Genomic DNA, 57671 nt, shown 5'->3' on the forward strand with positions numbered 1-57671 from the left:
TACGGGACCTTCCAGATTTCCTCGGCGTGTTTGCGATGCTCGGGGTTGGTCACCACCATGTCCGCCGGCAGGCGGTGGCTGAAGGTGCCGACCTCGCGCGCGGTGCCGCAGGCCGAGGGCTGGCCGGTCAGCGAGAACGGGCTGTTGCCCGGGGTGGCGATCTTGCCGGTCAGCAGGTGCAGGTTGTAGACCATGTTGTTGGCCCACACGCCGCGGGTGTGCTGGTTGAAGCCCATGGTCCAGAACGAGGTGACCTTGATCTTCGGATCCGCGTACAGCTCGGCCAGTTTCTCCAGCCAGCCGCGCTCCACCCCGGTCATCTCCACCGCCTTGTCCAGCGTGTACGGAGCGACGAAACGGGCGAAGGCCTCGAAATCGATGGGCTCGCCGCCGGTGGGATCCTTGGCGTTCTTCGCCTTCAGCTCCAGCGGATTGTCCGGACGCAGGCCGTAGCCGATGTCGTCGTTGCCGCGCTTGAAGGTGGTGTGCTTGTTGACGAAGTCCTGGTTGACCTTGCCGGTGCGGATGATGTGGTTGGCGATGTAGTTCAGGATGACCAGATCGGTCTGCGGCTTGAACACGATCGGGATGTCGGCCAGTTCGAAGCTGCGGTGCTCGAAGGTCGACATCACCGCCACCTTCACGTGCGGATGCGAGAGCCGTCGATCGGTCACCCGGGTCCACAGGATCGGATGCATCTCGGCCATGTTCGAGCCCCACAGCACGAACGCGTCGGCCGCCTCGATGTCGTCATAGCAGCCCATGGGCTCGTCCATGCCGAAGGTGCGCATGAAGCCCATCACCGCCGAGGCCATGCAATGGCGGGCGTTGGGATCGATGTGGTTGCTGCGGAAACCGGCCTTCATCAGCTTGTTGGCGGCGTAACCCTCGAAGATGGTCCACTGCCCGGAGCCGAACATGCCGATGGCGTCGCTGCCCTTCTCCTTCAGCACCCGCTTGAACTGCGCGGCCATCACGTCGAAGGCCTCGTCCCAACCGACCTGCTCGAACTCGCCGTCCTTGGCGTAGGCGCCGTTCTTCTTGCGCAACAGCGGCATGGCCAGGCGATCCGTGCCGTACAGGATCTTGGACAGGAAATAGCCCTTGACGCAGTTGATGCCGCGGTTGACCTCCGCGTGCACGTCGCCGTGGGTGGCGACCACCCGGCCGTTCTTGACCGCCACGTTGACCCCGCAGCCGGTGCCGCAGTAGCGGCACGGCGCCTTGTCCCACTTGAGCGTGGTCAGATCGCCCTCGGTCACCAGGTTGCTGCCGTCGCCGGCCAGCGGCAGGCCGGCCGCCGCCGCCGCGGTGGCGACGGCGCTGTTGCGGATGAATTCCCGGCGTGTGCTCATGGATGGACTCCGGCAAGGTTTGTTTCGGGACGCGCCTCCACTTCCGCCTCCAGCGCGTCGCGTGGCTCGGCATGGTGGTAGACCAGCAATACGTTGAGCACGCCGGGCACGGCGCGCAGTTGTTCGATCCGGTCCATCACCGCGTAGCGGTCGGCGGATTCGCACAGGACCACGCTGCGGGTTTCCCCGGGGATCGCCAGTTCCAGTTCGGGCGAGGCGGCGATGGCCGTGGCCAGGCCCTCCGCCGCGTCGATCCGGTGCTGTATCACGAAGCTGGCGATGTGCAGTTCGTCGTCGCCGGGCTGGCTCATGCGGCGGTCTCCACGGATGCGTGCAGGTGGATGGCGGTGGCCGGGCAGACCGACACGCAGGCGCCGCAACCGTTGCAGCCATCGCTGTCGATATGAGCGGCGCCGCGCCCGGCGGGCGGAATCCGGATGGCCGACTGCGGGCAGATCTCGCGGCAACTGGCGCAGACCACGCCGTGCGCACCCAGGCAGGCTTCGTCCACGTACGCGCGATAGCTCCAGGGCGGCTGCACGCCATCGTCGCGCAGCGCGCCCGGCGCGCAGGCATCGACGCAGGCATGGCAGAACGTGCATTCACCGCGCTCCGGTTCGAACACGGCCTTGCCCTTGCGCAGCACCAGCACCTGTTCGGGACAGGCGTCCACGCAGGCGACGCAGCCGGTGCAGGCATTCGCGAACGCGGCGCCGCGCAATGCCCAGGGAGGACGCAAGGTCTGTGCAGAAGGGGCCTGTGAGGAGCCGGCCCGTCCGGTACGCGGTGGCGACACCGGCGATTCGCCGTCGCTGCGGCCGAAAAGCAATGCGCGTCGCGAGATCGGGCGTGCCTGGCTCATCGCTCAACCCGTCGGCGGACCGGCGAACATCTGGTAGATCCAGACCAGGAAACCATAGCCGGCGACGATCAGCACCGCGCTCAAAGGAAAGACGACGACGGTCAGCAACAGGAATGCGAGGCGCTCCTGGGCCTTGCTCGCGACGTCCTGGCGGGGTGGATGCTCCATGATGCTCACCTGGCATTTGAATGGCTGGGCGAACCGCGGAGCGAGCCTAGCACAAACTTTCCAGCATGAACGTGTCGCGGGTCGGCCAGTGATGGCCCCGGTCGAAGCCAACCGCGCGGACGTGATCGCGATCTACTCGCGTTCGCGCAGCGCGGCCCATTCCTCCGGCGTGTTGCAACCAATCAGGCTTGCGTCCCACGCACCCGGCGCCAGCACCACGCCCGCGAGCGCGTGATGGATCGCGCGCAGCGAACGCTGGCTCGGCGGCAGCTCGACGATGCCGGCCAGGAGCGCGCGGGTGCGCGAATCGAGGGTGATGCTCATCGGCAATGGATGGCGCTCGAACATCGCACAGTCCGCGGATGTGGCCACCAGCGCGTGCAACGCCGGGGCTGCCAGCAGCGGCATGTCCACCGGCACCGCCAGCCAGACGCCATCGGGCAGCCGTTGCACCAGTTGCGCGAGCGCCACGGCCGGACCGCCGTCGCCGATGTCGTCTGGGATCGCATCAGGAATTGCGTCGTAACCGGGACGCGTACCGCTGATCACCACCCGCGCGGCACCGGCGTCGGACAGCAAGTCCCGCATGTGTTCCAGCAGCGGCCGGCCCCGCCATTCGAGCAGCGCCTTGTCGCGGCCCATGCGCGAGGAACGTCCGCCGGCGAGCACGATGCCCTGCCAGGCGGGAAGCATGGTGTTCATGGCCCCGCCATCACGGTGATTCCTGTTGCCACGCCAACGGTTCCAGATGGCCGGGCGGATACACATCGACGGCCTGGCCCGGTTCGATCACGGTGTCGCCATCGCCGGCTTCGGGCAGCACCAACCATGCCTGCGATGACAGGAACGGCGCGAGCCGGAAGGACTCCTGCCGGGGCAACGGATGCACCGCCAACCGGCCCTCTCCGTCGCCCTCCAGCATGGCGTGCAGGTGCGTGCGCAGGTTGGCGCGCGCATGCACCGGCATGGCCAGCGGCAGGCGCGCGGGCCGTTCGCGCGGCAACCCCAGCATCGCACGCAGCAGCGGTTCCACGAAAAAGCGCAGGCCCACCGCGCAGGAGGCCGGATTGCCGGGCAGGCCGACGTGCAGCGGCCCTTCGCGCAGGCGCGCGCACAGCAGCGGCTTGCCCGGGCGAATCGCCACGCCGTGGAAGCGCACGTCCGCGCCGCGCGCGCGCAGGCTGCCGGGTACGAAATCGAAACGCCCCCTGGACACCGCGCCGGTGCTGATTACCAGATCCGGCCGCTGGGCCAGCACGCGATCCAGCACGGCGGTGAAGCCTACGGGATCGTCGCCGACCCGTTCCCGCGCCACCACCTCGGCACCGGCCGCATGCAGGCGCAGGCGCAGGAACGGCGTGTTGCTGTCATGGATCCACGCGCCCTCGTCCGCCTCGCCGGCTTCGGCCAGTTCGCGACCGGTGGCGATCAGCGCCACCCGCGGCCGCCGTACCAGCGGCACGCGTTCGATGCCGAGCGCGGCCAGCAGCATGATCTGCGCGGGGCCCAAACGTTCGCACTTCGTCAGCACCCGCGCGCCCTCGGCGATGTCCTCGCCGCGGCGGCGCACGTTGGCACCCGTCCGCACCGGTTCGCGCAGGCGGATGCGCGTGGGTGGCGTGCCGTCCGTGCCACCGGACGCATCGACGCGCTCGACCGGTACCACCGAGTCCAGGCCATCCGGCATCACCGCGCCGGTCATGATTTCCCACGCGCCCTGCCGCGCCGGCCCCGCTGGCTGGCCCGCGGCATCGCCGGCAGCCGTCGATCCGAGCACCGGCCATTCCGTGCCGGCTTCGCCCGTCGCATCGCCCAGCGCCAGCGCGAAGCCGTCCATCGCGGCGTTGTCGAAGCGGGGCAGGAATCCGGGACTGCGGACGTCCGCCGCCAGCACCCGGCCGGCGCCATCGAAGGCCGCCACCGATTCGGTGTCCAGCGGCACGACATCGCGCAGCAGCAGGGCCAGGGCTTCCTCGTATCCGATCACGCGTACTCCTTCAAAACGTTCCCGCACGCGGCCACGCGAACCCGCACGTGTCCCGAGCGTAGCAGTCCCCGGCGACGGCCCGGAGTGGCCGGCATCCTCACATAGCTGAAGGTTTCCGGCCAACCCGCGCGGGGTTGATTCAGGTCAAGGCGCCGGGGGCCGGCATTGCCTAGCCTTTGTCCATGCCCGCCCTTTCCGCCCTCTTCGACCCCGAACTGCTCCGGCGTTACGACAAGCCGGGGCCGCGCTACACCTCCTACCCGACCGCGCCGCAGTTCTCGGCGCAGTTCCAGGAGGCGGAACTGCGCGAGGTGGCCGCGATCACCAACGGCGACCCGATCCCGCGCCCGCTGTCGCTGTACCTGCATATCCCGTTCTGCACCAGCCCCTGCTTCTATTGCGGCTGCAACCGCATCATCACCCGGGAGAAGGCCCGCGGCGACGCCTACCTGACCCGCCTGTACCGCGAGATCGCGCTGGTCTCGCCGCTGTTCGACCGCGACCGCGACGTCAACCAGGTGCACTTCGGCGGTGGCACGCCCAACTTCCTGTCGCCGGACCAGATCGCCGAGGTCGTCGACGTGCTGCGCCGGCACTTCTCGTTCGCCTCCGGTGCCGGTTTCGACTGCTCGATCGAACTGGATCCGCGCTTCATCAGCCCGGACGAAGTGGGCCAGCTGGCCCGCGCCGGCTTCAACCGCGCCAGCCTGGGCGTGCAGGACTTCGATCCCGATGTGCAGCAGGCGGTCAACCGGGTGCAGGGGGTCGACGACACCCTGGCGATCATCGATGCCTGCCGCGCCCACGGCATGCGCTCGGTGAACGTCGATCTGATCTACGGCCTGCCCCGGCAAACCCTCGCAGGCTTCTCGCGCACGCTCGACATCACCCTGAAGGCGCGCCCGGACCGGCTGGCGATCTACAGTTACGCGCACCTGCCGGCCCTGTTCCGCCCGCAGCAACGCATCCACGCCGAGGAACTGCCCTCCCCCGAACAGAAACTCGACCTGCTGCGCTGCGCCATCGACAAGCTGGGCGAAGCCGGCTACGTCTACATCGGCATGGATCACTTCGCCCTGCCCGAGGACGATCTGGCGCGGGCGCAGCAGCGCGGCGACCTGCATCGCAACTTCATGGGCTATTCCACCCACGCCGAAAGCGACCTGATCGGCCTGGGGGTCAGCGCGATCAGCCACGTCGGCGCCAGCTTCAGCCAGAACCCGCGCGACATCGGCAGTTGGGAACAGATGATCGACAGCGGCCGCCTGCCGGTGTGGCGCGGCATGCGCCTGGACGAGGACGACATGCTGCGCGCCGACGTCATCCAGCAGCTGATGTGCCACGGCCGCATCGACTTCGACGCGATAGAGCGCCGCCACGTGATCGACTTCCGCGACTACTTCGCCGACGCGCTGGCACGGCTGGAGCCGTTGCAGGCCGACGGCCTGGTCGAGGTGGGGACGCGGGAAGTGTGCGCCACCTCGCGTGGACGCCTGCTGTTGCGTATCATCGCCATGTGCTTCGACCGATATCTGCCCGCCGCCGCGGAGGCCGCGACCACGCGGTTCTCGCGAACCATCTGACCTCATCCGGGACGTCCGCATGAGCTCGCCGGTCGTTTTCCCGCGTACCGACGCCACCATTCTCTCGGACGACGGCGATTCGCTGACGTTCTGCTCGACCTGCGCGTTCTCCCAGGCCTGCCTCAGCGAGGGCATGGACAAGCGCGCGCTGATGGACCTGCACGTGCTGGTCGAACACGTCGGCCCGCTGCAACCGGGCGAGCACGTGTTCCGTGAGGGGGATTCCTTCAGCGCGATCGCCGCGGTGCGCGCCGGCACGGTCAAGACCTACCAGGTCGATCGCGACGGCCACGAGCAGGTGCTGGGCTTCCACCTGCCCGGCGAGGTGATTGGCCTCAACGCGATCCACGGCGACCGCTATCCCTGCAACGCGATCGCGCTGGATACGGTGATGCTGTGCCGGTTCTCGTTCCCCAAGATCGCCCTGCTCGCCACCCGCCTGCCAAACCTGCAGCAGCACCTGTTCCGGCTGATGAGCCACGATATCGGCGTGGCCTCGCTGTTCGCCCGCGACAACAGCGCCGACGAGCGGATGGCGGCGTTCCTGATCGGACTGTCGCGGCGGCTGGCCGCGCGCGGCTATTCCTCGCGCCGGTTCCAGCTGACCATGTCGCGCACCGACATCGCCAACTACCTGCGCCAGGCGCCGGAAACGGTGAGCCGGGTGCTGCGCCGGTTCGAACGCGATGGGCTGGTCCACATCAAGCAGCGCGACGTGGAGATCCTGGACATGGATCGCCTGCACGAACTGGCATCCACGGTGTTGCGCGACTGACGCCTGCCAGGCGTAACCCGCCTGCACGCACGTGAATGCCATCGACTTGACGTAGGTCATGGAGGGGATCCGGACGCGGGCGGAACATGCCTGCGGTTCCCACGGAGTCCCGCATCATGAATTCGACACGCAAGCTGTGGGTAGGGTTGGCCGCCCTGCTCATCGCCTCGTTCGCCGTCCTGCTCTGGGTCGGCAGCGAGGTCCACCGACAGGCGCCGCCCCTGCCCGAACAGGTGGTGGATGCCGATGGCCAGGTGCTTTACACCCGCAAGGACATCGAGACCGGCCGCCAGGTATGGCAGTCCATCGGTGGCCAGCAACTGGGCTCCATCTGGGGCCACGGCGGCTACGTCGCTCCCGACTGGGGCGCGGACTGGCTGCACCGCGAGGCCGAAGCCATCCTCGACATCTGGGCCAGGCGCGAGGCCGGCGCCGCCAGCTACAAGGATCTGGACGCCCCGACCCAGGCCGCGTACGCCAAGCGCGTGCAGGCGCTGATGCGTCCCAACAGCTACGACGCCGCCACCGGCACGGTGACCGTGGACGTCGACCGCGCCGCCGCCATCCGCACGGTCGCCGCGCACTACGAGCAGTTGTTCGGCAACGACCCGGCGATGGTGAAGCTGCGCGAAGCCTATGCGATGCGCAACGACACCGTGCCCGACGCCGAGCACCGGCGCCAGCTCACCGGCTTCTACTGGTGGGCCGCGTGGTCGTCGGTGACCCAGCGCCCGGGCGCCGAGATCAGCTACACCGCCAACTGGCCCGCCGACGAACTGGTCGGCAACACGCCGCCTCCCAGCGCGTTCCTGTGGACGGTGTTCAGCGTGCTATTCCTGATCGCCGGCATCGGCCTGCTGGGCTGGCACTACGCGGTCAACCACGGTGACGAACTGGCGCCGGTGCTGCCCAAGCGGGATCCGCTGGCCGATATCAAGGTCACCCCGTCGATGCGCGCCACCGCCAAGTATTTCTGGGTGGTGATCGCGCTGTTCCTGGTGCAGATCCTGCTCGGCGCGATCACCGCGCACTACCAGGTCGAGGGCCAGGAAGCCTACGGCTTCGCCCTGGCCGACGTGTTGCCGTACGCGCTGACCAGAACCTGGCATACACAACTGGCGGTACTGTGGATCGCCACCGCCTGGCTGGGCATGGGCCTGTACATCGGTCCGGCGATTTCCGGACACGAGCCGAAGTTCCAGCGCCTGGGCGTGAACCTGCTGTGGGTCTGCCTGCTGATCATCGTGGTCGGCGCGTTCGCCGGGCAGTGGTTCGCGGTGATGCAGAAGCTCGGCCTGAAGCACAACTTCTGGTTCGGCCACCAGGGCTGGGAATACGTCGACCTCGGCCGCTTCTGGCAGTGGTTCCTGTTCATCGGCCTGACCCTGTGGCTGGTGCTGGTCGGCCGCGCCCTGTGGCCGGCGATGCGCAACGGCGGTGACTCGCGTTCCATCGTCTCCCTGCTGTTCCTGTCCACCGTGGCCATCGGCCTGTTCTACGCGGCCGGCCTGATGTGGGGCGAGCACACGCACCTGTCGATGGTCGAGTACTGGCGCTGGTGGGTGGTGCACCTGTGGGTGGAAGGCTTCTTCGAGGTCTTCGCGGTGGCGGTCATCGCCTTCCTGTTCACCCGCCTGGGCATGCTGCAGGTCAAGTCGGCCACGGTGGCGGTGCTGTTCGCGACCATCGTGTTCATGGCCGGCGGCGTGCTGGGCACCCTGCACCACCTGTACTTCACCGGCACCCCGACCGCGGTCATCGCCATCGGCGCGAGCTTCTCGGCGCTGGAAGTGGTGCCGCTGGCCTACGTCGGCTTCGAGGCCTACCACAGCTACAAGATGGGCAAGGCGACGCCGTGGATGCAACGCTACCGCTGGCCGATCCTGTTCTTCATCGCGGTCGCGTTCTGGAACCTGGTGGGTGCCGGCCTGTTCGGCTTCCTGATCAACCCGCCGCTGCCGCTGTATTACATGCAGGGCCTGAACCTGACCCCGACCCACGGCCACACCGCGCTGTTCGGCGTGTACGGCATGCTCGGCATCGGTCTGATGCTGTTCTGCCTGCGTGGCCTCAAGCCGGACGTGCAGTGGAACGAAAGGCTGCTGAAGACCGCGTTCTGGTCGCTCAACATCGGCCTGGCCGGCATGGCCCTGTTCACCCTGCTGCCGCTGGGCATCCTCCAGCTCAACGCCGCGCTGAAGCACGGCTACTGGTACGCCCGTTCGGCCGAGTTCATGCAGCAGCCGATCGTCGACATGCTGGTGTGGATGCGGGTTCCCTCGGACACGCTGTTCAGCGTCGGCGCGTTCGCCCTGGCCTGGTTCGTGTTCCGCCTGTGGGTGGCGCCGCGCCGGGAAGCGCTGCCGGCGGTGGTGCCGGCGGAGGGCTGATACGCGACCCTTCCAATGGTCCAACCGCAACGAAAAAGAGCCGCGCGAGCGGCTCTTTTTTTACCTGTCGGTTTCGCGCGTGTTGCCGGCGCGGCGCGTTCCGGTCAGGTGGAACAGCCGCAGCCCCCGCAGCCGCAACCGCCGCCACGCTGCGGTTCCTCCGGCGCGTCCTCGACCTGCTCTCCGACGGTGGCGAGGATTTCGCGCACCCGCGCCGGCGCCAAAGTGGTCAGGATGGATAGCCGGCCATTGGCGGATTCGAACTGGACCTCCGCGTCGGGATCCCATTCGCGCAGGGCATGGGTCATGGCGCGAGTGCGTTGCTGGAGCGGTTCGTCGGTGAGTTCGGGAGCGGACATCGGGTTTCCTTGCTGAGTGTGGGCCGGGGCCATCGCCCCGGTGCCGGGCAAGGTAAGCAGCTCCGGTGGCGCCGGCATTGACCCGCATCAAGTGGTCGTCCGGATATCGCGACTGACGTCGCTCCCACAAGGGAAGAGATTCGGCGGGTCCTTGTGGGAGCGACGTCAGTCGCGACCGTATTCCCCACACGCCCGGCTCCATCCCAGGCGCCGCTAGTTTCCCCCCTCATTCCAGCGCGAGCTGGAATCCATTGGGATCCTTGGATGCCGAGGAACGCTGGCCGGAAGTCAAAACGGGTCCCCGCGTTCGCTGGGATGACGAGGTGGGGCATCGGCAGATGCGACGCGGGCGGGAATCCTCCCGGCACCGATCCGCATCCCGCCTGATCCAGGTCAAGGAAGGCGCCGGCGACGCGGCGCAGACTGCGGCCATGCGACCGATTCCCGTTTCCACCCGCCCCCCGACCCCGCGTGGCATGTCCGCGCGCCAGTTGCTGCAGGCACCGCACCGGCTGATGTTCTTCATCGGCGCCGGCAATGTGCTGCTGGCGATGCTGTGGTGGACGGCCTGGCTGGCCGCGCAGTACACCGGCGCCTGGCGCATGCCGGACATCGCGGTACCGCCCGGTTGGCTGCATGCCTTCCTGATGCAGTACCTGGTGCTGCCGAGTTTCATCTTCGGTTTCCTGCTGACGGTATTCCCGCGCTGGATGGGCTTGCCGGATCTGCCGCGCTGGCGCTACGTGCCGGTGGGCGCCGGACTGATGGGCGGACAACTGGCGATCCTGCTTTCCACGCTGGGCTGGGACGCCGGTTTCACGGTCGGCCTGTGGATGGCGCTGGCCGGCTGGCTGGCCGGCGTGGCCACGCTCGGCCGGCTGCTGCTGCGCGACACCGCGCGCACCTGGCACGCGCGTTCCTGCTTCGCCGCGCTGCTGCTCGGCTGCGCGGGACTGGCGTGCTTCCTCGTGTTCGTGCTGACCGGGGATGGGTGGTATGCCTTCGCCAGCATCAAGCTCGGCGGGGTGGCGATGCTGCTGCCGATCTACCTGACCGTCGCCCACCGCATGTTCCCGTTCTTCGCCGCCAATACGGTGCCGGGCTACAAGCCCTGGCGGCCCATGGCGTGGCTGGGCGCGATGTGGGGCTTCCTGCTGCTTCACCTGCTGCTGGAGCTGCGGCACGCCTACGCGTGGCTGTGGCTGCCGGATGCGGCGCTGCTGATCGCCAGCGGCGTGGCGCTGTGGCACTGGTGGCCACGCGGACGGATGCCGGGATTGCTGGCGGTGCTGTTCGTCGGCACCGCGTGGTTGCCGATCACCTTCGCGCTGTACACCACGCAGAGCGTCATCTACCTGCTCACGGGTGAATTCGTGCTGGGACGCGCGCCGATGCACGCGATGTTCATCGGCTTCTTCGGCAGCGTGCTGGTGGCGATGGTCACCCGGGTCACCCAGGGTCATTCCGGGCGGCCGTTGAAGATGCCGGCGCTGGCCTGGTTCGCGTTTGCCGCACTGCAAATCGTGGCGGTGATGCGGGTGGTCGCCGAAGTCGCCCCCGACGCGCTGTTCTGGCAGGTCGCCTCGGCCATCGGCTGGCTGCTCGCGCTGCTGCCGTGGGTGGTCCGCATCGGCCGCATCTACCTGAGTCCGCGCGCCGACGGGCGGCCGGGCTGACGCCATGATCACCTTCTATCCCGACATCAAGCAGGTCCATGTCGCCGCCGCGCTCACCAGCGGCACGCTGTTCGCATTGCGTGGATTGGGTCTGTCGCTGGGCATGCGCTGGCCGCGCGTGGCGCCGCTGCGCTATCTCGGCTACACGATCGACACCGTGCTGCTGACCGCGGCGATGATGCTGCTGACGATCCTGCCCGCCGGGCTGTTCGCCAACGGCTGGCTGGTCGTGAAGGTCGCTCTCATCCTTGCGTACGTGGTGCTGGGCGTTCTCGCCTTCCAGCCGGCGCGGGGAAGACTGTCCCGCACCGTGCTGTATGCGGTCGCGTTGCTGTGTTTCCTGCAGGTTTACGGCATCGCGCGCACCCACCATCCGATGGGCCTGCTGGCCCTGCTGGGGTAACGCCATGAACGAAGCGCTGCTGCCGCCGGATCCCTGCTCGCCCTGTGCCGGCTGGATACGCGAATCCTTTGATGCGGCCGGCGCGACGCTGGCCTGTCCCGAATCGGATGACGCCGCGAGGGAGGGGGAAACACCGTGTCCCTGATGCGACTGGATCTGCGCGAACTCGCGCCGCCGGAACCGATGCAGCGGATCCTCGCCAGCCTGGAAGCGTTGCCGCGCGGCGGGCGGCTGGTGGCGTTCACGCCGTTCCGGCCGCTGCCGCTGATGTCGCTGCTCGACGCCTGGGGCTACGCGTACCGCGTGCAGGATCTGCCCGCCGGTGACGCCTGCATCGCGATCTGCCATGCCGACGATCGCGCCGCGCTGGAGCCGCCGCGAATCGCATGAGCGGACTGGCGTTCGCCCAGGCACCGCCGCCCGGGCAACCGCTGCGCTTCCTGCTGTCGTCTTTGGCCTGGGGCGTCGCCGCCGGCGCATGGCTGCTGTGGAGCGGTGAATTCGCGCTGCTGACGCGCTGGGCGCCGCACACGCTGGTGCTGGTGCACCTGTTTACCCTGGGCGTGCTCGGCAACGCGATGCTCGGCAGCCTGATCCAGTTCCTGCCGGTCGCCGCCGGCAGTCCATTGCCCCGCCCCGGACTCGCGCCATGGTTGCATGCGGCATTCAATGGCGGACTGCTCCTGCTGGTGCCGGCGCTGATGTTTCCGCACCCGCTGCTCACCGGCGCGGCCTCGCTGTTGCTGGCGCCATCGCTGCTGCTGTTCGCACTCGGCGGCCTGATCGCGGTGGCGCGTGGAACCGGCGCGCGCGCGGCGCGGTTCGGCATCGGCGTCGCGCTGGCGTCGCTGCTGGTCACCGCCTCGCTCGGACTGGCGGGGCTGGCGATTCTCTCGGGCAGGATGGCGCTTCCGCTGGATCGAATCGCCAACCTGCACGCCGCGTTCGGACTCGCGGGTTGGACGCTAGCGCTGCTCGGCGCGGTCGCCAGCATCACCCTGCCGATGCTGCAGGGAACGCGGCGCATTCCCGCCGGCTGGCTGCTGATCTGGCTGGGCGTGCTGGTCGCCGGCCTCGGCGCGGCGGGTTGGCGCGCGCTGGCCGATGTGCCCATTCATCCGGCGCGCGTCCTCGCCCTGCCCGCGCTGGTGTTCTGCCTGGCGGTTCCGGTCCTGCAATGGCGTGCGCCGCATCCGCGCAATCCGGTGCTGCGCCGGTTCTGGCTGGCCGGCTGCACCGCGCTGGCGGCGGCTTGCCTCGCCACCCTGGCGCCGGAGCTGTCCCCGCGCGCCATGCTGGCGATCGGCGCGCTGGTGATCGCCGTCGGCCTGCCGCTGCTGGTGCTGGGCATGCTGCTGGAAATCGTCGGTTTCCTGGCCTGGATCGAACTGCGCCGGCGCCACCCGCGCGGCGTGCGCGTGCCGGGTGTGGACCGGCTGCTCGAAGACACCCACAAGCAGTGGCTACTGTACGCCCACCTGGCGGCGGGCGGGCTGCTGCTGGCGGCGACCGTGGATCCCGCGCTGGCGCGGCCGGCCGGCGCCGCGCTGGTGCTCGCGTGGGGCGCCAGCGGAGGGGTGATCCTGCGCTGCTGGCGCGGAGCGCTGCGCTTCCGGCCCGCTTGATCTGGGTCAATGGCAGCCCGCCCGGCGCTGCCTAGGATGTGCCCACCGTACCGGTGATCGCCATGCCGCCGTTCGAATCGCATACCGCGCCGGCCCCCTCGGGCCATCGCCCTGTTGTCGTCTCCGCGCCCGTATCCATCGTGGAGGCGGGGCCGTGCTGAGCCGCCTGGCCCTGGGCGGCACCCGCGCGGCGATCGACCGGGTCGACGACGCGATGGTGATCCTGCTGGGCGGACGCCAGCGGCTGGCCGGACTGGCCGGCCGGATCAAGCGCGACGCGGGTCTCGCGCAGACCGACGCGCGGCGCGAACACCGGGTCCGGGAACGTGCGCGCCGGCTCGCAAGCCGCGCCGGCATTTCTCCGTCCAGCGCCGAACGACTGATGCGGCTGCTGATCGCAGAAGCCCATCGCCGCCAGTCGCGGGCTTCTTCCCCCCTTTCCGAACCGACCCTTCCCATGGCCCATTCCGGTCCGTCATCGACCCGTTCCGCTTCCGCACCTTCCCCCCTGCTTCGCTGGCTGCCACCGCCGCGCCGCCTGCGGCCCTGGCTCGCGCGGATACCGGGACCGTTGCGCCAACGCGCGGCGTTGCGCCTGCTCGCGCCCGCGCTGGCGTCTCCGCAGGTACGGCGTGTCCTGGAACCGATCGCCGGCCGCCGACTCGGCATCGAAATCACCGATCTCGATCAGCGCTGGGTGTTCGAATTGCGCGCCGACGGCCTGCATCTGGCGCAGGGCGACGCGGAAGCCACGGTGAGCGGCAGCGCCACCGATCTGCTGCTGCTGGCGAGCCGGCTGGAGGACGCCGATACCCTGTTTTTCCAGCGCCGCCTGATGCTGACCGGCGACACCGAACTCGGGCTGTTCCTGCGCAACCTGCTGGATCGGTTGCCTTGGGAAGCCTTTCCGCTCGCCTCGCGCATCCTCCTGCAACGCGGCGCGCGTCTGGCGCGCGACGCGCGGCAGGCCCATCGCGCACACGCCGGGCGGGCCGCATGAACGCCACGCATGCGCCGCGCTGGACGCCGGACCTGGAAGATCGCTATGCGGATCTGACCGCGCGCGTGGGCGATACCGTGCCGTGCCTGGAGTGGCCGCTGCACCTGCCCTGGATCGATGCCATCCGCGAACTCAAGCGTGAACGCGGCGCGGTGATCATGGCGCACAGCTACCAGTCGCCGGAGATCTTCCATGGCGTGGCAGACGTCACCGGCGACTCGCTGGCGCTGGCGCAGGCGGCCGCCGACTGCGACGCGGAGATCATCGTGCTGTGCGGCGTCCATTTCATGGCCGAGACCGCGAAGATCCTGGCGCCCCGGCGCACCGTGCTGATTCCGGATCCCGAGGCGGGCTGTTCGCTGGCGGCCTCCATCACCGCCGACGACGTGCGCGCCCTGCGCGCGCGCCATCCCGGTGCGCCGGTGGTCAGCTACGTCAATACCAGTGCGGCGGTGAAGGCCGAGTCCGATGCCTGCTGCACCTCCGCCAACGCGGTGCAGGTGGTCGAGGCGATGGGCGCGGACAAGGTCATCTTCCTGCCCGACGCCTTCCTCGGCCATCACGTCGCCGCCCAGACCGGCGTTGAACTGGTGCTGTGGGACGGCCGCTGCGAAGTGCACGAACAGTTCACCGCGCAACAGGCGCGGCATACCCGCGAGATCTTCGACGCGCGCCTGGTCGCGCATCCGGAGTGCCCGCCGGAAGTGCAGCGCGAGGCCGATTTCGTCGGTTCGACCACCGCGATGGGCGCGTGGCTGGAACGCGAGCGTCCGCGCCGCGTCGCCCTGATCACCGAATGCTCGATGGCCGACAACCTGCGCCATCGCTTTCCCGATGTCGAGTTCATCAAGCCCTGCAACCTGTGCCCGCACATGAAGCGGATCACCCTGCCGAACATCCATGCCTGCCTGCGCGAGCTGCGCCACGTGGTGGAAGTGCCGGAACAGGTGGCCGCCGGCGCGCGCGCCGCGCTGGCGCGGATGCTTGCCGTGGGCCGGGGCGAACGCCCGTGAGCGGCGCGCCGCCACTGGTGGTGGTGGGTTGCGGCGTCGCCGGCCTGGCGACCGCGCTGTCGGCCGCGCCGCGCAAGGTGCTGTTGCTGGGACGCGCGCCAGCCGGCATCGACTGTTGCACCGCGCTGGCCCAGGGCGGCATCGCCGCGGCGCTGGACAGCGGCGACAGCGCCGACGCGCATGCGCACGACACCCTGGCCGCCGGCGCCGATCACAACGACTACGACGCGGTCCGCTACCTGGTCGACAACGCGGTGATGGCGGTGCGCTGGCTGCAGGCGCAGGGGGTTCCCTTCGACCTGGAAGGCACGCGCTTCCTGCTGGGTCGCGAAGGCGGGCATCGGCGCAACCGCATCGTCCATGCCGGTGGCGACGCCAGCGGCGCCTCGCTGCTGCTGGCGCTGATCCGCGCGGCGCAGAACGCGCCGCATATCGACTGGCGTCCACCGGCGATGCTGGACGCGCTGCGGATCGGCGATCATGGCGTCAGCGGACTGCGCATCGTCAGGCCGGATGAAGGCCGCAGCGAGGACATCGACTGCGCCGAGCTGGTGCTCGCCACTGGTGGCTGCGGCGCGCTGTTCGCGGCCAGTACCAATCCCTCCGGCGCCGACGGCAATGGCCTGGCGCTGGCGCTCGCCGCCGGCGCGCAGGCGCGCGACCTGGAATTCGTCCAGTTCCATCCCACCGCACTGTCGGTCCGGGTCAACGGCGCGCTGCCGCTGATCACCGAAGCGCTGCGCGGCGCCGGCGCGCGCCTGTACGACGACGACGGCGCCCCGATCATGGCCGAGCGCCATCCGCTGGGCGATCTCGCGCCCCGCGACGTGGTGGCCCGGCAAGTGTGGCAAGCGCAACAGGCCGGCCAGCGCATCTGGCTGGATGCCACCCACCTGCACGAGACCTGGCTGCTGCAGTTCCCCACCGTGTACGCGCTGTGCCGCGCGCACGGCATCGATCCGCGGGTGCAACGCATCCCGGTGACCCCCGCCGCGCACTTCCACATGGGCGGCATCGCCGCGGATCTGGACGGGCGTACCGCGGTGGAAGGCCTGTACGCGGTTGGCGAGGCCGCCTGCAACGGCGTGCATGGCGCCAACCGGCTGGCCAGCAATTCGCTGCTGGAAGGCGTGGTCTACGGCCGCCGCCTGGGCCAGTCGCTGGCCAGCATCCATCGGCATCTGCCCACCGAACACGGCCGCTGGGTGGTGCGCGGACGCTCCGCCGACACGGCGGCGCTGCTCGAACTGCGCGCACTGACCTGGCGCGCGCTGGGACCGGTGCGCGACGGAGCGGTGATGCGCGAGGCGCGTGAGGAACTGGCGCGCGATGCCGGCCTTGCCGGCAGCTGGCAGGGCGAACTGGTCACGCGGATCCTGGACGCGGCGCTGGCGCGGACGCGCAGCCTGGGCGCGCATTACCGGAGCGACGCGCCGGTCGACTGAACCGCGCCGCACCTGTCATTCGAATTCGTGGGATGCGAAAGCGGCGGAATGACTCGCGCCGCTTCGTTCGACATTCGTCTTCAGGCCGGTCCTGGCGCCGCCAGCGACGCGCGTCCGGGCTTTCCATGCCAGTAGCCGTTGCGCGCCCCCAACCGTGGCGGCGGCAGTGGCGCGCGCAGCATCCGGTGGAAATGATCCACCACCGCCGCCATGTCGTCCTGCGCGGGCGACAGCCGCAGGATGTCCACGCCGCAGGCAATCAGCTCGTCGCGCTCGGGCGCCATGTCGACGATCTCCATGCCCTGCACCTGGATGCCGTTGATCACCATGAACGCCTCGCCTTCGCGGGTACCCAGCGGCAATCCGTCGGGATGCTCGATGCAGCGGAAACCGCAGTCGTCCTTGGGCACGTCGTAGGCGCGTGCGGTGAAGCAGCGCGCCGACCAGGCCAGCGGCAGGCGCCCCCAGGCCATGATTTCCAGCTCCGGCATCGGCGTGCCCTGCTCCACCATCCCCGCGCGCAGTTCCTCCAGCAACCGGCGCCCCTGCTCCACGCCCGGCACCCAGCGCACCAGCCCGTCCTCGATCAGCAGGCCCAGGGCGACGTGGTTGTAGACATTCAGCGTGGGGCCGGCCACGAACGGCAGGCCGCGCTCGCGGCAGACCTGCACGGCGGACAGATCGTTGGCTTCCAGCAGGAACGCGCCGTTCTCCGCCAGTCGCACCACCGTCGACAGTTCGGACTCGGCCTCGATCAGGGCCAGCGACGACAGCACGATCTGCTTGCCGCTGGCGGCCAGTTCCTCCGCCAGCGCCAGCCAGTCGCGGGTGCGCAGTTCGCGGCGCTTGCTGCACACGGTCTCGCCGAGATAGAGGATGTCCAGTGGCCACCGCGCGGCCTCGCGATAGAAGGCCAGCACGCGCTCGCGCGGCCAGAAATACTGCAAGGGTCCAAGACTGAGTTTCATCGTCAATGCCAGGCGCGGTGATAGGGGCCGAGGGTGGTCTGCTGGCCCTCGGCGTGGGCGGAAAGATCGGCCTGCCAGTCCTCGCGCAGGCGCCAGTCGGCCGGCGCGCGCGCCTGCGCGTCGATGGCCTCGCGCCAGACCCGGGTCACGGTGCGCACGTACGCCGCGCCGCGCTGCCGGCCCTCGATCTTCAGCGCCGCCACGCCAGCCTCGGCCAGGCGCGGCAGCAATTCCAGGGTGTTGAGGCTGGTGGGTTCCTCCAGTGCATGGAAGATCTCGCCGCCGACGGCGTAGCGCCCCTTGCACACGGTGGGATAGCCGGCCGGCTCGGTCGCGCCGAAACGATCGATGAGCATGCCGTTCAGGCGCACGCTGCGTCCCTGGTCCGGATGTTCCTCCCAGCGCACGAAGCTGGCCGGCGAACACACGCCGTGGCGATTCGGCGACACCCCGGTGACGTAGCTGGACAGCTGGCAGCGTCCCTCCACCATGATGCACAGGCTGCCGAACGCGAACACCTCCAGCGGCACCGGCGAGGCCTGGCACAGTCGCTCGACCTGCTGCACCGACAGCACGCGCGGCAATACCGCGCGGGCGATGCCGAAGCGCTCGTGCGCATAGCGCAACGCCGCGGCGGTGGTCGCCGAACCCTGCACCGACAGATGCCTCGCCAGCCCGGGGTGTTGCCGCGACGCGTAGTGCAGCACCGCCATCTCGGCGGCGATGATGGCGTCGGCGCCGAACGCGGCCGCCTGATCCACCGCGTGCCGCCATTGCGGCAGCCGCGCGCTGTCCGGGTACGTGTTCAGCGCCAGGTACACCTGGCGTCCGCGCGCATGCGCATAGGCGATGCCTTCGCGCATCTCGGCGTCGTCGAAGTTCAGGCCGGGAAACGCGCGCGCGTTGGTCTGGTCGCGGAAGCCCGCGTAGACCGCGTCGGCGCCGGCGTCGATGGCGGCCTTCAGCGCCGGCAGGTTGCCGGCGGGACATACCAGTTGCATCAGGGGGTTCTCCAGTCGGCGGAATGCACGGGGCGCGGCGCCCAGGCGGCGACCACTTCAATGCCGGCTTCGGCCGGTTTCGCGTCGAGACCGCCGGCCTCGGCGGCGGCGGTCCGGCATACCTGCCGCCACAATGCATCCACGCGTTGCTCGACCTGCGGATCCAGGGTGATCGGGCGTCCCCATTCGCGCGCGCTCTCGCCGGCCCATTTGCGGGTCGCGTCCAGGCCGAGCTTGGAGCCCACGCCCGAAACCGGGGTGGCGAAATCCAGGTAGTCGATCGGCGTGTTCTCCACCAGCATGCTGTCGCGCGCCGGATCCACCCGGGTGGACACCGCCCAGATCACCTGCGCCCAGTCGCGCACGTCGATGTCCTCGTCGGTGACGATGACGAACTTGGTGTAGGTGAATTGGCGAAGGTAGGACCAGATGCCCATCATCACCCGCCGTGCGTGCCCGGCGTACTGCTTGCGGATGCTGACCACCGCCACCCGGTACGAGCACGCTTCCGGCGGCAGGTAGAAGTCCACGATCTCCGGGAACACCTTGCGCAGGATCGGCACGAAGATGTCGTTCAGCGCCATCGACAGCACCGAGGGTTCGTCGAACGGCGCCCGCCCCATGTAGCTGCCGTGGTAGATGGCGTCGCGACGCAGGCGCATGCGCTCGATGGTGAGCACCGGGAAGTGCGCCTGCGCGTTGTAGTAGCCGGTGTGATCGCCGAACGGGCCTTCCAGCGCGGTGTCGCCGGGATGGATGAAACCCTCCAACAGGATTTCCGCGCCCGCCGGCGCATCCAGGCCGGTCAGCGCGCTGCGCCAGACCCGCGTGCGCGCGGCCCGCAGCAGACCGGCGAATTCGTATTCCGACAGCGTGTCCGGCACCGGCGCCACCGCCGCCAGCAGCGTGGCCGGATCGGCGCCGATCGCGACCAGCACCGGAAAGGGCTTCTCCGGATGCGCGGCCTGCCAGCTGGCGTAATCGAGCGCGCCGCCGCGATGCGGTAGCCAGCGCATGATCACCCGGTTGCGGCCGATCACCTGTTGCCGGTAGATCGCCACGTTCTGCCGCTGCTGATGGATGCCGCGGGTAATCACCAGGCCGAAGGTGATCAGGCGATCGACGTCTTCCGGCCAGCAACGCTGGATCGGCAGGCGTCCCAGATCGACGTCCCCGCCTTCCAGCACCTGTTCGTTGAACGCGGCGGCGTCGACCACCCGCGGCGCGACGTAGGCCAGTTGCGCCAGCCCCGGCCAGTCGGACAGCGCGCTGCGCAGATTGCCGGGCCAACGCGGTTCCTTGATGCTGGCCAGAAGCTCGCCCAGTTCACGCAGCGAGGCCAGCGGCCGGCCGGCCAGCGCCAGCTCGATGCGGCGGCGATGGCCGAACAGATTGCCCAGCAACGCATGGTTCGAACCTGCGTTGTGCATCAGCAGCGCCGGCCCGGATTCGCGCAGGGCCCGCAGGCTCAGCGCGGTGCTTTCCAGCTCCGGGCTGACCGGCGCGTCGATGTCCAGCAACTGTCCGTGCCCGGAAAGATGTTCCAGGAATTCGCGCAGATCGTGGAAAGCCATGCCGCGTCCTGTGGCGGGAAGGAGGCGGCATTGTCCTCACGCCCCGCCACGGGACACATTGATCCACGTCAAGCCGGAACGGCTCAGTACGTGTACTGCACCTGCACCCAGAACTTGTCGGTATCCACCGTGCGGGAGGTGTCACTGCTGCGGTAGCTCGCCAGCTTGAGCAGGCCTTCCAGTCCCTTCACGCCGGGTATCGCGCGGCGCCAGGACAGATCCAGCTCGCGGCCGAAACGGTCGCCGCCGCGATCGCTGCGGAAGTCGTGGTACCAGGTTTGCCATTCGCCACCGCCCAGCGGCAGGCTGAAGCCGGTGTAGGCATCGCGCAGTCCGTCGGTCGGGGTGGTCAGGAACTGATCGGCCCAACCCTGGAACGCGTGCTTGGTCGCCAGTGGTGTCTGGAACGCGCGGTTGCCCGTGCCACCGCCGCCCGCGCCCAGCACTTCGTAGCCGGCCTTCCACTGGATGTCCTGCCAGCGGTAGCCGGCTTCGGCCAGCCAGTAGCGGCTGTCCAGCCGCCACGGGTTTCCCGCCAGCTCGCGCTGCCGGGCGTGTTCCAGCACGTAGGAGAACCCGCCGGCCTTGCCCTGCACGCGCAGGCCGCTGGTGCGGCTGGAAAGCGTGCCCAGCGGCGCACCCGCGACCACCGCGATGTTGTCCAGGCCCAGCCGGTAGTGGTAGCCGATCGCGGTCAGGTTCGGCGAGAACGCGTACTGCGCCTGCAACAGATTGCTGTGGCCCTCGATGTCGGCCGGCGCGGTGCGGCTGACCGGGCGGGTGTCGTCCGGGCCGAACACGCTGTTGATGTTGTCCAGGTACGCATAGGTCAGCTTCCAGCCGGCACCCGGCGTCAATTCGATCATCGCGCCATCGTATGTCTGCTCGTTCTGTCGCCAGCCCACGCCGCCGACGAAGCGCTGGTTGCCCAGGTTGATGCGCTGGCGGCCGACCTGCGCGTTGCCCCAGTCCGCCGCATAGCGGATCAGCGCCTGGTTGACCTCAGTGCCTTCCGGGTCGCCGACCGTGGCGTAGCCGGCGTGGCCGTTGCGGGTGTCGTTGAAGTGTTCCGCGCCCAGGTGGCGGACATCGTCGATTTCCACCAGCCCGGACAGGCCGTGCCAGCGTGGCGTGCGATAGCCGATGCGGGTGCGCAGGGTATGCGCCTTGGCGGTGTCGAGCGCATTGTCCTGATCGACCTGCTCGAAGCGGTAGCGGGCATCCAGGATCAGTTTGCCGCCGGTGTCGTCCGGCGAGGCGGCGATGGCCGGAAGCGCGAGGGCCAGGCAAGGCAGGCCCAGCAGTCCGCCGATGAGATGTTTCATGCGTGTGTTCCCCTTTTTTCTTCGTGCTTGGAAGGCGCGCGTCGATGCGCGCTCAGTAGCGGTAGTTGAGCTTCAACCAGGCGGTGCGGCCGGGTTCGTTGATGCGCACCGGATCGGCCGGATAGCCGAACGCGCTGTTGCCGCCCAGGTTGAGGTGTTCGCTGTAGGCGCGGTCGAACAGGTTGTCGATGCCGGCGGTGAGTTGCAGCCGGTCGCTGAAGCGGTAGCCACCGTTGACCGAGAACACCGCGAAGCCCGCGCTCGGGCCGAGATCGCGTCCGACCACGTTGCCCTGCCCCGTGCTCACCCGATCCTGATCGTCGACGATGCGCAGCAGCGTGCCCCACGACCAGCGCCGGTATTCGCGGCTGGCCGACAGGCGCAGTTCCAGCGGGGTCATCTGCGGCAGCGGCTTGCCGCTGGCGCGATCCTCGCCCCAGGCGTAGGCCAGCGCGCCGCCGAGTTTCCAGCCATCGGCCGGCCGCCACTCCACGCCGGCTTCGCCGCCGCGAATGTCGGCATCGATGTTGCGCGCGCGGGTGGTCGCGCCCATGCCCATCATCCCGGGCAGGTAGTCGAACAGGATGTAATCCTGCATGCGGCCGGCATAGACCGACACCCAAGCCTCGAAGCGTTCGCCACGATATTGCAGGCCCATGTCCAGCTGGGTGGTGCGCTCGGGCTGGATGCCGGCGAAGGCGTTGACCGAACCGGCCGGGCCGCGCTTGGCCGAGAACAGTTCCCAGTAGTCGGGCATGCGCTGGGTGTGGCCCAGACCCACATAGGCGCCCAGCCTTCCGGACATGTCGTATTCGTAGCGGACGAACGCGCTGGGCAGGGTTTCGTTACGCTCCTGGCCAGCGGTCGGGTTGGGCGTCGGCATCATCCCGCCGGTGCTGCGACGCAGATCCCGCACCTGCGCACGGTCCAGGCGCATACCACTCATCAGGTGGTGCTTGTCGGTGATGTGCCAGTGGGATTCGGCGAATGCGCCGAAGGTGCGGAAGCGCGCATCCACCGTCCACGGCTGCAGCCGGTAGGTGCCGCGCCCCATGCCGCTGCGCTGGCGATGGCGACTGTCGCGCAGATCCACGCCGGCGGTGATTTCCCATTCGCCCTGCTGCCAGGTCGCGGCCGCGCGCCCGCCCCAGGTGCGGTGGCCGACGTTGCTGGCCATCGGCATCGGCATGCTGCTGGACGGATCCGGCCGCCGCAGCGTGTAGTTGTCCATCACGTGATCGACGTCGTTGAGGTACAGGTTGGCCTTGAAGGCATCCAGCACGCCGCCGATGTCGCTCTTCTCGAAGCGCAGGCCGAGGCTGTCGCGACGGAAACGCGAACCGTCCATGCCGCGACCGGCATAGCGCGCCTGCGCGTCGCCGGTGCCGGCGCTCAGTTCCAGCACGGTGTTCGCGTCCGGCGTCCAGCCCAGCGCGGCATCGGCGTTCCACTTGCGCCATGCCGACGGCACCTCGTCGCCGTTGCCGTCCTGGTAGTCGTCCGCTTCCGAACGGTTGCCGCCCAGTCGCACATAACCGGTGGAGTTGCCGAGCGCGGCGTCCACCACCTGGTCGTTGCGGTTTCGGCTGCCGGCCAGCGCGCTGGCGTTGATGCGCACGCCGGGGCGGTCGAAGTACGGAATCTCGCGTTCGAAGCGCACCGTGCCCGCCGATGCGCCACCGCCCCACAGCACCGTCTGCGGTCCCTTGATGACCACCAGGCGATCGTAGGTTTCCGGCGCGATGTAGGACATCGCGTTGTCCATGCGCGAGGGACAGGCGCCGCTCAATGCACCGTCGTTGGTCATCAGGTTCAACCGCGATCCGAACATGCCGCGCAGCACCGGGTCACCGTTGGTGCCACCGCTGCGCAACAGCGCGAAGCCGGGAATCGTCTTCAGGTAATCGGCGCCGTCGCTCGCTGGCACCGGCTGGCGCGGCAGTTTGGGGTCGGTGACGAAGGTGGTCGCCATCGCCGGCGCCACGCCGACCACGACCACGCCATCGAGTTCGGTGGGCGAAGCGGGTCCCGCGTCATGCACATGCTGGCCGGCATCGTTGGGCGGCGCCTCGGCGGCGAGCACCATCGAAACCGGTGCGAGCGCGAGGTACAGGGCGACGGCAAGACAATCTCTACGCATGACACGACACTCCGTTTAGGTCGGTGCCATTGTCTGGAGTCGCTCCAACCTTGGGATGCGTCAGGTTGTCGCAGGCGCGGGCGATCTTGATCCATGTCAAGCGGGTCGCATTTGCCTGCTTTTTTCGCCGAATCGGGGTCGGCGATTGATGCAAATCAAGGCGACCACGAAGGTCGGACAACTAACGTTCCCCCATCGGCCCAAGGCCATGACAAGGAACGCGCCATGAAGCGCAAGAGCAACTCCCTGCTTTATTACGCCCTCGCCTGCGCGATGGGCGCCACGCTGGCCGGCAACGCCCTTGCCGGCGATGCCTCCGCCCCGCTGGGCGAACCGATCAAGGCGGTCCTGACCGCCCCGCCGATGGTGCCGCCGCCGATCACGCGCAGCAAGCCGGCCAAGGTCATCGTCGACCTGGAAGTGGTCGAGAAGGAGATGAAGATCTCCGACGGCGTGACCTACAACTTCTGGACCTTCGGTGGTTCGGTGCCGGGCAGTTTCATCCGCGTTCGCCAGGGCGACACGGTGGAGTTCCACCTGAAGAACCACCACAGCTCGCACATGCCGCACAACATCGACCTGCATGCCGTCACCGGCACGGGCGGCGGCGCCGAGGCGACGTTCACCCTGCCCGGCCACGAAACGCAGTTCACCTTCAAGGCGCTGAATCCCGGCCTGTACGTCTACCACTGCGCGATGCCGCCGGTCGGCATGCACATCGCCAACGGCATGTACGGCCTGATCCTGGTCGAGCCGCCGGAAGGCCTGCCGAAGGTGGACAAGGAGTTCTACGTGATGCAGGGCGACTTCTACACCGAGGGCAAGTACGGCGAACCCGGCCTGCAGCCCTTCAGCCTGGAAAAGGCCATCGACGAGCATCCGACCTACGTGGTGTTCAACGGCGCGGAAGGATCGCTGACGGGCGACAACGCGCTGCAGGCCAAGGCCGGCGAGAGCATCCGCATGTTCGTCGGCAATGGCGGCCCCAACCTGGTGTCCAGCTTCCACGTCATCGGCGAGATCTTCGACAAGGTCTACATGGAAGGCGGCAGCAAGTACCAGGAAAACGTGCAGACCACGCTGGTGCCTGCCGGTGGCGCGACCATCGTCGAGTTCAAGGCCGACGTGCCGGGCAACTTCGTGCTGGTCGACCACAGCATCTTCCGCACCTTCCACAAGGGCTCGCTGGGCATCCTGAAGGTCGACGGTGAAGCCAAGCACGACATCTACACCGGCCAGCAGTCCAGCAAGGAGTACCCGCAGGGCGAACCTGCCGGCAAGTAAGCGAAGAAACCCCGTGAGGATGCCCATGTACCGGAGACTGCCCGCCCTGTTGCTTGCAAGCCTCGTCGCGCCGGTGATGGCGAGCGGTCCCGGCTACGTGGACGTGCCGGGCGGAAGCTTCCGCTCGGCCATCCGCTACGAGGAAAGCAGCGACGCGCGTTCCGTCCCGGCCTTCGCCCTGATGGAACGCGCGGTCAGCAACGCCGACTTCGCCCGCTTCGTCGAACGGCAGCCGCAATGGCGACGGGATCGGGTGCCGGCGCTGTTCGCCGGTCCCGGTTACCTCGGGCACTGGGAGAGCGCCACCGTGCCGGGCGCGGCGGTCGACGCGGACGCGCCGGTGGTGCAGGTCAGCTGGTACGCCGCCGATGCCTACTGCCGCGCGCAGGACGCGCGCCTGCCGACCTTCCTGGAATGGGAATACGTCGCCGCCGCCGATGCCGACCGGCGCGACGCCCGCGCCGACCAGGGCTGGCAGGCCCTCCTGCTCAACGACGCCACCGCCCGCGCGATCGATGCCGGCGACGCGCCGCCCAACGCCTACGGCATCCACGGCCTGCATGGCGTGGCGTGGGAATGGGTGGACGACTTCGCCACCCTGATGGGCGACAGCGACAAGCGCGGCGCAGACGACGGCGACAAGCTCAAGTATTGCGGCGCCACCTCGCTGGCCTTCAACGACCGCCAGCACTACGGGGTGATGAAACGCTTCGCCCTGTTGTCCGCACTGCAACCGGTCAACACCCTCGGCAACCTCGGATTCCGCTGCGCAAGGAGCCAGCCATGAAGATGCCCCTTTCTTTCCTCCTGCTCGGGCTGGCGCTTCTGCAGCCCGGCCTCCCCGCCGCCGCGCAGACGCTGCCGGGCGATTCCCTCTACCAATTGGACGCGAAGGTCACCGACCAGGACGGCAACACCGGCCAATGGCGGGATCTGCGCGGCAAGCCACGCATCGTGTCGATGTTCTACACCAACTGCCACCTCATGTGCCCGCTCATCATCGAGAACGGCAAGGCGGTGCAGAAACAGCTGACGCCCGCCGAACGCGCGCGCGTGGAGCTGGTGATGATCAGCCTGGATCCCGCTCGCGACACCCCGCAGGCCTTGCGCGAGACCGCGCAACGGCACCGCGTGCCCGCGCAATGGCGGTTCCTGCAACCTGGCGCCAACGATGCCCGCGCGATCGCCAGCGTGCTCGATGTGCGCTACCGCCCGCGCGAGGACGGCAGCATCAACCACACCAGCGTGCTGGTGCTGGTGGATGCCGATGGCCGCGTCCTCGCCCGCTCCGAGGTGGTCAGCGCGATACCGGATCCGGCCTTCGTCGCCGCCGTCCGCACCGCCCTGTCCTCCTCCGCTTCCCCCGTCCATTGAATCCCCGCAACCACACCAAGGAGTTTCCGATGAAAGTCGTTTCCGCTTCCCTGCTCGCCCTGGGCCTGATGGCCGCCGCCGGCATGGCCCAGGCCGCCAACAACTGCACCGTCAGCCTGAAGGGCGACGATGCGATGAAGTTCGATCTGAAGACGGCCACCGTCTCGGCCAGTTGCCCGACGATCACCATCGAGCTGGCCCACACCGGCAAGATGCCGGCCGCCGCGATGGGCCACAACGTGGTCATCTCCGCCGCCAAGGACATGGACGGCATCGCCCGCGACGCCATCAAGGCCGGCGTGGGCAACCACTACGTGCCCAAGGGCGACGCCCGCGTGCTCGCCGCCACCACCCTGATTGGCGGCGGCCAGAAGACCAGGATCACGCTCCCCGGCAAGAAGCTGACCGCCGGCGGCGACTACAACTTCTTCTGCAGCTTCCCCGGCCACTCCACCTTGATGAAGGGCAAGTTGGTAGTGACCAAGTAGTTCGCCGGGGACAGGAGCGCCGGGGCCGGTTTGCCGGCGCTCCTGCTTTCACCGTCGCATTTCCTTTCCCACACTGACCGTCGGTACCGCCATGGAATACCACATTCCCCTCCCCGGCCCGTCCGTGGATCCAATCACCATCGAACGGGTGTTGCAGGAATTCGATCCCGCCGGCCTGGTCGACCTGGACGCCAAGGCGGGCAAGCTGCGCATCTCCACCGTGGTGATGGACATCGAACTGGTGTTCATCATGGAACAGGCCGGACATCCGGTGCGCCTGACCCAGATCGAACGCATTGCCTCGGTGTGCTGCGGAGGTTGCAGCGGCTGATCCGCGGCATGGTGCACGCGGCTTGATCGCGATCAATTTGAACCGGTTCGCGATGCGATACGGTGCCCGGGTCGAAGTTCCGGTAAGCCGCCATGCGCATCCATCCTTCCGAAGACGGCGGCCCGGGACTCGGGCTGTGCAGCGAGGCCGATGTCGTCACGCTGGTCGAGACCTTCTACCTGCGCGTGCGTCGGGATGACCTGCTGGGTCCCTTCTTCGAAGCGCGCGTGCGGGACTGGGCCGCGCATCATTCGCTGCTGGTCGCATTCTGGTCGTCGTTGCTGCGCGGCACGCGCCGCTTCCATGGCGCACCGGTGAGCTGCCATCTGGGCATGGCGGGGCTGACCGAAGCCATGTTCCTGCGCTGGCTGATACTGTTCCGCCAGACCACCGCCGACTGCGGCAACGAGGCGATGCGCCGCGAAGCCGACGCCGCCGCCCTGCGCATGGCCAACCATTTATGGCAACGCTATCAGGCCAGACAGATGCCGGCCTGTGCGCCCACGCCGCTTCCGGTGGACTGAAACGCCGGCACTTCCGGCGAAACCCAATCCCGGACGACGTGGCCGGGAAGCCGACCCATCGCGGGCCGACACGCCCCGCCGGAGTGGAGGACGGGCCTATCCTGCGCGCGCCGGTACCGGTGGCGATTCCATCTCGGTGGGCACCGCCCGCAGCAGGACACGGCTGGCCTCCTGCTGCTCGGGCAGGGACAGCAGTTCCAGGAAACGCGTCTCGCCGGCCACCAGCACCGCGACCGCCAGGCCATCGCGATAGAGCACGCGCGCGCCGGGCACGCGCGCGACCTTCTCGCCCGGCAGCAGTGTGCCCAGCAGGTTGGCCGGATCGGTGGCGGCGATCGCCAGCCACTTGCCATCGGCGGGCCGACGGCGCACTTGGCGCAGCGCGGCGACGGCTTCCGGCAAGGCGAACTGTTCGCCCGGGATGCCGGTGATGAAGCGGCCGCCGCGGATTTCACCGCGTGCTTCCAGGCGCTGGTAGATCCGTACCAGCTCGCGCCAGGGCGGCAGCCATGCGGCCTCGCGTTCGAGCAGCCGCCAGCAGACCACACCGTAGCGCCGCAGCAGCATGCGCGCGACGTGTTCGACCGCCTCGGCCCGGGCCTCGCCACTGCCCGATGGCGCACCGGCGCGGATCAGCGCCCAGCGGCCGGCGTCCTGGATGCCGAACATCGGCTTGCGGCGGCGATGGCGGGATCCGCCATCGCGCTTGGACGCGGGGACCAGCAACGCCCGCAGACCGCCGAAACTGTCGCAATGGACCCGGCCCCGCACCACCAGTTCGGCCAGCGCGTCTTCCAGTTCGGTGCGCAACAGATGCGCGCCGTCGCCGATTTCATCGAAGAACGAGGCGCCGTGCGCGCCGAGATAATCCACCACGCGGCGCGCGCGCGAACCCAAATCGTCATCGTCCACCGGCGCGGGGGCCAGGCGCGTCCACAGCGGCGCCTGGCGACGCGGCAACAGCAGGATCGGCGTGCCGCGCAACGAAATATTGCCGCGCCCACCACCCTCGCTCGCAGGCGGACGCAGCCGCGTCCACAGCGTGCGTCCCGCGGTGCACAGATCATCCAGCCAATGAATCGCGTAACCACGCACGCGCGCGGGCAGCAGGTCCGCTTCCCAACTGGCGGCGGGCGCTTCGAATCCTTCCAGTTGCCCCAGTACGCCGGCCAGCGCTTCCGGTCCACTGACCCGCTCCGCCTCGCTCAGATGCTGCCAATCGAACAGGAAGCGCTGGAAATCGCGCGGTTCGACCGGTTCGATTTCGCGCCGCAGTTGCTTGAGCGTGTAGCGATGGATGCGCGCCAGCAGGTGTCGTTCGCACCACTCCTCTTCGCGCGCGCCGGGCGTGAAATGACCCTGCATTACGTAGCCTTCGCTCTGCAGGGCCAGCAACGCCGGATCCACCTCGTTCCCCGGCAATGCCAGCGAATGCGCGAGCGCGGTGGCGGGCACCGGCCCCAGCGCGGTCAGGCGCGCGCGCAGCAGCTCGCGCAACGCGGTCTCGCGCGGCCAGTCGGCCTGTGCGTATTCGTCGGGCGCCTCGACCACCGGCTCGATCGGCGCGGCGGGAAACAAGGCGCGCAGCATCGGCAACTGCTCAGTCGCCAGCCACAGCGCCCGCGCGCCGCCGTCGCCCACCTGCATGCGGGTGGCGCGTCCGTCCGCCGCCAGTGCCCGCAGCCATTCCTGCCAGCCGGCGTTGTCCGCGGCTTCACCGGCGGTGATGGCGCCCACGCCGGTTAGTGCTTCATGCATCTCGTCGGGATTGCGCGGCTGCGGCCAGGCTTCCGCGCGCACCGCCTGGATCGCGCCGATGTCCAGTTTGCCGAGTTCGTCGGCCGATTCGGCCTCGCGATAGAGCCGGCTCTGCACCGCCTGGGTGCGGCGTTCCTCCAGCGGCGCGTCGTCGAGGAAGGCATAGGGACGCGCATTGATCACTTCGGCCGCCAGCGGCGACGGCAGCGGCAGATCCCGCGCGACGACTTCGATCTTCCCCGCCTCCAGCCGGCGCAGCAATTGCAGCCAGCCGTCGGCGTCCATCGCCTCGTGCAGGCAGTCGTCCAGGGTCTGCGCGACCAGCGGATGATCCGGAATCTCGCGCTCGCCGACGATGTTTTCCAGGCAGGCCACCTGATCCGGGAACACCGTCGCCAGCAGATCCTCGGACTTCATCCGCTGCAACTGCGGCGGCACTTTGCGGCCGCCGACGAAGCGCGGCAGTGCCAGTGCGGTGGTGGCGTTCCAGCGCCAGCGCACGCCGAACAGCGGCGCATCCAGCAGCGCCTGGATCAGCACGTCCAGCGCCGAGGACGAATGCAGGTAGCGCGAGACCTCGATCAGCGGGAAGCTGTGGCTGGTCGACAGTGACAGGATGATCGCGTCCTCGGTCGCGGCGGCCTGCAGTTCGAAATTGAACTGGCGGCAGAAGCGCTTGCGCAGGGCCAGGCCCCAGGCGCGGTTGAGCCGGCTGCCGAACGGCGAATGCAGGATCAGCTGGGTACCGCCGGATTCGTCGAAGAAACGCTCCAGCACGATCCGCGACTGGCTGGGCACCTGGCCCAGCGCGGCCAGGGTCTTGTCCAGGTAGTCGGCGATCTGGCGCGCGGCTTCCTCGTCCAGCGCCACCTCCTGCATCAGCCAGCGCATGCCGGCGTCCACGCCGTCCGCGATGATCGCGGCGGCCACGGCTTCGCGCAGGCGCGACACGCCGAACGACAGTTCATCGCTGCGTCCGGGTGCCTCACCCAGCCAGAACGGGATGTTGGGCGGGGCGCCGCGCGCATCCTCCACCCGCACCCGGCCCGGTTCCACCCGCAGGATGCGATAGCTGGCGTTGCCCAGTTGGAACACGTCGCCGGACAGGCTTTCGACCGCGAAGTCCTCGTTGACGGTGCCGATGGTGTGCGCTTCCGGTTCCAGGATCACCGCGTAGTCGCCGGTGTCGGGAATGGTGCCGCCGGACATCAGCGCGGTCATCCGCGCGCCCTTGCGCTCACGCAAGCGGTGATGCACGGCATCGCGGTGCAGATAACCCGCGCGTGGGCCGCGCCGGGTGCTGAAGCCCTCGGCCAGCATCCGCACCACCGCCGCGTAATCCTCGCGCACCAGCATGGCATATGGCGCCGCCCGCCGGACCAGCGCATACAGCGCGTCCTCGTCCCATTCGCGGCTGGCGGTTTCGGCCACCAGTTGCTGGGCGAGCACGTCCAGCGGCGCGACCGGGATCCGCAGCGCATCCAGCTCGCCGCGGCGGACGCAATCCAGCAGCGCCGCGCATTCGATCAGTTCGTCGCGCGACTGCGGGAACAGGCGCGCCTTCGGCACCCCGCCCACCGCATGGCCGGAACGGCCCGCGCGTTGCAGGAACGTGGCGATGGAGCGTGGCGAGCCCAACTGGCACACCAGATCCACGTCACCGATGTCCAGGCCCAGTTCCAGCGACGCGGTCGCCACCAGCACCTTCAGATCGCCGCGCTTGAGCCGCTGTTCGGCATCCAGCCGCGCTTCCCTAGCCAGGCTGCCGTGGTGCGCCGCCACGCCTTCCTTGCCCAGCCGCTCGCCGAGGTGGCGGGCGGCGCGTTCGGCCATGCGCCGGGTATTGACGAACACCAGCGTGGTGCGGTGTTCGCGCACCAGCGCCGCGACCCGGTCGTAGACCTGTTCCCACTGGTCGTTGGACATCACCGCGCCCAGCGGCGTCGGCGGCAGCTCCAGTGCCAGATCGCGCTGCTTGCCGTAGCCGATGTCGACGATTTCGCAATGCGGCGGTTCCGGCCCTTCGCCCGCGCCTACCAGGAAGCGCGCCACCGCGTCGATGGGTTTCTGGGTCGCCGACAGGCCGACCCGCACCGGCGGCTGCGCGCACAGCGCCTGCAGGCGTTCCAGCGACAGCGCCAGGTGGCTGCCGCGCTTGCTGGCGGCAACCGCGTGGATTTCGTCGACGATCACCGTGCGCACGCTGGACAGCATGCTGCGGCCGGAAGCCGAGCCCAGCAGCACGTACAGTGATTCGGGCGTGGTCACCAGCACATGCGGCGGCTTGCGGAACACTTTCTGGCGCTCGCCGGCCGGCGTGTCGCCGGTGCGCACCGCGGTGCGGATCTCGACATCGGGCAGGCCCATGTCCGCGAGTTCGGCGCGGATGCCGGCCAGCGGCGCGTCGAGGTTGAGGTGGATGTCGTTGGACAGCGCCTTCAGCGGCGAGACGTAGACCACGGCGGTCTCGTCCGGCAACCCGCCCTCGTCCAGCCCGCGCCGGACCAGGTCGTCGAGCGCGGCGAGGAAGGCCGTCAGGGTCTTGCCCGAACCAGTCGGGGCCGCCACCAGCGTGTGGCGGCCCGCGCGGATCGCCGGCCACGCGGCGCGCTGGGCCGGCGTGGGCCCGGGAAACGTGCGCCCGAACCAGCGGGCGACGGCGGGATGGAACGAGTCCAGCGGCATGCGGCGACGATACCGGGAAACCTCCCGGAAAACGGTGAAAACCTGGAGCCGAGATGGTGCTGTTTGATCGCGGATCCAAGCGCGTGGGGTGAACGGATGCCGTCCGTGGGTTCTGTTTTCCCGCTTGAAGGAAACGCTCAGTTCGCGGTTCCCTTGCCCCTGTCCCCTTCCCCCGCAACGCGGGGGAAGGTGCCGAAGGCGGATGGGGGCAAGGATCCGTGCGAAGAGCGCCCCCATCCGGCGCGGGCGCGCCACCTTCCCCCGCAGGCGGGGGAAGGGAACATGTCCAAGCGCGTGGGGGAACCTATGCCGTCCGTGGGTTCCGTTCTCTGCTTGGAAAACGCTCAGTTCGCCGTTCCCTTTCTCCCGTCCCTTCCCCCGCAACGCGGGGGAAGGTGCCGAAGGCGGATGGGGGCAAGGATCCGGGCGAAGAGCACCCCCATCCGGCGCGGGCGCGCCACCTTCCCCCGCAGGCGGGGGAAGGGAACATGTCCAGGCGCGTGGGGGAACGGATGCCGTCCGTGGGTTCCGTTCTTCTGCTGGGAAAAAAACGCCCAGTTCGCCGTTCCCTTCTCCCGTCCCTTCCCCCGCAACGCGGGGGAAGGTGCCGAAGGCGGATGGGGGCAAGGATCCGTGCGAAGAGCGCCCCCATCCGGCGCGGGCGCGCGCCCTCCCCCCGCAGGCGGGGGAAGGGACCATCCGATTTGGAAACTGCGAGCTGCGCCCTGATCCCTAGCCCGCCACAGGCAACTCAATCCGGATCACGGTGCCCGCGCCGACAACGCTGTCCACACCGATGCGGCCACCGGCGCGCTGGATCAGATCGCGCGCCACCGACAGGCCCAGGCCGGTGCCCTCGCCGGCCGGCTTGGTGGTGAAGAACGGGTCGAACGCGCGCGCCTGCACCTCCGGCGTCATGCCGGTGCCAGTGTCGCGGAAGCCGATGGCGACACCGCTCGCGCCGGTGCCGGCGGTGACTTCGAACACGCCGCCGCCGGGCATCGCGTGGTTGGCGTTGGCGGCGATGTTCAGCACCATCAGTTCGAACTGGGTGCGATCAAAGCGGATCGGTCGCAATCCCTCCGCCACGTCCAGGCGGACATCGACCGTCGGGTCGAACAACTGGCGCAGCATCGGTCGCAACTCGCGCAGGCTTTCGCCCGCATCGAACGTCTGCAGATGGGTCTCGTCCTGTCGGGCGAACGCCAGCAGCTTGTGGGTCACCAGGGTCGCGCGGCGCGCGGCCGATTCCACCCCGGCCAGGGCTTCCTTGAGCGCGGCCGGATCGTCCTGCCGCTTGCCGCGCCCGGCATAACCGAGGATCAGCGACAGCAGGTTGCCGAAATCGTGGGCGACGCCGCTGGCCAGCCGGCCCACCGCCTCGACCTTCTGCGCGTGGATAAGCTGTTCCTGCGCGCGTTCGCGCTCGCGCGCCTCCTGCTCCAGCAGGCGGTTGCTCTCGGCCAGTGCATTGCCACGCTGGTTGGCCTCGCGCAGGCTTTCGCGCAGCGCCACGGAACTGCGATCCAGCACCACCGCGATCATCAGGAACATCGCGAAGCGCGCGGCCAGGTCGACCAGCCGGTTGTAGACCTCGCCGTCGCGCGCGATCTCCAGCCACATGCCGCCGCAGAACGCCACGGCGATGCAGGCGAACATCACCCACAAGGCGCGCCGGCCGATCACCAGACCCGCGATCGCCATCCAGATCACCAGGATCGGTTGCTCGTAGACCTGCGCGTCGAATCCGGTGGACAGATAGCTGGGCACCACGGTGACCGCGAACACCGCCAGCAGCAGGTAGGACGCCGCGCCGAACCTGCCGCGCCGGATCAGCCAGAAGCTGGCGCCGGCGGCGGCGCTCACCGCAAGGCTGAACACCATGCTGGCGATCTCGCCCGGCCGCCAGGGAATGTCCACCGAGGCGCGGTAGATCCAGGCCAGCGGCGGCAACATCGCCAGCAGCAGCGAGATCACCTGGATCATCGGCGCGTTGCGGCGATCCACCGGATCGGCAATCGGCACGTCGCGGAACCAGTCCAGCACGCCGCGCAGGAGCGGCCCGATCAGCGGAATACGCGCGCCGCGCGTGGAAACGACCGATGGAGAGGGTTCGATCATGGGGGTCCTCAGGGATGCCTAGCCGCCGACCGGGCGACTGGGACGGCCGCCCTCCCCGGCGCCGTCCGAACATCCCCGGACCGGCGGATTATAGGCCCGGCGCGGGCTTTTCCCCGGTCGCGCCCGCTTGCAGCCTGACTTCGACCCGGCGGTTCGGGATCAGGCATTCGCGCAGCGCCTCGCGCGGCTTCACGCCATCGCAGGCCTGCACCTGTTCGGTATCGCCGCGGAAGGTGTAGCGGATGGCTTCGGCGGGCACTCCTCGCTCGATCAGCCATTCCCGCACCGTGCGTGCGCGGCGCTCTGACAGGCCCTGGTTGTAGTCGTAGCCCCGGCCCTGCAGGCGATCGGCATGCCCCACCAATTCCACCGACGCCAGGGTCAGGCCTTCCTCGCGCACCCGCGCCAGCTCCCGCTCCAGGCTCTGCAGCGAGTAGGCGCGGATGTCGCCGCGGCCGTCGCGATCGAACTCGAACAACACGTTGGCGGTCAGCACCACCGGTGCGGCCGGCATGGCGGCCACACCGCACTGGCGCGCCAGCGCCTCGGCGTCGCTCACCATGTCCTCGGCTATCTGGATATAGGGCTTGGAATGGCGCCACTGCTGCTGGTTGAACTCGTTGCCGGCATGCACCAGTTCCACTTCGCCGCAGGCCACCGCCTGCTGCGCGCAGACGAAACCCGGCGTGCCGTGGATCGCGCCCAGGCGCTTCCACAGGTCCTCGCGCACGCGGGCCGCACCGTTGACCAGCGGGGTGTCGATGGGCAGCGGCGAGACGCCCTGCTCCATCCCCACGATCAGCTTCTCCGATTCGGTCAGCGCTTCCTGCGGGAACGCGCTGCGATCGTTGCGGGTGTATTCGTGGAAGGACACGTCCAGCCAGCACTGGGCCTTGGACAGGTGGTAGTCGCGCACCGGGCGGCCGCCGTCGTTGAGCGCCTGGATACGCCCCTGGGTGGCCTCGTAGCCGGACAAATCGGCATGGATGGCCTCGTCGGTGATGCGATCGCGCGGCGGAACCAGTTGGGTCTGCTGCGCGGCGGCCGTGCCGGCCAGGGCGGCCAGGGCGGCCAGGGCGGCCAGGATGGCGGCGGTGATGAGCGTGGACTTGGTGATGGTCATATGGGGTTCCTCAGCGCACCGGATCGCGGTAGCGGGCGTCTTCCCTGCGGAAGAGGTCTTCGTCGAACTTGAAGCGCAGGCGGATGAAGGCGCCCTGCTGGGTGTACTCGTAGCCGGTCAGGTCCTCGTCGCCGCGGAAACCGGTGGCGTTGTAGCCGACCGACAGCCACAGGTTCTGCCGCAGCAGGCGCCCGACTTCCACGCCGAACGCGTACTGGTTGGCGCCGTACTGGCCACGGAAGGTCGAGGCCAGCACGCCGATGTCCCAGTTCTCGGTGATGTCGTAGACCACGCGGCCCGACAGCAGCACCGCGCGGAAATCGTCGTTGACCCGGCCGGTGTCGGCATAGAAGAAGCTGTCCTGCTGCCACTTCGCCGCCACCCGCCCGGTCAGCCACCACGGCCGCGATGGATGCCAGTCGGCGTGCGCGGACACGATGTGCGCGCTGGTGCGGATGTCCTGGCCTGTATCGGAACCGAAACCGGAACCGTCCATGCCGCTCTCGTCCTTCTCCAGCTTGTACTCGTAGCGCGCCAGCGCGTTGATGCGGTTGGTGTCGGTATCGCGGTAGGCCACGCCGACCTGGAAGCGATCCTGCAGCACGTCGCCGCGCGCCGCGTAGACCGTGCGCAGCAGGTAGTTGCGTGCCAGCACGGTCCAGTCGCGGTTGAGCTTGCGCGCCGCGAGGAACTGCAACAGGGTGGTGTTGTAGGCCTCGTCCGTCGGGGTTTCGGCGACGTCGTCGGAAATCCGGTGTTCCAGCCGGATGTTGCCGCGCCACAGCGGATTGGCGCTGTAGTCCAGGGCGATGCCTATCCCGGTCGAATCGCCGACGTTGCCGGAGATCACGTTGGTATGCTCCAGCGAGGTGTCCAGGCGCAGTCCCTCGCGCAGGTCCCAGCGGTTGCGCATGCCCGAGGCCGCCTGGATGTCGCGGCCGGCGATGGCGTCGCGCAGTCGATATTCCGAGAACAGCTGGGTATCGCGCAGGAAGCTGGTATCCACGCCCAGTGCCACCGTATCGGCCTCGCGACCGTCCTGGGTCAGGCCGTTGACACCGCTGATGCCGGTCTGTTTCTCGTAGCGGCCATACAGGCGGCTGCGCTCCCGCAACTGGAAGTCCACGCCGAGGGCGAAGCGATTGCGATCCTCGCCATGGATGTCCTGCTCCACCTCGCCGCCCAGGTTCAGGCGATCGCTGGCGCGGTAGCCAACGCCGAAGCGCAGCATGTCCGAGGACAGCTCGGTGCCGACCGGCAGGCCGCTGGCGACATCGTTGGGGTTGCCATTGCTGATGATCGGCAGGCCGGTCAACGGGTCCAGCGGCTGCTGACCGTAGCCCAGCGCGCCGCCACCGGCGCCGGTGGCGTAGCCGCCGGACAGTCCGCCCAGGTTGCCGTATCCACTGTTGGTCGCCCAGGTGTAATAGGCGCCGACGGTTTCGCGGATGGCGCGGTAGCCGAAATCCAGGGTCAGCTTGTCGGTCACCTTGACGCGCGTGCCGACGCTGCCGGCGTTGCGCTCGCCGCCGTCGGGATTGCGGTCTTCGCTGCGCAATCCCTCCGCGTACAGCTCGAAGCGCTCGTTCAAGCGGTAACGCGTGGTCAGGCTGTACTCGCCCCGCCCGCCGTACAACGGCGAGGCCTGGTTGTTGAACTCCGGATCCGACTGTCCGGCGAACAGTTTCAGATCCGCCTTCTTGCCGGCATGCCCCAGCTCCACGCGCCAGGCGTTGCCTTCCACCAGCCCGCTCAGCCCCTGCAACGCGGGCGTGCCGTATTGGTTGATGGAGTTGGTGTTGACCTCGCTGCGCGTGCGCGCCGCCTCGGCCACCAGCCATGTGTTTTCACCCAGGCGGTAGCCGACGTTGGCGCTGCCCATCTCGAAGCTGGCGAACGGATTGCGGTCGTCCACGTAGGATCCGCCGATCTCGCCGTTCTGTCCGACCCGCAGTTGCGCGTCGCCACCGACCACCCAGAACTTTTCGGTGCCCTGATCCAGTTCGTAGGTGATGCGCAGCGACACCGGATTCAGATCGCCATCGAACGAGGGCAGGAAGCTGTTGAGCAGGATGCGGCCGGAGAACGGCTCGAAGCTGTAGTCCACCAGCCGGGCCAGCGGACGCACCGAGACGATGCGCGAAGGCTGGTTGCGATCGCGCACCACGACCTCGACCCGCTCGCTGCCTTCCAGCACCGCGTTGTTGCGCAGGCCGTAGGGGCCGCTGCCCTGGCTGGGCAGTTCCTCGATGACCTGGCGCAGCGAGTCCTCGATGGCGAACACGTTGCCGCGCACGCGCGCGTTCTCGAAGTGCCAGCCCAGTCCGGTCGCGGTGCGGTTGTAGGTGCCCAGCACGCGCTGCGGCGCACGCTCGCCGAAGCCGACGCCGGTCTGGGTGGCGATGCTGTCGCCGGTCTGGAAATCACCGTACAGCAGGTAGTTGCGGCCATTGTCCACGCGCACGTACAGGCGCTCGGCCGAACGCGCGTCGAAACCGCGCAGCGACGCGTCGCCATATACCGGATAGAACTCCTCCGGCTGGATGTCCCGCAGCAGGCGGGCCCGCACTTCCTTGTCCGAGTCGTAGGCGGCGGTCAACAGGTACTCGCCCTTGATCCGCCCCTTGACGAAGAACGCCGCGCGCGCCGCGCCATTGGCCTTGCCGTTGTTGAACTGCTTTTCCCAGCGGCGGATTTCCCGCTCGAAACCATCGCCGCGGGTGCTGCCGTCGATCAGGTTGTCGCCCTTGCGGCGGAAGTTGATCACGCCCTCGATGAGGCCGGTCGCGATCATCTCGCGCATTTCCGGCACGAAGCCGACCACGCCCTCGGCGGTCTCGCCGCCGGAGGTCACCCGCAGCAGCACGTCCTGCGGGTCGTGCGGCGCCAGCAGGTCGAACTCGGCGCGGCCGTCGCGCACCGGCACCTGCACGCCGGGCGTGACCTTGTCGGCGTCCAGGTGGCCGGGGCCGAGTTCGTCGGTACGGCCATCGGGCAGCTTGATGCGGCCGCCGGAGTTCTCGACGGTCGCGAAGGCCTCGCCGGCCAGCGGCTTGCCATCGGCGCCGAACAACTGGATCACCACGTGCACCGGCGACTGGCCGTCGGCCGGAACGCCGTCGCGATCCACCTCCACCACCACCCGCTGCACGCCGGCGTTGGCGCGGTAATCGACATTGCCCGGTTGCGCATACAACGGTTGCGAGGTGGCCTGCTGGCTTTGCGGCGATTGCGGGAACAGCGGCGTCGCCTGTCCCAGCACCGGGGTGAAGCGCTGGTCGCCGGAGACGTTCTGGGCCATCGCCATGGCCGGCATCAGCACCAGCGACAGCGCCAGGCTCAGCGGTTTGCGGGAGAAAGGTTGGGGACGCATGGTCTTCCTGGCCTGGCGGACGCGGGCGGATCGCGGGGTGCGGCTCATGGCTGCACCTCCGTGCCGGCGGCGGGACTCGGGGCGGTCGCCCTCGGATCCACGATCGGGCGCTGGTTCGCCGAGTCGGTGCCCTGCTGCGGGCTGCGCAGCGGCTTGCTTTCGAAACGCAGCGGCGATTGGCCCGGTTCCGTTTCCGGCGCGCGGATCTCGCCCTGGGTGCGGCGTGCCTTGACCTGTTCGATCACCGGGTTGGAGCAACTGCCCTCGATGAAGTCGGCGCGATGCAGCTCGCCGTTCTTGAGGTCGATGAACAGGCTGTCGGCGTCGCCCAGGTTGCGGTTGCTGCTGGTGGTCAGGCGCGAGCCGACCGGCAGCGTGGACGCGTCCACCTTCAGCGTGTGGCTCTTCGGCGGCAGGCCGCAGTAGCTGTACTTGCCTTCCGAATCGCTGATCAGCCAGGTACCGTCCTCGAAGTACATTCGCACGCCGGGGATGCCCAGTTCTTCCTTGTCCTGCACGTGGTTGACGTTGCAGTCAACGAACACCTTGCCCAGCACGCAGCCCTCGTCGGCGAACACGCCGCCGCTGACGATCACGCGGTACTCGGCCGGATTGGATGGCACGGTGCCGCCGTTCGGATACGGCGCCAGCGTGTTCGGATCCACGCAGCCGCCGGTGATCGAACAGCCCCAGGCGCGCGCGCGGTTGATGCCGTCGCCCTGCTGGCTGCCCACGCCCACGCGGACGCGGTAGCTCAGCACCTTCTGCGCGCCGACCGCCAGCGAACCGACGTCGAACACCAGGGTCGGTCCGGGCTTGCCGATCGGGTCGGCGATGCCGCTGCCATCCACCCGCGCGGTACCGGCGATGAAGGTGAAGCCATGCGGCAGGCGGTCGATGACGTTCACCGTGCCCAGCGCGGCACCCGCGGTCTGGCGGATGGTGATCGTGTAGACCAGGCTGTCGCCCACTTCCACGGTCTTGCGGTCGCCGGTCTTGGTGATGACCAGGCCGGGCGCCACCTGCGGATCCAGCGGGATGTGGTTGTGCACCGGCGCGGCCACGCCCGAACCCAGGTTGACCTCCAGGTAGTAGGTGGTCGCGGTGCCGGCCGGGCCGGTCGGCGCGGTCGCGTTCGTCTGCACCGGATAACCCAGGCCCGGCGTGGACGGCGGCGTCAGCGGCGAGTTTTCCGCCGGAATCATGCCGGACTCGAAGGTATAGCCGGCCGGTGGAGTCACCGCGATCTGGAACCGGCACGACGCCGGCGCGCCCGGCGCCATCAGGAACTGGTAGAAACCGTCGGCGCCGACCGTCATCGAGATCGCGTTGCCCTGCACGGTGTAGCCGCCCATGGCCGCGTTGAGCACGTGCTGTTCCGGCGCATAGGCCGGGCAGCTGCCGATCGGCGTCAGGGTCACCCGCGAGCCCGGGACCGGGCTGCGCGTCACCGCGTCGTAGATCACGCCGCCCGGATTCAGCGGCAGGCTCTGCTGCGGCAGGTTCGCGCCCGGGGCAAGCACCACCGACAGGCGGGTGACGCCGTCGGTGCTGCTCGGGCAGGAACTGGCGGTCCCACCGCCGATCGCGCCGGTGGCGTCGCACGGCGCGGGCGAACCGCCAGCGGTTTCGCCGCTGACCGGCCAACCCCACACCACGCCGGTGGCGGGGTCGCGGAAGCGGATGTCCAGCGGCACGCCGGGAATCTGGTCGGCAATCGAATAGGAACCGTCGACGCCGGTGGTGGCCGTACCCACCACTTGTCCATTGGCGTCCACGACTTCCACGGTCCAGCCACCCAGGCGGCGATCGCCACCGTCGATCAGACCGAAGTCGCTGCCCTGGTCGAACCACACCGTGCCGGAGACCGACGCGGCCAGTTGCACCGGCGTGGGCAGGCGGCAGGCGTTCTGGGTGATCGCCGGGTCGCATACCGGCAGGTCGTCGACGTTGCCCTCGAAGTTGGCGCGTTCTTCCTGCGTTGGCGTGCGGAACTCGTTCTCGCCGCCGCCCTCGACCAGTACCGCGTTGTTCACCGGCGACGCCGCAGCGGCGGTCGCCGCGACACGCACGCGCGCCACGATGGTGTCGGTCGCGGTGGCGCCGGCGGCGATGACCGTGCTGCTGGCGCAGCGGAAACGGTTGTCGCCGATCGCGCCGGTGCAGTTCCAGCCGGACCCGGCCGGCGTGGCGTCCAGGGTCAGGCCGGCAGGCAGGCGATCCTCCACCACGTATTCGCCCGTGCTCGCCTGCTGGCCGATGTTGCGCACGCGGATGGTGTAGGTGCCCACGTTGTTGACGGTGAAGGTCGCCGGCGTGGCGGTCTTGCTGACCACCAGGTCGGGCGAATCGCCGACCTCGCCGAAGTTGTTGTCGATCGACTGGCCGCCCGGCGGCAGCACGATGCCGCTGATCGCCGACGGCGTGGTCGTCACCGGCGTGGCGGTGCCGGTCGGAGTGCCATCGATGGTGCCCGGCGTGGTGATGCCGTTGAGCGTTTCGGCCGGCTGCGTCGGCTCGGTCACCGTATAGGTACCCGGACGCAGATTCTCGAAGCGATAGCGGCCCTCGCTGTCGGTGGTGACGGTGACGTCGACCGTTTCGCCGAGATCGTTGGTGCCGGTCAGCACGACCTGCACGTTCGGGAAGCCGCCCTCGCCCGTGTCGATGACGCCGTTGTTGTTGCCGTCGTTGTAGACCCGGCCCGAGATGGTGCCGGCGGGAACCTCGCCGAAGTTGTTGTTGGCCGCTTCCTCGCCCACGCCCAGCGTGATGCCCTCGATCACCGACGGCGCGGTGGTAGGCGCGGTGGCGGTGCCACCGCCGGTGCCGGGCACGGTGATGCCGTTGAGCGTGCCGGCCGGCTGCTCGGGTTCGGTGACCGTGTAGGTGCCCGGCGGCAGCTCGGTGAACGCGTAGCCGCCGTCCGGCTGGGTGGTGACTTCGCGGGTGATGGCGTTGCCGGCCAGATCGGTACCGGTCAGGCGCACGACCACCGAACCGATGCCCTGCTCCAACGGATCGATGACGCCATCGTTGTCCAGATCGCGCCAGACGCGGCCGCTGATTGCGCTGTTGAGCGGAATCTCGCCGAACAGGTTGTTCTCCGAAGCGGCGCCCGGCGTGGTCAGGTCAATCGCGCTGATCGCACTCGGTACGGTGGTGATCGGCGTGGCGGTGCCGGACGGCGTGCCGCCGACGGTGCCGGCCAGGGTCTGGCCGTTGCTGGTGCCGGTGGGCTGCTGCGGTTCGGTCACGGTGTAGGTGCCCGGACGCAGGCCCTCGAAACGGAAATCGCCGTTGGCGTCCGTGGTCGTGGTCAGATCCACCACCGCGCCGCTGTCGTCGGTGCCGGTAAGGCGAATGGTCACGCTCTCGATGCCGGTCTCGCTGGCGCCGGCCTGCGCGCCGTCGTTGTTGGCGTCGAAGAACACCCGGCCGGAGACCGACACGCCAAGGGTTTCGCCGAAGTCGTTGCGCACGGAGGACTCGCCCGCACCCAGCGCGATGCCGGCGATGGCGCTGGGCACGGTTGCGATCGGCGTGGCGGTGCCCGCGGGCGTGCCGCCGATATTGCCGGCCACGGTGGTGCCGTTGATCGTCGTCGCCCCGCCGACCACCGGCTGCGCGGCCTGCTCGGTCACGGTGTAGGTGCCGGCCGGCAGGTCGCCGAAGCGGTAGTCGCCGTTGGCATCGGTGACCGCCTCGGCCACCGGATTGCCGAGCGCGTCGCGCGTGCCCGCGGGCAGGCTCACCCGCACGCCGCCGATGCCGTTCTCGCCCGGCTCGCGCACGCCGTTGTTGTTGGCGTCCAGCCACACGCTGCCGGACAGCGCGCCGGCCAGTTCGCCGAAGTCGTTGCCGCGCGAACCGGCCACCGGCAGGTTGGTCACCGGGATCTGGTTGAGGCCGTTTTCCTGCCCTTCGGCCAGGCCGGCCGGCTGGGTTTCGCTGATGAGATAGTTCTGGCCGGCAACCGCGCCACCGTAGCTGTAGTCGCCGTTGGCATCGGTGGTCAGGGTGACCGGCGCCGGATCGTCCGCCGTGCCGAACTGGCCGTCCGGACCGGCGCCCTGGATCACCACGGTGACGCCGGGAATGCCGGCGTCGCCGCCGTTGTTGTCACCATCGTCGTTGCGGTCCAGGTACACCGTGCCGCTGATGATGGCGTTGGCCAGTTCGCCGAACAGGTAGCCGGTGGCGTCCTGCCCGGCGGACAGCGCGATGCCGTCGATCACGTTGGCGGTGTTCGCATTGCCCGGAGTCGTCGCGTTGCCCGGCGTATGCCGGCCATCCAGGTAACCGGCCGGCTGCGTTTCGGTGAGCGTATAGCTGGTGCCCGCCTGCGGCGGCAGCAGGTCCGCGAAGCGGTAGGCTCCGCTGCCGTCGGTCTGCACGGTCATGTTCACCGGCTGCCCCAGCACGTCGGTGCCGGTCAGGGTCAGCGTGACATTGCCGATCGGATTTTCGCCGCTGTCGAAAGCGCCGTTGTTGTTGTTGCCGGCGGTGGCCGAGAAGTCCTCGAACACGCTGCCCGCCAGCGATCCCAGCACTTCGCCGAAATCGTTGCCGGCCGAACCGGCGATGGTCAGATTGTTGATCTCGATGACATTGCTCGGATGCTCGCTGCCTTCGCCGTAGCCATCCGGCTGGGTTTCGCTGACGCGATAGCTCTGGCCAACCACCAGGTCGGTGAACTGGTACGCGCCATTGGCATCGGTCTGCAGGATGACCGGCGCGGGATCGTCGCCATTGCCGAACACCCCGTCCGCGCCCGCACCGGTGAGCGTGACGGTGACGTCCTGCAGGCCGCCGTTGGGGCGGGAGTTGACCGTGCCCGCGTCGCCGGCGTCGAAATCGCCGTTGCGGTTGCGATCCAGGTACACGTTGCCGGAGATCGCCGAGATCGCATCCTCGCCGAAGTTGAACTGCACACCATCCAGTCCGGCGCCCAGATCGATGTCGCTGATCCGGTCGGTGGTCGCCGCATCACCGGCCACGCCGGTGGCCGCCGTACAACCGGTCGTGCAGGCCGCGCCACCGATCTGGCCGGGATTCACCGCGCCGGGCCGGTTGCGGTAGTTGCCCGCCGGCAGCGCCTCGCGCAGCGTGTAGGTGATCAGCGGATCGAGTCCGGTGAAGCTGTAGGCGCCGGTGCCATCGGTCGTGGTGGTGCCGATCACCGCGCCGGTCGCCGCATTCAGCAGTTCCACCGTGGCGCCGGCGATCGCGCCGTCGCCGCCGTTGCGGGTGTTGTTGTAGTTGCCGTCCACGTAGACGAAGCCGGACAGCGAGGGCAACCGGACTTCCGGGAAGTTGTAGCGCACGCCCGCCTGGCTGGCGCCGACCGCAATGCCGGTGAACACGGTGTCGGGCGAACCGGTGGCGTAGGCGCCGCCCAGCGACGGTTCGGCACCACCACTGGTCGGCGGGGCGACCGGTCCATCGACGAAGCCGGCCGGCTGCGTCTGGGTCAACGTGTAGCCACCCGCGCCCGCGGGCGACAGATCGCCAAAGCTGTAGCTGCCATCGGCGGCGGTGGTGGTGGTGAGATTGACCGCGTTTCCGTAGGCGTCGGTACCGGTCAGGCGGATGCTGACGCCGCCGATGCCGGGTTCACCGGCAACGCCCTGATGGGTGCCGCCGTTGGCGCCGGCGCGATCCCGATCCTGGAACACCACGCCTGCCAGCGACGAACGCGTGACCAGGATGTCCTCGTCGTCGATGTTGTTGCCCGGATTCGGATCCACCTGCTCGGTGGCGATGCGGGTGGTGTTGACCTGTGCCGCCGCACCGGGATACGAGGTCCAGCGCACCGGGATGATCACGCGCACCTTGCCGGTGACGGTCACGTCGCCCAGGTTGCAGGTCAGTGCCAGTCCGGCGGCCGTGCACGCGCCGGTCCCGTTGGGCTGCTCATCGCCGCCCGGCGATGGACCTTTCTTCTGCCACTGGACCGGACCGGTGATCTCCAGCCCGTTCGGCAGGGTGTCGGTGATGACCGTGCCGGTGCCGTTCTGCGGGCTGGTGCCGCTGCGATCGCGCGACAGGCTGGCGCCGGGGCCGTCATTCGCGCCCTCCAGTACCCAGTAGAACGGCTGGCGCAGCGCCACCGTCGTCGCCGGGGCCGCCGGCAGGGCGACATCCGGATCCAGATCGGGGGCGTCGGTGAACACGTGCTTGGCGACGCGCACATCGGCGCGCGCGCGAATCGTGGTCGGTTCGTCGGCCGCGTTGTTCGTCGGGTTGGTATCGGTCTCGGCCAGGGTCGCCTGGACCTGGTTGCGCACGGTGTCGCCGCCGCCGCCGGGCGCGGTCAGGTAGCGGTACTGGACGTATACATAGCTGGTCGCATTGACGCCCAGCGTGCCCAGCACGTTGCTGCCGCTGAAACCGGCGCCGGGCACGTCGCACTCGATGTTCAGCCCGGGGTCGGCGGGCGTGGTGCCCGCGCCGGTGAACGGATTGGCACTGTTGACGGTGCATCCGGCAGCGCTGAAGCCACCCGAGGGGGCGCCGCCGTTTCCGGGCGCGATGCCGACGAATTCGACCTGGCGCCCGTTCGGCGCGCGGAACGTATCGGTGATCCGCACACTGGTGGCCACCGACGGGCCGCGGTTGAGCACGGTGATGCGGTAGGTGATGAGGTTGGCCGCGGTGTTGACCGCGTCGTAGCCCAGCGGATCCACGCCGCCGGTGAAGCCCAGATCGTCCTTGTTGACGACCAGATCCGCCGCGCCCTGCTCGAAGGTCAGCGAGGCGTTCTTCTGGTCGTCGGCAGCGCTGGTGTTGGTGTTGTAGTCGAACGGACCATTGGCATCGCTGCCGCTGGCGCCACCGGTGATGTCGAAGCTGGCGACGTTGGTGAATTGGCGACCGGCCGGATTGTTGTTGCTGTTGACGTTCGGCCGGATCTGCACGCGCAGGCTCTCGGTCTGCTGGAACGCCAGGTTGACCGCCGGACAGGTGACGATCACCTGGGACGGCGAGCCGGTCGGGTTGGCATAGGACATGCCGCCGGCGGTCGCCGTGGCGGTGGTGCCGCCGGCGGCGCTGTGCGTGCACGCCACGGTGCCGGGGGTACGGGTGGCCGACACCAGCACGAAGCCCGTGTCGTTGGCCGGCAGGGTGAAGATGTCCTGGAAGATCACCCCGGGGACCGCCGACGGCCCCTCGTTGTAATAGCTCATCACATAGTTGCTGACCACGCCGACGCGGCCCACGTTGCCCGTGGTGATGTTCTTGGCGGTCGTTCTGACGTTGGCGCGGCGCTCGACCCGCACCCAGTCCCTGGCCTGGTTGTTGGCGCCGTTGATTTCGCCCACGGAACTGGAGACATCCGGATCCACCGCCACGCCGGCGATGTTGCAGAACGCGCCGCTGGCCGGCGCGCCCGCGCCGCAGCTGCCCGGACTCTGGCCGATGCTGTCGAAGAACGGGAAGCCCACCGTGATGGTGATGTCGGCCGAGTCACCGACCGCCAGTGCGGTCGTGTCCGAGCGGCAGATCACCGAGGGCCCATCGACCACGCAGTTCCAGCCCGCCGGCGATGTCGTGCTTACGCTGGTGCGATCGACACCCGCGGTATTGCCGTTCACGAAACCCGGAATGGTGTCGTTGACGACGATGCCGCTGGCCGGTACCGCGTCGGTGATGGCGAGGTTGGTCACCCGCAGCGTGTAGCTGTAGCTGTTGGTGCCCAGCGGGATGACGTTGTCGGTGCCGCCGTCGTTGGCGCGGGTCCACTTCTCGATTTGCAGATCGACGCGCTCGTTGGTGGTACGGGTGCCGTCGCCGGCGCAATCGTTGGTGGTATTGCGATCCTCGTTGATGCTGCCGGTGCTCGGCTCCAGCGAACCGCCGGAGCCGCCGGTGCAGGCATTGTTGGTCAGCGCCAGATCCGGGGTCCGGGCGCGGGTGACGATCCGCAGCGCCGGCGTGTCGGCATCGCGCGCCAGGTCATAGCGCGAAGGATCCAGATCGCAGGTGACGACCTGCGCCGGACCGCCCGCGTTCCAGGCGGCCGGTGCCACCGAGCAGATCCATTCGCCGGCATTGCCGCCACTGATGTACTCCTCGCCCGCCGCCAGCCGATCCACGACCTGCACGTTGCCGGTCGCCGCGCGCGGCCCGTAGTTGTGCACGTTGATGGTGGAGGTCATCAGGCTGTCGGCGTCGGGGCCGGTACCCGGCCAGATCGCGACCAGTGCCGGCGTCTTGCGCTTGGCCAGCCCCAGATCCGCGCCATTCGGCATCACGCTGAACTGGACGCTGCCGCTGTTGTTGACGGATACCGGATCCGGGGTCTGCGACGTCACCGTCGCGGTGTTGGTCACATCGCCACTGCTGTTGGCGCCGTTGGAAGGCACCATCGCGGTGATGGTGAAGCTGGTGGACGCGCCCGGCGCCAGGTCACCGGCGTAGCTGCATCCGCGGGTGGTGCTCCCGGCCGTCGTCGAGCAGGTCCAACCCGCCGGCTCGTTGCCGCCGGTGATGGTGAAGCCGGCGGGCAGCACGTCCGTCCAGCTCGGATTGGTGGCCGCACTGGGCCCCAGGTTGCTGACATTGACCGTGAAGGTGATCGGATCGCCGGAGATGGCCGGCGCGGGGTTGGCGCTCTTGCTGATCGCCATGTCCGCGCCGGGCGTGACCAGGGTGGTGACGTCGTCGGTGTTGTTGGCCGGGTTCGGGTCAGGCATCGAACCGGCGTTGACCACGGCGGAGTTGATGATGTTGCCGCCACCGACATTCACCTTCGCGCGGAACGAAAAGGCGCTGCTGGCGCCGGGCGCCAGGGTGCCGGCGTGGGTCGCGGTCATCGTGGCCGGATTGAAACTCCAGGCCGGATTGCTGAAGCTGCCGGCCACCAGGCTGACGCCCGCCGGCAGCGTGTCCCGCACGTTGAAACCCGACGACGCGCCCGGACCGTCATTGGTGACGGTCAGCGTGTAGGTCACCTCGTCGCCGCCGATCACCGAAGCCGACGAGGCGGTTTTTTCCAGCCGCAGATCGCCCGACTGGTCCAGCGTGGTCTGCTGGCTGAGCAGGTTGTTGCCGGGTTCGCCGTCGGCGGTGAAGAAACCGTGGCTCGTCGGCAGGTTCGCCAGGGGTTCGCCCACGCCGGGCTCGGTGGCGCTGGCGCGTCCGACGGCGCCATGGATGAACACCGATCCCGGCGCCATGCCGGTGGTGAGCATCTGGATGTCGAAGCTCGCGGCGGGCTGACCCGCCGACAGCGATTGCGGCAACGCGCAGCGGATCCGGACCGGGGAACCGCCCAGGTTGCTGCAGAAGATCGGCAACGTGCCCGCAGCGGCCCCCGCCGGCAGGTCGAACAGGACAACCGCGTCGTTGACCGTATCGACATCGCCATTCTCGACCACGACGTGGTACACGACCGGTGCGCCGACCGGGCTCGGATCGTAGCCGGTGTCGGTCAGGCCGCTGATCTGCAGATCGGCCGCGCTCGCCAGCGTCGGCGGCAGCAGCGTGACCAGCAGCAGCGCGGCCCTGCGAAGCCACTGCCCGCGTTGCCGCACGCCACGCGGAATGGCGGTGGCCTCGTCCACGTCATGACCAGAGACAGGCGCGCGCGCGCATTCGGCGCCAGGCGCCGCAACGACTTGGAGGACCACAGTTTTCCCCTGTTCCGTACACCGCCTTGCGGGCGGTCCTGGTAGCCGTCGGCGCGAAGAACGGTCCTGGCGGCAGTCGCCGCGATGGAACCGGACTTCCCGAAAGACGGTGGCTCTCGCGCCGGAAACGACGCGGCCGCCAAGCGCAGGTTTTGTGCGCTGCAACGGCAGGGGAATCTTATTTTGTGATTCTTATCACCTCAATAACAGAACATCACTCACACTTTCAATCGCTCTCGAACACTCTCGCGCAACGCCGCGCACGAACAGGAACACGCGATGGACTGGGCCTGCTCAGCCGCCCTCGTGCAACCACAGATAGCCGATGCCGCGCACCGCGCGCAGTGGCAGCGCGTGTCCGCTCGCACCCCGTACGCGTTGGCGCAGGCGATGCAGCAGTACTTCGAGCCGATGCGGATCGAAATCAGCAGGCGACTCGGTCATGCCGGCGATCAAGCGTTCGCGTTCCACCGGTTCGCCAGGCTGTTCGAACAACATGCGCAGGAAAACCCGTTCCGCTTCGCCCAGGCTCAACTCCACGCCGTCGGGCGTGCGCAGCTTCCAGCCACCGGCGACCAGCGCCCAACGTGGCGCGGGCTCCGCCGGCACGCTCCGGTCGGAAGCGGACAGGCGACGCCGCAGGCTGGCGATACCCGCGGCCAGTACATCCATGTCCACGGGCTTGACCAGATACAGATCCGCGCCCGTGCTGAGACCCCGCGCCATGTCGTCGCTCTTCCCGCGCGCGGTGAGCATTACGATGCCGACCGAAGCGATCTGGTGCAGGTGGCGGGCAACCGCGTAGCCGTCCTCGCCGGGAAGACCGATGTCCAGCAGCACGATGTCGCAGGGCTGCACGGCCAGGTGTCGGTAAAGCGCTTCGGCGCTGGCGAACCCCACGGCCTGGAAACCGCGCTCGGCAAGTTCCGACACGAGCAGTTCGCGAAGTTCGTCGTCGTCTTCCGTCACCGCGATGCGGGCGGGCGTCAGGGGGGCTTCGGGCATGGAGTCAAGCAGGTTGGATGCCTAGTGTTGTGATTCGCATTACGCTTTCAGCATATCGGATCCGTCGTGATAACGGTTACCGATCGTGCCCTCCGCCGCATCTGATTTTCCGATACTCTCCCCTGCTCTCCCATGCTCTCCGAAACTGGCCCCATGCACCGCTTGGGTACGACCCCGCGGGCAAAAAAAATGCCCGTCCTGGGGACGGGCATTCGGGTGCCGCGGCGATGAAGTCCGGACTCAGTCCTTCCAGGTCTTCCGGATCGGGTGGGCCTCGGTATTGAACACCACCGCGTCGAAGTCCAGCGCGGTCTTGGGCGCGAACAGCAGGTAGTAGTACTTGAAGGTCTCGGCGAACAGGAAGCTTTCCATCGAGTCGTTCTTCTCCTTGCTGCGCACGTCCTTCAGCGCTGCGAAGCCATGCTCGGTGCGGGTGTGGCGGACGAAGTCCTCGAAGAACTCCTTGCCCATGCCGCGATAGCGCGCATCGCCGGTGTAGTGATGCAGGTAGTACGCCGACTCGACGATCTCCGGACGCAGCGGATAGCCCGGCGAGGTCACTTCCATCTTGCCGTAGTCGATCGCTTCCGGCTCGATGCCGTGCAGGCGCCACATCTTCAGGCCGGATTCCTGCAGGCGCTTGGCGCGCTCGAGATCGCCACCGAACGCCAGCAGGCCCGGCATGAACGCGTCCAGCGCGCCGTAGGTGGTCTGGGTGCGCTTGCCGGTGTTCATGTCGGCGTAGCCGTACCACAGTTCGCCCTCGCGCACTTCATCGGCCAGGTACTGGTTGATCGGACCGATGCTCTCGTCCCACATGCGCTTGCAGTCGGCATCGCCGAACAGCTTCCAGCACTTGAACAGGTACTCGTAGTACGAGTCGATGCCGCCGGCGATATGGCTGGTCGGATTGGTCCACTCGCCGGTCTCGACGTTGATGTTCAGACCGACCAGGCCGATCCTGGAGCGGCGGTTGAAGGTTTCGGTCAGCGCCCGCTTGGCCTTGTCGTAATAGATCGGATTTCCGGTCAGCTTGCTCAGCGCGCCGAACTCGATCAGCAGGGTGCCGGTCTCGGCCGGATTGCTGACGGTGCCGCGGACCTTGCCGGTGCGCAGGTTGACGTGGGTGTACGGCAGCCCGGTCTTGCTCTCGAACACCGGCAACAGGCGCTTGCCCAGATCCTCGGCCAGCTTGAGCAGGCGCTCGTCGCCGCTGAGCTGGTAGCCGGAGATCAGCCCGCCGAGCAGGCGGATGGTGATCTCGAAGTTCTGCACGTACATGTCGTGATCGAACGAGAGCTGGGTGGCGATCAGCTCGCGTGCTTCGGTCGCTTCCTTGTCCAGGCCCAGCAGGATCAGCGTATCCAGCGCGTCCACCGGCGACATCAGCAGCGACTTCTCGTACCAGTCGCGCGGCTGGCCGCTGATCGGCTTGAGATCGTCATGGCCCTTCGCGAATTGCATGTAGCCCTGCCACGCATGACGAGTCTCGGCCTTGACCTGTTCGGCCAGACGCGCGGCCTCGGCTTCGTCCACCGCCGGCACGTCCGCGTTGGCGGCCTTGGCGGCCGGCGCCGGTGTTTCAGTGGTCGCGGGCGCGGCCGTTTCGGCCGCCGGCTTCTGACTGCAGGCGGTGCCCGTCACCAGGGTCAGCGCCATCACCACCGCGCCGGCCAGGCGCTGGCCACGCAGGGCGCGACGGGGGGAATTCGTCGGGTTGGATACGTCGTGCATGGGAGTTCCTCTTTGCGGAAAACGATCAGGGAGCCGGCGCGGACATCGCGTCGGCGAGGGATTGAAGGGTCAGCGCCTTGCGCAGCGCCGCCGCGTCGGTCTTCGAGGACACGCGCAGGCTGACGGCTTCGCCCGGCAGCAGGTCCAGCGCGTTGTCGGACAGCGTCGCGTCCAGATCGCCGAAGTCCAGCCACAGCGCACGCACGAACACCGGCGAACGCAGGGTCAGCCGGTAGCCGTCACCGTCGGCGGCCAGCTCGGTGTCGATCCGCTGCGCCGGCAGGCGCAGGTCCTTCGGCGCGGTGAAGTAGACCAGACCGCGCGAAACCGTCTCGCCGCCGCGAACCAGATCGAACACCGCGAACGTGCGCGCGGGATCCGCGCCGCCCAGCAGTTCAGCGTCGCCGAACTCGCCGGCCGGCGTGGCCGCCAGCGCCGCGATCGTGGCCGGCTGGCGGCGTTCCTTCAGCACGCGGCCGTCGAAATCCATCACCCGCAGGCGCCATTCGGCCTCCGTCGCGGTGGTCAGGTCGGACAGCAGCGACAACCGGGTCACGCCCTCCTTGCGCAGCGCCGCGACCGCAAGCGGCGCGAAGAACCGGCGCGCGTGGAAGTTCAGCGGCTTCCAGCGTCCGTAGAAGTCCACGCTCGACCACGAGGCGCCCGGCCATACGTCGTTGAGCTGCCAGTACAGCGAACCCATCGTGTACGGCCGCGAGGCGCGGTGATGCAGCGCGGCCAGCCCGATGCCGTCGGCCTGCATCACCCGGCTCAGGTAGACGAAGCCGGGGAAGTCGCGCGGCTTGCCGTACTCGCGCTCGATGTAGAGCGACAGCCGGGTGTTGCCCTCGCCGGCCAGGAACTTCTGGTGCGCCTTGATCACCGGGCTGTCGACCGCCTGCTCGCCCGGCTTGGCGAAGCTGGCGATGGTGCGCATGTCCGGCCACGCCTGCAGGCCGAACTCGGACATGAAGCGCGGGGTTTCGTCCAGGTAGGCCTGCACCGGCTTGGAACCGGCCCAGACGTCCCAGTAATGCTTGTCGCCCTTGCGCGAATCGTTGGCCTTCTCGTCCAGATCGTTGCTGGGTGAACTGGACCAGTACGGCACGCCCAGTCCCTGCTCGCCCACCACCTGGCGCAGATCCTGGCCGAACAGCGCCACGTAGCCCTGCCAGACCTTGTCGGCGAACACCGGATCCGCCGCCACCAGCTGCTTGCGGTGGCCCCAGTCCTTCCACGCGGTCTCTTCCTCGTTGTTGCCGCACCACAGCACGATGCTGGGGTGGTGGCGCAGGCGGCGGATGTTGTCGCGCGCCTCGGCGACCACGTTGGCCCGGAACGCCGGGTCGTAGCCCGGCTGCATGCCGCCGCCGAACATGAAGTCCTGCCAGACCAGCAGGCCGAGTTCGTCGGCGATCTCGAAGAACACATCGTCTTCGTAATAGCCGCCGCCCCAGTTGCGCAGCATGTTCATGTTGGCGTCGCGGGCGGCGGTCAACGCCGCGCGCACGCGCTTCTCGTCGGCGCGCGGCGGGAACGCGTCGAACGGGATGACGTTCGCACCCTTGGCGAACACCGGCACGCCGTTGATCACGAAGGCGAAGCCCTGGCCCTGCCCGTCCGCGTCGACGTCACGCTGGAGTTCGATCGTGCGCAGGCCGGTGCGGCGCTCGCTGCCCGCCTGCCCGCCCTTGGCCTTCACGGTGGCGCGGAAGGTGTAGCGCGCCTGTTCGCCGTAGCCCACCGGCCACCAGCGACGCGGCTTGGGCAGGGTCATTTCCACCGTCACCGGCTGGACACCGGCGGTCAGCGCGGCCTTGCGGCGCAGGACATCGACGCGGCGCCCATCCGGGTCCAGTACTTCGACCTCCACGTCCGCGGAACCGGCACGCACGGCATCGACCTCCACCAGCACGGCCAGCCGCGCCTGGCGCTCGTCCAGCGCATCGGTGCGCACGGCCAGATCGGTGATGCGCAGGTCGTTCCAGCTCTCCAGCCGGATCGGCCGCCAGATGCCGGCGGTCACGTAGCGCGGGCCCCAGTCCCAGCCGAAGTGGTAACCGGGCTTGCGCACGAAGTTGCCGACCATCGCGTCCTTCGGCTCGTCGCCATAGGGCGAGGGATAGTTGCCGGCGATCTTGTGCGGCATCGCCTGCACCTTCGGCAGCAGCGTGCGGATGGGCGAACGGAACACCACCCGCAGCTCGTTCCCGCTGGCCTTCAGCCGCCCGTCCACGCGCGCGCGCCAGGTGCGGTGGCTGTTGTCCGCCTTCAGCAACGGCTGGCCGTTGAGTTCGACCTCGGCGAAGGTATCCAGTCCCTCGAACACCAGTTCCGCGTGCGGACGCGCCAGGGTCGCGGCATCGACATCGAAGCGGCCCAGGTACTCCCAATCGGCCAGCCCGATCCATTGCAGCCCGGCTTCCGGCGCGCCGACGTAGGGATCCGGAATCACCCCGTTGGCGAACAGATCGGTGTGGACCGTGCCCGGCACCGCGGCCTTCGCCCATCCGGCGGCTTGCGGGTGCGCCGCAAGCTGGGCGTCGCCGGGCAACAGGCGGAAGCGCCAGTCGGCGCTGACCGCCTGTGACTGCGCAGCCGGCTGGGCGATCGCGGTGCTGGCCAGCAACAGCCACGCGACGCAGAGCATCGCGCGCATCCAGGCGGTAACCGTGGCGGCAATGGGTTGGACTCTCATGAACTCGCTCCTCCTCCTCGGCCGACGCGGCTCGGTGCCGTGACGGCACCCGCGTGGCCTGATCCTGCGCCGTTCCCGCCACGCACGCGCGTCGCGGGACCCCGTGCGTCCGTCCGCGACCCGGCATCCCGGATCCGGCCGGACCTCCTGCTTCAATGCCGCAACTGCGTCGCGTCCAGCGGTTTCAGCGACGCCTCGCCCTTCGCCCAGCTCAGCCCGAGGCCGATATCGCCCGAACGCTGGTAGAAATCCAGCCGCAGCCGGTGCCAGCCCCGGCGCAGCGGCACGCTGCCTTCCACCGGCTGATCGTAGGTCTCGTTGCGCACTACCGCCTCGCCGTCGATGTACAGCGCGGAAGCGTCGTCGGCCTGTGCGCGGAAACGGTACAGGCCGTCCTCGGGCACGTGCAGCCAGCCTTCGAACACCAGCCCGAAATGCTCGTGGCGACCGTAGCCGCGCCAATCGAACGACTGCGCGCTGCCGCTGCGCACCGGCTTGGCCGCTTCCATCTCGGCGAACCGGTCGAAGGTGCCTTCGTAGTAACGGTAGGACACGCCGGAGGCGCGCGCTTCCTTCGGTTCCGGCTGCGCCGGCTTGTAGCGGCGGTTGCGCAGGGTCGCGCGGTGGATGCCGCTCTCGCGCCCATCGGCGGTGATCGTCAGCGTGCGCACCGTGACCGCGCCGTCGGCCGGCACGGTGACGCTGACCGGTCCGGTCGCCCGCGGCGAGGCGGTGGTCGGGACGCTGCCGTCCAGGGTGTAGTGGATGCGGCTGCCGGGCACGCGTGGCCGCAGGTCCAGGGTGTACTGATCCTGTTCCACCGCCAGGCCGTCGCGCAGGCCCCAGGGCGCCGGAATGCGGTAACGCAGTCCGGCCTGTGCCAGGCGCGGATACTGGCCGGACAGGCGTCGATCGAAGGCGTCGAAATCGCGCTGCGCCTGCGGCGTCCACGCGATTTCGGCCAGCGCCAGCAGACGCGGGAACACCATGTATTCGACCACTTCCTCGCGCGGCATGCGCTCGGTCCACACGTTCGCCTGCACACCGAGGATGTGGTGGCGCTTGTCGGCCTCCAGTTCCACCGGCACCGGGTCGTAGGCGTAGACGGTCTCGATCGGCAACTCGCCGCCTTTCTGCCAGAGCTCGGTGTCCTTCGGACCCTGGCCATAGTCGAGGTAGCAGCAGCGCGTCGGCGACATGATCACGTCGTTGCCATGGCGCGCGGCGGCGATCCCGCCGGCCTCGCCGCGCCACGACATCACCGTCGCATCCGGGGCAAGGCCGCCTTCGAGGATTTCATCCCAGCCGATCAAGCGCTTGCCGCGCGAATGCAGGAAGCGCTCCATTCGGCGGATGAACCAGCTCTGCAGTTCGTGTTCGTCCTTCAGGCCCTCGCGGCGGATGACTTCCTGCGCCGCCGCGCTCTGCTGCCAGCGCGTCTTCGGCGCTTCATCGCCGCCGATGTGCACGTACGGTGCCGGGAACAGCGGGATGACCTCGTCCAGCACGTTCTCCAGGAAGGTGAAGGTTGGCTCGGTCGGGCAGAAAATGTCGTCGAACACGCCCCAGGTGGTGCCGGTCTCGAACGGTCCCGGCGTACAGCCCAGTTCCGGATAGGCGGCCAAGGCGGCCAGCGCATGGCCCGGCATCTCGATTTCCGGAATCACCGTGATGTGCAGCGACGCCGCGTAGGCGACCACGTCGCGCACTTCGTCCTGGGTGTAGAAGCCGCCGTAGGGTTTGCCGTCGCCGTCGGTTTCCTTGCGCTGCCCGCCCACTTCGGTCAGGCGCGGATAGCGCTTGATCTCGATGCGCCAGCCCTGGTCGTCGGTGAGATGCCAGTGGAAGCGGTTGAGCTTGTAGTGCGCCATCCGGTCCAGCAGCCGCTTGATGAAATCAACCGGGAACAGGTGGCGGCCCACGTCCAGGTGCATGCCGCGATAGGCGAAGCGCGGCGCGTCATCGATACGCTGCGCCGGCAGCTCCAGCCGCTGGGCGCGCTCGATGGGCAGCAGTTGCATCAGCGTCTGCACACCATAGAACTGGCCGGCGGCGTCGCCGCGCAGGCTGACGCCTTGCGGCTGCACATGCAGTTGGTAGCCCTCGGCGGCGATGTCCTTGCCGGCGGGCGCCAGCCGGATCACGTCGGCGGTTTTCGCCGATGCCTTGCCGCAATCGCGCAGCGCCCAGCCTTGCCGCTCGCGCAGCCAGGCATTGAACAGATCGGCATTCGCCTGCGCGTCCTTGCCTTCCGCGCACAGCCGCGTGGCAGGCGACAGCACGAAGGTTCCGGTTTCCGGTTTGACCGATGCCGGCAACGGCACCAGCGAAGGCGCCGGTGCCTGTGCGGATGCCTGTGCGTGCGCGAATCCCGATGCCAGCAGGACCAGTCCTGCCGCCAGCCAACGTTGCATCGATCCAAAACTTGACGCGTGTGTTCCGTGCAAAGCCCTTCCCTCCTCGCTCGGTGTGGTGGCCCGGCTCAGCCGCCCGGGCGCACCACGTTCAGTACCTCATGGCATGCGCCCATGGTGTGGTAGTCCGTCTTGCCGGCCGGACTCTTCTCGTCGCTGTACTTGCGGTTGTCCGCATCCAGGATGCGGTACCACGCGCCGTACCGGTGATCGACGAAGTACTTCCAGGAGTAGTCCCACAGGCGGTCATACCACTGCCAGTAGGACGCATCGCCAGTACCCTGCGCCAGCAGCGCGGCGGCGGCCAGCGATTCGGCCTGCACCCAGAAATACTTGTCGTCGTCGCACACCGCGCCGTCCGGGGCGAAGCCGTAGTACAGACCGCCACGCGCCTCGTCCCAGGAACGCGCCACCGCGACATCGAACAGGTGGCGTGCGGTCGGCACCAGCCAGTCGGCGTCGACATGGCGATCCAGGATCATCAGCAGCTTGGCCCACTCGGTCTGGTGGCCGGGCTGGAATCCCCACGGGCGGAACAGGTGCTTGGGATTGTCGCGGTTGTAGTCCCAGTCGATGTTCCACTGGGTGTCGTAGTGCTCCCACACCAGTCCGTCGGCCTTGGCGGCCTGGCGGCGGGTCATGTGGTCGGCCAGTTGCAGGGCACGCTCGACATAGCGGCGCTCGCCGGTGGCCTCGAACGCCGCCAGCATCGCCTCGCACATATGCATGTTGGCGTTCTGGCCGCGATAGCCGGTGAAGTTCCACTGCGCGTCGGCCTCATCCTTGTACAGGCCGAATTCCGGTTCCCAGAACCGCTGCTCCAGCAGGTTCCAGGTTTCGTCCATCCAGCCGCGCGCCTCTTCCACGCCGGCCTTCACGCCGCAGGAATAGGCCAGCAGGACGAAGGCCACGCCGTAGCAGTGGTTCATGTCGTCCTCGACCACGCCGTCGCGCAGCGTCCACGCGTAGCCACCGGTGGCCGGGTTGCGGTGCACATCGCGCAGGTAGCGCAGGCCGTGCTTCACCGCGTCCAGGTATTCGGCGTTGCCGAATTCGCGGAACGCCATCGCGTAGTTGAAGACGAAGCGCGTGCTGCTGACCAGATGGCGATGGCCGGCGTCGTAGACGCTGCCGTCGTCGCGGAAGTAATGGAAGAAGCCGCCGGCCGGATCGATGGCGCGCGGATGGTAGAAGGCCATGGTCTGCGCGATGTGTTCGCGCAGGAACGCGGGCGACCGGAAATCCGGCGCGGTATCAGGCGTGCTCATGTTGGTCCTGCAGCAGTTGTTGGACTTCGGCCAGGGTCGGCATGGCGGCGAAGGCGCCCTTGCGGGTCACCGCCAGCGCGCCGACGGCGGCGCCGAAGCGAAGGGTGTCCTCGATGGCCGCGCGGTCGTGGCAGAACGCGGCGAAACCGGCGCCGTCCCCGCCCCGCTCCCCCAGCCGGAACAGCAGACCGCCGACGAAGGCGTCGC

38 protein-coding genes and 1 pseudogene (2 of these 39 running past the window's edge) are annotated in these 57671 nt (G+C 68.7%); 16 read left to right on the top strand and 23 right to left on the bottom strand.

The genetic code is table 11. The features are described from left to right. From napA to glp, 6 genes are all read right to left on the bottom strand, one after another. Positions 1-1355 carry the 5' portion of a periplasmic nitrate reductase subunit alpha gene (napA, locus tag IB228_RS11640; protein ID WP_192198607.1) on the bottom strand. Its footprint begins 1138 nt before the window's first position, so 1355 of the gene's 2493 nt are visible here — the first part of the coding sequence; its start codon is at positions 1353-1355; its stop codon lies off the left edge, out of view. Then, on the bottom strand, positions 1352-1666 hold the full coding sequence (locus tag IB228_RS11645) for a chaperone NapD (protein ID WP_183636455.1): 315 nt from the start codon (positions 1664-1666) through the stop codon (positions 1352-1354). The genes napA and IB228_RS11645 overlap by 4 nt, the downstream gene beginning before the upstream one ends. Further along, positions 1663-2217 carry a ferredoxin-type protein NapF gene (locus tag IB228_RS11650; RefSeq protein ID WP_183636457.1) on the bottom strand — a complete coding sequence of 185 codons (555 nt, stop codon included), beginning with the start codon at positions 2215-2217 and terminating at the stop codon, positions 1663-1665. The genes IB228_RS11645 and IB228_RS11650 overlap by 4 nt, the downstream gene beginning before the upstream one ends. Positions 2218-2220: 3 nt before the next feature. Beyond that, positions 2221-2385, bottom strand: a complete 165-nt coding sequence (locus tag IB228_RS11655) for a periplasmic nitrate reductase, NapE protein (RefSeq protein ID WP_183636459.1) — start codon at positions 2383-2385, stop codon at positions 2221-2223. 132 nt (positions 2386-2517) lie between these two features. Continuing rightward, a complete protein-coding gene (locus IB228_RS11660; RefSeq protein WP_192198609.1) occupies positions 2518-3087 on the bottom strand; it encodes an NTP transferase domain-containing protein in 570 nt (189 codons plus the stop codon). A gap of 10 nt (positions 3088-3097) precedes the next feature. Next, positions 3098-4372, bottom strand: a complete 1275-nt coding sequence (gene glp / locus IB228_RS11665) for a gephyrin-like molybdotransferase Glp (RefSeq protein WP_192198611.1) — start codon at positions 4370-4372, stop codon at positions 3098-3100. 182 nt (positions 4373-4554) lie between these two features. Here glp and hemN point away from each other — a divergent pair, with 182 nt between their 5' ends. The 3 genes from hemN to IB228_RS11680 all read left to right on the top strand — a co-directional run bounded on the left by hemN (position 4555) and on the right by IB228_RS11680 (position 9120). Next, positions 4555-5955, top strand: a complete 1401-nt coding sequence (hemN, locus tag IB228_RS11670) for an oxygen-independent coproporphyrinogen III oxidase (protein ID WP_192198613.1) — start codon at positions 4555-4557, stop codon at positions 5953-5955. 19 nt (positions 5956-5974) lie between these two features. Then, positions 5975-6730 (top strand): helix-turn-helix domain-containing protein, encoded by a 756-nt coding sequence (locus IB228_RS11675; RefSeq protein ID WP_192198615.1) that lies wholly within the window; start codon positions 5975-5977, stop codon positions 6728-6730. 116 nt (positions 6731-6846) lie between these two features. After that, a complete protein-coding gene (locus IB228_RS11680; protein ID WP_192198617.1) occupies positions 6847-9120 on the top strand; it encodes a nitric-oxide reductase large subunit in 2274 nt (757 codons plus the stop codon). Between the two features lie 104 nt (positions 9121-9224). Here the strand turns inward: IB228_RS11680 and IB228_RS11685 are convergent, their stop codons facing one another. After that, a complete protein-coding gene (locus IB228_RS11685) occupies positions 9225-9479 on the bottom strand; it encodes a hypothetical protein (protein ID WP_192198619.1) in 255 nt (84 codons plus the stop codon). A 431-nt stretch (positions 9480-9910) separates the two neighbouring features. Here IB228_RS11685 and IB228_RS11690 point away from each other — a divergent pair, with 431 nt between their 5' ends. The 7 genes from IB228_RS11690 (at position 9911) to IB228_RS11720 (ending at position 16641) form a co-directional block, all read left to right on the top strand. Further along, positions 9911-11155: an NnrS family protein gene (locus IB228_RS11690; protein ID WP_192198621.1), complete on the top strand. Its 1245-nt coding sequence runs from the start codon at positions 9911-9913 to the stop codon at positions 11153-11155. 4 nt (positions 11156-11159) lie between these two features. Beyond that, a complete protein-coding gene (locus IB228_RS11695) occupies positions 11160-11558 on the top strand; it encodes a SirB2 family protein (RefSeq protein WP_192198623.1) in 399 nt (132 codons plus the stop codon). Positions 11559-11702: 144 nt separating this feature from the next. Next, positions 11703-11948: a DUF2249 domain-containing protein gene (locus tag IB228_RS11700; protein ID WP_225562431.1), complete on the top strand. Its 246-nt coding sequence runs from the start codon at positions 11703-11705 to the stop codon at positions 11946-11948. Continuing rightward, positions 11945-13183: a hypothetical protein gene (locus IB228_RS11705; protein WP_192198625.1), complete on the top strand. Its 1239-nt coding sequence runs from the start codon at positions 11945-11947 to the stop codon at positions 13181-13183. The genes IB228_RS11700 and IB228_RS11705 overlap by 4 nt, the downstream gene beginning before the upstream one ends. Before the next feature lie 154 nt (positions 13184-13337). Continuing rightward, on the top strand, positions 13338-14183 hold the full coding sequence (locus tag IB228_RS11710) for an SCP2 sterol-binding domain-containing protein (RefSeq protein WP_343227072.1): 846 nt from the start codon (positions 13338-13340) through the stop codon (positions 14181-14183). Further along, a complete protein-coding gene (gene nadA, locus IB228_RS11715; protein ID WP_192198627.1) occupies positions 14180-15196 on the top strand; it encodes a quinolinate synthase NadA in 1017 nt (338 codons plus the stop codon). The genes IB228_RS11710 and nadA overlap by 4 nt, the downstream gene beginning before the upstream one ends. Then, positions 15193-16641: an FAD-binding protein gene (locus tag IB228_RS11720; RefSeq protein ID WP_192198629.1), complete on the top strand. Its 1449-nt coding sequence runs from the start codon at positions 15193-15195 to the stop codon at positions 16639-16641. Before nadA ends, IB228_RS11720 begins: the two co-directional genes overlap by 4 nt. 80 nt (positions 16642-16721) lie before the next feature. Here the strand turns inward: IB228_RS11720 and IB228_RS11725 are convergent, their stop codons facing one another. From IB228_RS11725 to IB228_RS11745, 5 genes and pseudogenes are all read right to left on the bottom strand, one after another. Next, positions 16722-17609 (bottom strand): U32 family peptidase, encoded by an 888-nt coding sequence (locus IB228_RS11725; protein WP_192198631.1) that lies wholly within the window; start codon positions 17607-17609, stop codon positions 16722-16724. Between the two features lie 2 nt (positions 17610-17611). Continuing rightward, the gene (locus IB228_RS11730) at positions 17612-18610 is read right to left on the bottom strand and encodes a peptidase U32 family protein (protein ID WP_183636496.1); all 999 of its coding nucleotides are present in this window, start codon (positions 18608-18610) and stop codon (positions 17612-17614) included. A 119-nt stretch (positions 18611-18729) separates the two neighbouring features. Further along, positions 18730-20184 (bottom strand): annotated as a pseudogene (locus tag IB228_RS11735) (UbiD family decarboxylase); the annotation flags it as partial. Positions 20185-20267: 83 nt separating this feature from the next. Then, on the bottom strand, positions 20268-21509 hold the full coding sequence (locus IB228_RS11740) for an alginate export family protein (RefSeq protein WP_192198635.1): 1242 nt from the start codon (positions 21507-21509) through the stop codon (positions 20268-20270). 52 nt (positions 21510-21561) lie between these two features. Further along, complete coding sequence (locus IB228_RS11745) at positions 21562-23649, bottom strand: TonB-dependent copper receptor (RefSeq protein ID WP_192198637.1); 2088 nt, start codon at positions 23647-23649, stop codon at positions 21562-21564. A 225-nt stretch (positions 23650-23874) separates the two neighbouring features. Here IB228_RS11745 and nirK point away from each other — a divergent pair, with 225 nt between their 5' ends. The 6 genes from nirK to IB228_RS11775 all read left to right on the top strand — a co-directional run bounded on the left by nirK (position 23875) and on the right by IB228_RS11775 (position 27650). Then, entirely contained in the window at positions 23875-24933 is a 1059-nt protein-coding gene (gene nirK, locus IB228_RS11750) for a copper-containing nitrite reductase (protein ID WP_225562408.1), read from the top strand. A gap of 19 nt (positions 24934-24952) precedes the next feature. Next, positions 24953-25720 carry a formylglycine-generating enzyme family protein gene (locus IB228_RS11755; protein WP_192198783.1) on the top strand — a complete coding sequence of 256 codons (768 nt, stop codon included), beginning with the start codon at positions 24953-24955 and terminating at the stop codon, positions 25718-25720. Then, entirely contained in the window at positions 25717-26307 is a 591-nt protein-coding gene (locus IB228_RS11760) for an SCO family protein (protein ID WP_192198639.1), read from the top strand. The genes IB228_RS11755 and IB228_RS11760 overlap by 4 nt, the downstream gene beginning before the upstream one ends. 29 nt (positions 26308-26336) lie before the next feature. Next, a complete protein-coding gene (azu, locus tag IB228_RS11765) occupies positions 26337-26795 on the top strand; it encodes an azurin (protein WP_183636511.1) in 459 nt (152 codons plus the stop codon). A 91-nt stretch (positions 26796-26886) separates the two neighbouring features. Continuing rightward, a complete protein-coding gene (locus IB228_RS11770) occupies positions 26887-27126 on the top strand; it encodes a hypothetical protein (protein WP_192198641.1) in 240 nt (79 codons plus the stop codon). Positions 27127-27218: 92 nt separating this feature from the next. Continuing rightward, on the top strand, positions 27219-27650 hold the full coding sequence (locus IB228_RS11775) for a group III truncated hemoglobin (RefSeq protein WP_192198643.1): 432 nt from the start codon (positions 27219-27221) through the stop codon (positions 27648-27650). Positions 27651-27746: 96 nt separating this feature from the next. Here IB228_RS11775 and IB228_RS11780 read toward each other — a convergent pair whose 3' ends face one another. From IB228_RS11780 to IB228_RS11830, 11 genes are all read right to left on the bottom strand, one after another. Then, complete coding sequence (locus IB228_RS11780) at positions 27747-32093, bottom strand: DEAD/DEAH box helicase (RefSeq protein ID WP_192198645.1); 4347 nt, start codon at positions 32091-32093, stop codon at positions 27747-27749. Between the two features lie 732 nt (positions 32094-32825). Next, positions 32826-34214, bottom strand: a complete 1389-nt coding sequence (locus IB228_RS11785; RefSeq protein WP_192198648.1) for an ATP-binding protein — start codon at positions 34212-34214, stop codon at positions 32826-32828. A gap of 88 nt (positions 34215-34302) precedes the next feature. Further along, positions 34303-35337 carry an OmpA family protein gene (locus IB228_RS11790; RefSeq protein ID WP_192198650.1) on the bottom strand — a complete coding sequence of 345 codons (1035 nt, stop codon included), beginning with the start codon at positions 35335-35337 and terminating at the stop codon, positions 34303-34305. A gap of 10 nt (positions 35338-35347) precedes the next feature. Beyond that, on the bottom strand, positions 35348-38710 hold the full coding sequence (locus IB228_RS11795; protein ID WP_192198652.1) for a hypothetical protein: 3363 nt from the start codon (positions 38708-38710) through the stop codon (positions 35348-35350). 44 nt (positions 38711-38754) lie between these two features. Continuing rightward, positions 38755-48279, bottom strand: a complete 9525-nt coding sequence (locus tag IB228_RS11800; protein WP_192198654.1) for an SdrD B-like domain-containing protein — start codon at positions 48277-48279, stop codon at positions 38755-38757. Positions 48280-48639: 360 nt separating this feature from the next. Beyond that, positions 48640-49350, bottom strand: coding sequence for a response regulator transcription factor (locus IB228_RS11805; RefSeq protein ID WP_192198656.1), 711 nt, complete (start codon positions 49348-49350; stop codon positions 48640-48642). Positions 49351-49590: 240 nt separating this feature from the next. Beyond that, positions 49591-51084 (bottom strand): glycoside hydrolase family 47 protein, encoded by a 1494-nt coding sequence (locus IB228_RS11810; protein WP_225562409.1) that lies wholly within the window; start codon positions 51082-51084, stop codon positions 49591-49593. Positions 51085-51109: 25 nt separating this feature from the next. Further along, on the bottom strand, positions 51110-53782 hold the full coding sequence (locus IB228_RS11815) for a glycoside hydrolase family 2 protein (protein ID WP_225562410.1): 2673 nt from the start codon (positions 53780-53782) through the stop codon (positions 51110-51112). Positions 53783-53934: 152 nt separating this feature from the next. Next, positions 53935-56196 (bottom strand): family 20 glycosylhydrolase, encoded by a 2262-nt coding sequence (locus IB228_RS11820; RefSeq protein ID WP_192198658.1) that lies wholly within the window; start codon positions 56194-56196, stop codon positions 53935-53937. A gap of 68 nt (positions 56197-56264) precedes the next feature. Then, positions 56265-57464: an AGE family epimerase/isomerase gene (locus tag IB228_RS11825; protein ID WP_192198660.1), complete on the bottom strand. Its 1200-nt coding sequence runs from the start codon at positions 57462-57464 to the stop codon at positions 56265-56267. Beyond that, positions 57451-57671, bottom strand: partial view of a carbohydrate kinase gene (locus tag IB228_RS11830; protein ID WP_183636537.1) — the end only. 781 nt of this gene lie beyond the right edge of the window; only the last 221 of its 1002 coding nucleotides appear in the window; its start codon lies beyond the right edge, outside the window — the gene reads right to left on this strand; it ends in the stop codon at positions 57451-57453. Before IB228_RS11830 ends, IB228_RS11825 begins: the two co-directional genes overlap by 14 nt.

The sequence above is a fragment of the Pseudoxanthomonas sp. PXM04 genome, assembly GCF_014851695.1.
In the GTDB taxonomy this organism is placed as follows: Bacteria; Pseudomonadota; Gammaproteobacteria; order Xanthomonadales; family Xanthomonadaceae; genus Pseudoxanthomonas_A; species Pseudoxanthomonas_A beigongshangi.

Excerpts from the sequence above, each read along its gene's own strand:
- IB228_RS11775 (WP_192198643.1), top strand. The coding sequence starts at position 27,219 with ATGCGCATCCATCCTTCCGAAGACGGCGGCCCGGGACTCGGGCTGTGC.
- IB228_RS11680 (WP_192198617.1), top strand. The coding sequence starts at position 6,847 with ATGAATTCGACACGCAAGCTGTGGGTAGGGTTGGCCGCCCTGCTCATC.
- IB228_RS11745 (WP_192198637.1), bottom strand. The coding sequence starts at position 23,649 with ATGCGTAGAGATTGTCTTGCCGTCGCCCTGTACCTCGCGCTCGCACCG.
- IB228_RS11825 (WP_192198660.1), bottom strand. The coding sequence starts at position 57,464 with ATGAGCACGCCTGATACCGCGCCGGATTTCCGGTCGCCCGCGTTCCTG.
- IB228_RS11705 (WP_192198625.1), top strand. The coding sequence starts at position 11,945 with ATGAGCGGACTGGCGTTCGCCCAGGCACCGCCGCCCGGGCAACCGCTG.
- IB228_RS11780 (WP_192198645.1), bottom strand. The coding sequence starts at position 32,093 with ATGCCGCTGGACTCGTTCCATCCCGCCGTCGCCCGCTGGTTCGGGCGC.
- IB228_RS11655 (WP_183636459.1), bottom strand. The coding sequence starts at position 2,385 with ATGGAGCATCCACCCCGCCAGGACGTCGCGAGCAAGGCCCAGGAGCGC.
- IB228_RS11685 (WP_192198619.1), bottom strand. The coding sequence starts at position 9,479 with ATGTCCGCTCCCGAACTCACCGACGAACCGCTCCAGCAACGCACTCGC.
- IB228_RS11760 (WP_192198639.1), top strand. The coding sequence starts at position 25,717 with ATGAAGATGCCCCTTTCTTTCCTCCTGCTCGGGCTGGCGCTTCTGCAG.
- IB228_RS11770 (WP_192198641.1), top strand. The coding sequence starts at position 26,887 with ATGGAATACCACATTCCCCTCCCCGGCCCGTCCGTGGATCCAATCACC.
- IB228_RS11795 (WP_192198652.1), bottom strand. The coding sequence starts at position 38,710 with ATGCGTCCCCAACCTTTCTCCCGCAAACCGCTGAGCCTGGCGCTGTCG.
- IB228_RS11695 (WP_192198623.1), top strand. The coding sequence starts at position 11,160 with ATGATCACCTTCTATCCCGACATCAAGCAGGTCCATGTCGCCGCCGCG.
- IB228_RS11815 (WP_225562410.1), bottom strand. The coding sequence starts at position 53,782 with ATGAGAGTCCAACCCATTGCCGCCACGGTTACCGCCTGGATGCGCGCG.
- IB228_RS11785 (WP_192198648.1), bottom strand. The coding sequence starts at position 34,214 with ATGATCGAACCCTCTCCATCGGTCGTTTCCACGCGCGGCGCGCGTATT.
- IB228_RS11675 (WP_192198615.1), top strand. The coding sequence starts at position 5,975 with ATGAGCTCGCCGGTCGTTTTCCCGCGTACCGACGCCACCATTCTCTCG.
- IB228_RS11790 (WP_192198650.1), bottom strand. The coding sequence starts at position 35,337 with ATGACCATCACCAAGTCCACGCTCATCACCGCCGCCATCCTGGCCGCC.
- IB228_RS11740 (WP_192198635.1), bottom strand. The coding sequence starts at position 21,509 with ATGAAACATCTCATCGGCGGACTGCTGGGCCTGCCTTGCCTGGCCCTC.
- azu (WP_183636511.1), top strand. The coding sequence starts at position 26,337 with ATGAAAGTCGTTTCCGCTTCCCTGCTCGCCCTGGGCCTGATGGCCGCC.
- IB228_RS11725 (WP_192198631.1), bottom strand. The coding sequence starts at position 17,609 with ATGAAACTCAGTCTTGGACCCTTGCAGTATTTCTGGCCGCGCGAGCGC.
- nadA (WP_192198627.1), top strand. The coding sequence starts at position 14,180 with ATGAACGCCACGCATGCGCCGCGCTGGACGCCGGACCTGGAAGATCGC.
- IB228_RS11650 (WP_183636457.1), bottom strand. The coding sequence starts at position 2,217 with ATGAGCCAGGCACGCCCGATCTCGCGACGCGCATTGCTTTTCGGCCGC.
- IB228_RS11690 (WP_192198621.1), top strand. The coding sequence starts at position 9,911 with ATGCGACCGATTCCCGTTTCCACCCGCCCCCCGACCCCGCGTGGCATG.
- IB228_RS11645 (WP_183636455.1), bottom strand. The coding sequence starts at position 1,666 with ATGAGCCAGCCCGGCGACGACGAACTGCACATCGCCAGCTTCGTGATA.
- IB228_RS11820 (WP_192198658.1), bottom strand. The coding sequence starts at position 56,196 with ATGCAACGTTGGCTGGCGGCAGGACTGGTCCTGCTGGCATCGGGATTC.
- IB228_RS11755 (WP_192198783.1), top strand. The coding sequence starts at position 24,953 with ATGCCCATGTACCGGAGACTGCCCGCCCTGTTGCTTGCAAGCCTCGTC.
- IB228_RS11700 (WP_225562431.1), top strand. The coding sequence starts at position 11,703 with ATGCGACTGGATCTGCGCGAACTCGCGCCGCCGGAACCGATGCAGCGG.
- nirK (WP_225562408.1), top strand. The coding sequence starts at position 23,875 with ATGAAGCGCAAGAGCAACTCCCTGCTTTATTACGCCCTCGCCTGCGCG.
- IB228_RS11805 (WP_192198656.1), bottom strand. The coding sequence starts at position 49,350 with ATGCCCGAAGCCCCCCTGACGCCCGCCCGCATCGCGGTGACGGAAGAC.
- IB228_RS11660 (WP_192198609.1), bottom strand. The coding sequence starts at position 3,087 with ATGAACACCATGCTTCCCGCCTGGCAGGGCATCGTGCTCGCCGGCGGA.
- hemN (WP_192198613.1), top strand. The coding sequence starts at position 4,555 with ATGCCCGCCCTTTCCGCCCTCTTCGACCCCGAACTGCTCCGGCGTTAC.
- IB228_RS11810 (WP_225562409.1), bottom strand. The coding sequence starts at position 51,084 with ATGCACGACGTATCCAACCCGACGAATTCCCCCCGTCGCGCCCTGCGT.
- IB228_RS11730 (WP_183636496.1), bottom strand. The coding sequence starts at position 18,610 with ATGCAACTGGTATGTCCCGCCGGCAACCTGCCGGCGCTGAAGGCCGCC.